Here is a 46088-nt window from a genome sequence, read left to right on the forward strand (position 1 = left end):
CACCTTGTCCATTAATATCACTACCACCGAGGTCTTCAGAAGTGTTGGCCAATATAATCTCCGGGGCAAATACCTTAGTATAGGATGCACCATTTACGGTACCATCACTTGGGTCCACAACCGGAGTACCAGAACCAAATTCACCGCCATCACCGCCATCTGCATTGTTGTCCTTGTAATATTCATTGGCATCACTGCAACCATCATCATCGCTATCCAAATCCAAAGGATCAGGAAGACCATCAGCATCTGTATCACAGCCCGCGGTCAAAAGTACTCCTCTCATATTGGTTGGACCTACTACCGCTTGGCCGATGGCAACATTGTTATTGCCCGATGGGTTCCAATTTACAATGTTGGCCGGGGTTGTTAAGGCCATAGGCTCCAATGGCCCATTGGAAGACCTTGTGCCAAAAAGTTGAAATTGACCTGCTTGATCAATGACCACTCGAAGAAGCGGACTACCATGTGTCCCTGTTAAGGTCCAAATATCAGGATTGCCGTTTTCTCCATAACCTGTACCATCGATAAAATGAGCCGCATTTCCAGACGCTCCATCCTGAAATTGAATTTCTCCGGCGATATCATTTCCATTGATTTGCAGGTTAAACGAGTTGTCTATGCTGAAAACATCAAGTACTAAATAATTATCAACCGTAATAAGACCACTATTGTGGGTATTCCCATCGGAAATATTAAATAACAATGTTGCACACTCTTCCTCATCATAAATACCGTCGTTATCATCATCCAGATCGGTGATATCGTTTACCCCATCGTTATCAAAGTCGTTATGAACCGTTAGGAGCGCAGTTGGATTATCAGGGGTTATATTGGCATCCGTTTGGTCCTGGGTATTGGTTACCGTATTGATTAGACTTAATAACGGGAGCACATCTATCTCGTCGGCACGCACCTCAAGTTCCAATTCAGCTACTTCACCCCCATTTAAGGTTCCGATATTCCAAGTGTTGCCACTCCAACTTCCGGAAATGGTGAAAGCGTTGACCAGGCTAAGTCCTGTTGGAATATTATCCGTAATTCGTAGGTTGGTCAAAGGGGCAAGGCCCCAGTTTTGAACCCGAATGGTAAACGTAGCGGTTTCCCCCTCCATGATTTCAGCCTTGTCCACAGTCTTATCCAAAACAACATCGGGATCACAGTATAGGGCTTGTATAGCATTACTGTCATATGTACATGGTCCTTTGGTGCCCCTTAAGAAGTATTCGCCTGCTCCTGGCGGTGAATAGCTTGGACTATTGGCACCGGGAATAGGTTGTCCATTCTCATACCATTGAAAAGCATCAAAATTGTTGCTTGTTGCCTCATATAGTTCAGACCCTACAAAACATCCACTTCCCCCTCTAATTGCAAGGGTTACCTCAGGTAAGGTATCAAATCCCGAAAAGTATCCGGCTACACCTCTGGCGCCCTCATATCCAAAGAATCCAACAGCCATGGGCCCGGTGGACTGTACGCTCACATCACCATTAAGATTGGGAATAAAAAAAGTCTTCCAGTCGCTGGAACCTGCTACAGGGTTAGAAGCCGGTAGGGTTACCGGGCCATTTCCATCGGTAACCTGAATGTTGGCATCCGGTGTATTCACGGCGGCGATAATGGTCATCCCGCCCGTAACATTGAGCCCGGCCATGCTTCGAATGTCCGGAATGTTATCCATAACATCGGGCAACAAACAGTTTACAGGCGCAACAAAATTGAGTCCTTGGGTGTATACTTGACTTGCCCCGGCCATACACTGATAGGCATAGACGTCCTTGGATGTCTGCACCAACATATTGGCGCCCACGGAATTTGATGAATAATTACCGCTTGGAACTTCAAAGTATTCCCCATTGTCAATGGTTGCTATGGGGGTAGTACTTCCGTTCACAAAAATCTGAGTGTTATCCGAAGTAGCGATAAGTAACGGGAACTCCGTCCAACCATTGGTGTTTCCATTACCTCGAATAAATACATATTCTTTTCCAAGTCGATTTTCGGGGACAGGTTGATCAATACCTGCATCCCTATTACTGGCGCCCACTTGTCTTCCAAAGTTTATGGAGCCGTTGCTAATAACAATATCCCTATCGGAAACTATGGAAGCACCGATCCACCCATCCTCATGAGCCTGGGTAGGACTATTTCCGATATAGGTTTCAAAAACAAAAGATTCGTTGGCATCCAGTGTTATGGTATAGGTGTTGTCCGTAATACCGGCCCTATTATTCCCAACCCTAAATTCGCAGCCTGGGTCATAACCGAAAACATTAATCGTAGTATTGTCTTCCGTGGCCATAATGCCCAAAGTATTGGATTTGGACGGGTGCGCTCCTCGGTTGGGTACCCCTCCCCATTTAAAGCGGGTTCCCAAGGCCTGTCTTCCTTTTGCGGTCAATGAAGCAGCCTGGGCATTGGAGTTACCTCTATAATTTACATAGAACCTATTTCCGCTTGGGGACTCAAAGCGCAGTCCACTATTGGTAAGTACCACACCGGTATTGGCATTATTGACCAAAGTAATATTGTTATCCCCATCCCCTAAGGTCCATACTGCAGGACTTACATTAGAAATATTAAAAGAAGCTATAGGGGTTGGATTGGTACCTCGATAGGCGTTTACCGTAAAGGTTGTGGGCTCCGGGGTTGAGAGATATATTGCTTGATCTCTGATACCTTGATTGTTTTGACCTTGCTTTAACGGGGGCAAATAATGAAGGTCACTCAGCTGAGCGTATATAAAATTGCAAGCAAAAAGCAGTAGTAGTAATGAGGAGTACCTTTTAAACAAGTTCATATGACAGCGGTCAAAACCATAGATAATAGATACCGTGGTTAGTTATTATCCTCAAAGAAAATAGCTTTGGCCATCAATAGCAGATATTTGTTGTTAACTGCTGCAGGATGGTGGTGAGGCTTAGGGCATTTGTTGTTTTGGAATTACAAACGGACTATCATTTGAGAAGCCAAATTCGTCCTAAGGGCAAATAATACGTTTAAAGGAAAGCTTTAGATCTAGTAGATGATTTAAATAGGTCTTAAAGAAAAGGTATTATGGAACCCTATTTTTGAACCTCTCACTTGAAGTTCTCAAATCATCTTTGAATACCCCATTCTTTATTGGGCTCTGGGCCCATTTGAAAGATCAATTCACTGCCGTTGACAATCGCATCATGATGTAATCGACTTGAATTATAAGGCTCCCCGTTTAAGGTAGCCGATTGGATGTAAGCATTCTCTTTAGAGTTGTTGTTGGCGACTACAGTAAACACCTTTCCCTTGCCAACGCTTACCTGAACCTTTTTGAATAAGGGACTACAGATTTCATAGAACGGGGTGCCCGGTAAGGCCGGGTAAAAACCCATAGCCCCAAAGACATACCAAGAGGATACCTGTCCACAATCATCATTCCCCGGTAACCCACCTACATCATCAAAGAAATATTTGGCCAACATGTCCCGCACCACTTTTTGTGTTCTCCACGGAGCGCCCAAACTGTTGTACATATACGGTGCATGCATGGAGAATTCGTCACCAACATAGTACATATCCTTTTCAAAAAAATCGTCCAGATATGCGATGAGTTTATCATCACCGTCCATAAAATCGGACAAACCTGGAATGTCATGGGGAACCAACAGCGTATGGTTCCTGTAATACACCTCGGTATCGTGGTCCGTTCCTTGCGCCCAGACACTAATACTTTTGTCAAATGGTGGCAACCACTCCCCATTCTGTTTTTTCCCTCGAATTAGACCGGTTTCCTTATCCAGGACATTGATATATCGTTTGGATCGTTGGATAAAGTCCTCAAAATAATCATGCTTACCCAAAGCTTTGGCCATTTGGGCAATACAATAATCATCATAGGAAAACTCCAGAGTCCTTGCTACAGGTTCTCCATAAAATCCAAAAATATCCGTGGGTACATAACCTATCTCATTGAAATACTCAATACCTACCCGACCCGAAAAACCACGGTTCCCTTTTTCAGTGGCATTCTTTAACATGGCCTCAAAGGCCAAGTCCGTATCAAAACCGCGAATTCCTTTTATATAGGCATCGGCAATAACGGCATCGGCATGGGTGCCCATCATAATGCTACGGTACCAGGGATTGGGCCATTTGGGAAGCCAACCTCCTTGTTGGTATGTATTCAACATTCCATTTATGATATCGGTAGTTTCCTGGGGTTTTAAAATAACCCATAACGGGTGCAGGGAACGGAACGTATCCCAGAGCGATAGATCAGTATACATGACCCCTTCATGTATTTGGAAGTCAAACGGGCTAAAATATCTACCTCCTTCGCTCAAGTTGCGAGGATTTACAAAGCATTTGGTCAATGCCGTGTAGAAAATCGCCTTATCATTATCGGCGCCTTCTACTTGAATCCCATTCAATTCCTTCTCCCAAACATCGGCGCTATTGGCTACTGCTCTGTTAAAATCAAAATGGGGGAATTCTTTTTCCATATTTGCCCGTGCCTGCGCAATATCGATTAAGGAAGTGCCCACCTTCATCTTCACCTTTTCCTGATCCTCAGTGGCGAAGGTTACATAAACTGCATTCCCATCGGCTCCCTTGAGTGCCATATGGGGACCAAGAGCAGGGTTCGGTGGCACGGGTTCCGCACATCTGAGATGCATCTCGGTAGTACTGGAACCATCGTAATATTCAATACGTATGTCGTATTTCTTGCCCTTTGTAAGGTTTATCTTGTATATGTTGTTTCCAGTTGCCCGATACTTCCATTGGTCAATGACCATTTCGTCATTGATATACATTCGTGTACCGTCTTTGGTCGTTAATTCAAAGGTATGTTCTCCGGAATGCCTGGCTACAAGGGTACCCGTATACCTTGCCGAAAAGAAATCGTCCTTGACGCCCTCCGCAGGGGCTTTCAACCAATTGTAATTCAATTTGGAATAGGTTACGAATACATCTGGTTCTCCTTCCAATTTATCGTTGTTGTAGTAGGCTGCTTTAAATCCGTCAGGCACCAAATCGGTATCTACCACATTAGGCAACAAGTCAACGTTGTATGCTTCAAATTTTTTATTGAACTTGGCCACAAAGTGATTCTTAAAATGTCCAGCGATAACCGTGTAACCTTCAATCTCATTCCTTTCGGGAATCACCTTATAAAACCCTGGTACATACACTCCATCAAAAACTACCGAAGACGACTCGGATTCTGGAAAGGTAAACTGAAAGAAACCGGTTTGGGAAGCGGCCGTAAATTCAGCCTTTATACTGTAGTCGTTCAATTGAACCGAATAATAATGCGGTTTGGCAATCTCGGAATCATGGCCAAACCTGGAGGCACGGTTGTCGGCATCAATTTTAACTTCTCCGGTAAGTGGCATTAGGGATAAGGGTCCCCAATCACCGACAACAGCTCCATTCGGATATCGCGTACCGCGAAAACCTTGAATCTTTTTTTGGTCGTACCAATAAGGAACGGGAACGGTTATCACGCGATCGGTCCACTTTGCGGTTTGGGGAGTCCAATGGGTCAAGGCCGAAGGATTGCCCACAATCGGAGATACATACCCGAGTGGCTCCTCAACTTCTGTAACGGTGATATCCGCAATACTGGGGGCCGTACCTACTCGGGTATCCACATAGCCCAAGTACGTTTTCCTAGGTAGCGGATTTATGGATTCCGTTTGGACAGCTTCCTCTAAATGCCGTTTACAACCAAAACAAAGCAAAAGACAGGCGATAATAAGATTGTTCTTCTTGAAACGACACCTCATATCATGTAATCTTTTCAATGCTGATAATATTTTCCGAAACCAAATTTTCTATATCCCCTTGGCTATACCCTATTTCCATTAGAATTTCCGCTCCATGCTCTCCAATAAGAGGAGATGAACGTTTTATATGTCCAGGTGTCTCGCTCATCGTAAATGGAATATTGGTCACTTTTACTTTTCCTGCCTTTGGATGATCTACTTCAATAAAAGTATCGTTATGAATGACTTGAGGGTCCCCTTCCACATCTTTTTGGTCATTTACCTTGGCTACCCAAAGATCAAGGCCCAACATAATCCCCAGCCATTCATCGGTAGTTTTGGTGACGGTAATAGCTTCTATAATACCATGAATTTTATCCCGATGGTCAAAAAGCACTTGCGGGTCATTGTACCGCATTAATGATTCGTCTCCTAGGGCTTTCACCAACTTGGGCCAAGGACTCATGGCTATGGTAAGATATCCGTCGCTTGTTTTGTACATACCAAAAGGAGCTCCGTTACCCGGATGCCCTATTTTGGATTCAGGGCGTTCAAAAGTCTGTCCTAAATTCTGGATGGTAAAATAGTCCTGCATTTGAAAGGCAATGGCCGAGGATAATAGATTGGTCTTTATTTGCTGACCCTTACCTGTTTTTTCACGATAGTACAATGCGGCAAGGATAGCATAGACAGAATTGAGCCCGTTTACTTGATCACAAAGTGCCGTCCCAATGGCCACAGGGCCGTCCGAGTTTTTACCACTCGTCATAATGGCGCCGCTTACACTTTGTACCAATAAATCCTGACCAGGGCGGGTTAAATAAGGCCCATCATCGCCCCAACCACTGGCCGAACAATAAATGATGCGTGGATTGATCTTTTTTAAATCCTTATAACCATAACCCAGCCGCTCCATTACCCCCGGACGAAAATTCTCTACCAATACATCTGCATTCTCGGCCAATTTGTAAATGATTACTTTGCCTTGGGAGGATTTTATATCTATAGCCAGGGAACGTTTGTTCCGATTCCAGGCCATAAAGCAAGGTGATTCATCACCAGCAATCCACTGATTAAAAAAGGTCATGCCCCGATAGAGGTCACCACTACCGTTTCTTTCGATCTTAATGACATCGGCACCCAGATCACCCATCATTTGCGTGGCGAAAGGGCCTTGTAACAATTGTGAAAAGTCCAATACCCTCACTCCTTCCAGTGCTTGTTGCATTGTTACTTGTTTTTTGTTTTATCTATATATCTGGGGAGACTGGTCAATCCTCCATCTACTTTAATATCTTCTCCCGTAATAAATTTGGCCTCATCGGACGCCAGAAAAACAGCGGTCATCGCTACTTCTTCGGCTTCACCCATGCGGAGCATGGCAGCTTGCCCAATGCTGCCCTCCAAAAAGCCCTGCCCTTCCTTGGCAATTCTTTTTTCATTTAAGGGTGTAAGTATGGCCCCCGGAGAAATGGTGTTAAAGCGTACATTTTCGTGTCCAAATTGTCCGGCCAATTGATTGCTCATGGAAAGAATGGCGCCTTTAGCGGCGGCATAGGCCGTCCAATCGTCCCAGCTCCGGAAGGCCTGTGCCGATGATAGGGTGATAACGCTTCCGGATCGTTGTTGTAGCATATAGGGCAATACCGCCTTAATACCTCTAAACACACTTTTTAAATTGACGTTCATTACCTTGTCCCAGTCCGACTCGGGCATCTCACGAATATCCCCCGATATGGCGACTGCCGCGTTGTTGACCAGGATATCTACCCTTTCAAATTCCGCCAAGGTCCTTTGTACTACATTTTGTACATCCGCGGTAACACCCACATCGCAAAAATGACTTCTTACAACCGCATTGTCCACCATCAATTTCGTGGCTTCCTCGCCACATTTATCACCATTGATATCGCACATGACCACCGTTGCCCCTTCAGCGCTAAAAGCCCTGCTTATGGCCAATCCAATACCATCGGCAGCTCCAGTGACAATGGCTACCTTACCTTTAAGACGATCCATATTATCCCTTTTTTGTCAACCAGTAATTTTCTATTTCCTCCAAAGTCTTTCCCTTGGTTTCCGGAAGAACCTTTACAGCCATGTAAACTGCCGGAATCATGCAGGCCGCAAAAAACCAAAACGTACCATAGGGTTTTAGGTTTTCCAAAAACCAAGGCGTCATTTGCCCCACAAAAGTAGTACCCACCCATACCGCCATAGTAGCTACGGACATGGCCGCACCACGAATTTTCAACGGGTATATTTCCGAAAGCAGCACCCATACCACAGGGCCAAAAGAGAAAGCAAAACAGGCAATAAAGGCAAGTATAAAGGTCATTAATAGGTAGGTATTGTTTACCTCGAAATAGAACAATAACCCAACCATCAACAAGGAAATCATGATTCCTATTATACCATAGGTGAGTAAAGGTTTTCTCCCTAGATCATCAATTTTCCAAAGGGCCACAAAAGTGAACAATACATTAACAATGCCAATCACTACTTGGCCGCCAAGGGCCTCACCCAACTGTAGGCCGCCTTCTTCCAAAATTTTTGGTCCGTAGTATATAATAGCATTGATTCCACTTACTTGACTGAGCAGCGCCAATGAAATTCCAATGATCATCGCCAGCTTAAAGGGGCCTGAAAAAACAGCTTTAATTCCGCCAGACTCCTTGGACAGCACATCTTCAACATTTTGTATCTCCATATCGGCTTCCTCTTTGGTTACAAACCGTAATAAAATGTTTTTGGCCTGTTCCTTTTTACCCTTCATGGTAAGCCAACGCGGGCTCTTGGGTATGGTAAAAAGTAATAAAAGAAAAAGTGTAGCGGGAATAGTTTCGCTACCCAACATGGCACGCCACACCTCGGCGACAAATATTTTATGGGTCAGTCCTGAGGTAGCCGTTACATTTTCCGAGGTCGAAAGTGATAGCAAATAGGCATTGGCAAAATAGGCTATTAGAATACCAAAGGTTATGGCCAATTGATACAAGGCGACCAATCTTCCCCTTTTTTCGGCAGGGGCAATCTCCGAGATATACAAAGGTGACAGCATGGAAGCAATACCAACACCTATTCCACCAAGAATTCTATAAATCACCAAGCTAATGAACGAACCTGATACCGCACAACCAATCGCCGAAAGGGCGAAAAAAATCCCTGATATAATCAATATGTGCTTCCGCCCGAATTTGTCGCTAAGAATCCCGGCAACGGAAACCCCTAAAATGGTGCCCACCAGTGCTGAGCTTACATACCAACCTTCCAAAATGGTATTGAGTTCGAATTGTGTTTTTACAAAACCGATGGTACCGGAAATAATCGCTGTATCATATCCGAATAAGAAGCCTCCAAGTGCTGCGATTACGGCTAAAAAAGTAACATTGTTTTTCATAATTGGAATTTGTTTTTGGTTAGGTATTGTTCTCACAAATTGCTTATTCCAATAATGAAATGGCTGCCTTCATATAGCCCATAGCATAGGCCATACCAGCATGCCATGGTGCATCACAGGTCATTTGTGGTGTGTGGTCTGGGATTAAAACCCCATCGAAGTTGTTTTTCTTGAGAACCTTTAAAATTTTGAACATATCAATATCGCCCTCGTCAACGAAAACCTCTTTATAATGGGGTACTTTCCCAACGATATTTCTGAAATGGATATAACTGATTTTACCTTGCTTGCTATATATGTCAGTGGCTTCATAAATATCGCCTTCCGTCATTTCGGTAATGGAGCCCAGGCAGAATTCCAAATGGTTGGACGGGCTCGGATTCATATTGAGCAATCTTTGATACATACCAGGTTGATAGACCAGCCTAGGGGTATCCCGAACATAAGGCATCGGTGGGTCGTCCGGATGTGCTGCCATTTTAACTCCGGCTTCTTCCGCAACCGGCAAGATCTCGTCCAAAAAATATTGTAAACGGTTCCAAAGTTCATCATGGTCAATCTTGGGCAACGTACCTTCCTGGGCATTTTCGTCATACATCATATTCCAGACCATGCCATTGGGTATTGGGGTATTATCCCCGCCCTCCATACCTACGGAAACGGCTCCTCCCCTAGCATATGAGCCTTGAGTCCTTGCTGCTACCCCGGCCAAGGAAAAATTATAGCCAAAAGTAGGGATTCCTGCTTGGCCCACATTGCGGATCAACTGTTTTAGATTTGCCATTTGAAGTTCTTTTTTGGGGCCATCCAGCAAGATATCATGCCAATGGGCCGGATCAAAATTTTCTATGGCCTCTAATTCCAACCCATGTTCGTTGATTTCCTTTTTGATGGCCGCTAATTCTTCAAACGACCAAATTTTATTAGGATTCCCAGCCCTTCCCCAACCTTCCTTACCACCAATGGGCTGGTCCGCGTTTTCCTTATTATGTCCAAAATAATCCACCAAATGAATGACCAAATGTGTGGCACCACACTGCTTTGCAAACCTATAGTGCTCCGTATTGAGCATATGCCTATACAATCCAAATCCAAGCTTCATTATGATTTATTTTCAGTTTTGAATGCGTTTACTTCGTCTTCGCTGTACCCACAAAATTCTTCGAGAATTTCCTTGGCATTTTCATTTAAAAGAGGTGCCGGTCTGTAGATTTTTTGAGGCGTATCACTGAACCAAACTGGAAAGCCCGTTGTTTTGACTTTTCCGATAGTGGGATGATCAATTTCAATAATCATTTGGTTATGCTCAATCTGTGGATCTTGTACCATTTCATCAAAGGTATTCACTTGGGAGCACCAAATATCATCTTTCAAAAGAATTTTCAACCATTCATCCGTAGTTTTGGTCTTGAAAACAGCATCGAAGGCAAAGCGGATTTCGTCCCTGCTTTCCATAATATTGTTCGAAGCAAATTCTTCAGTGGCATACTTCTCCAAGCCAATAACCTGTGCCAGTCTTTGTACGGAATTCATGCCAATGGCTACATAGCCATCCTTGGTGTTATACAATCCGTAGGGCGCACCGAGCCAAGGGTTTGGAATGCCGCTTTTGCTCCGTTCGGGATTCTCGCCCCTATGTAAATAAGCCGTGACCTCCTGAGTATGAAAACCTACTACAGAGTTCAACAAATTGGCTTCTATCTTCTGGCCCTTACCTGTTCGCCCTCGTGAATAAATAGCCGCCAAAACGGATTGATTAATAAAAAGACTTGTCAATAAATCTGCCTGGCCAACGGCGGTTACTATCGGCATTTGATTTTTAAGACCATTCAGTGCCGCAGTCCCACTAATGGATTGGGCCAACAAATCCTGTCCTGGTCTCTGCAGATAAGGGCCAGAGGAACCGTAACCCGAACTGGAGCAATACACTAATCCCGGATTCAATATTTTCATTTCCCCATACCCCAGTCCCAGTCTTTCCATAACCCCGGGACGAAAGTTCTCCACCAAAATATCCGCTTTCTTAATAATATCTTTTGCTATCTTTATACCTTTTGCATCTTTTAGATTTAGGGCAATACTGCGTTTGTTCCTATTGAAGCTTACAAACGAAATGCTTTCACCCCCTGGATACATATTGGCATAGGCGTAATGGCGCATCCAATCGCCTTTCAAAGGTTCAATTTTGATGATATCGGCCCCCATGTCCCCCAACATCTGGGTCGCCCAAGGACCTTGTGCCAGTTGCGTAAAATCGACGACCACCAACCCCTTTAAAGGGCCTTCTGTTTCTTTGTGCTCCATTTTATATTGTTGGATGGCGGCTTTGTTTTCATTCCAAATCTTTACAAATCCCTTCTTGGTATTACTTTGGAAAGACAACACAAACCGGAGACAAAATCTCTTGGGTTCTATAGGTCTCCAAAAGCCTTCCATCTTCCTGAATTTTGTAAACTACCGTATCGTGTGAATTCTGATGACATGCTATTAACCATTTACCGTCAGGAGTTATGTTGAATTCCCGTATTTCCTTTCCTTTTGTGTATTGATAATCCAACAATTCCAACTCATCATCAACAATACGATAGATGGTCAGGGCATCCAGTTGTCTGTTGGCCACATAAAGGTATTTTCCGTTAGGATGCAAGCGTATCGCCGAAGCACTTGGAGTTCCCTTGTAATCCTCGGGTAAGGTAGCATAGGTTTTTGTTTCTTCAAACAAGCCATTCCTATTTTGTACTACCGATAGGGTACCTGTCAACTCATTAAGGACATAGGCCAAACTGCCCTCCATGTTAAAAACCATATGCCGTGGACCTCCTCCTAGGGAAACCTCACAATCCTTAGTTTCGTTCGGAGCCAATTCCGTTCCTTCTAAACGATAGGCTTTTATCGTATCAATACCCAAATCACAAACATAAATATCCTTTTTGTTCGGGTGAATGGCTACTTGATGGGCATGGGGCGCCTCTTGGCGCTCCTTGTTTACACTGGAACCTTTATGATTACAAGCATTCTTGGCTTCCATCAATTTTCCCGAGGCATCCAACGGAAATTGAATAACACTTCCAGAAGCATAACATGCTACCAAGATATTGTTTTCATGGATTACCAAATGACAGGGATACCCTCCGGAAATCGATTGTTCGTTCAGAAACTCCAAGGAAAAATCGGTATTGATTCTATAGGCCCTTACCTTGGGGGCTTCACTTTCGTCAAGTTCCGTAACACAGTATAGAAATTTGGTGTCATCGCTAATGGTCAAGTAACTCGGATTTCGTGTCTTCTCCGTACGCAAAGTAACCAAACCTCCGGTGTCCGTATTAAGTTGAACGGTATAGATACCATGCCCTATACCTCCAAAACCGGGTACAATATATTCGGTATAACTGCCAATAAAAAAAGTCAACATAACGGTTTCTTTTAGGATCTATCAATGAAGTCTTGAATAGCCTTTTGGGCCTCCTTACTATAAAAAAGTCCGGTTACCGCCTGACCTTCTTCCTCAATTTTGTGATCAAAAGGAATGGGGGAAAGACTTAAGTGTGCCAACCTTTTAAGTTGTTGGATCGCTCCGGACGGTCTTCGGGTCAGCTTCGCTGCAAAGCGTAAAACCTCGGTTTCAAATTCTTCGTCCTTATATACATGATTTACAATGCCCCAATCAAAAAGTGCAGCTGCACTGTATTGCGCACCTGTAAACAGTATTTCCTTGGCTCGATTAATTCCTATGCGCTGAATTAAGCGCTGAGTGCCGCCTCCGCCCGGAACCAAACTCAAAAAAACTTCGGGAAGGCCCATTTTTGCCGATTCCGAGGCCAACATCATATCGCAGGAAAGCGCTATTTCGAAACCTCCCCCTAATGCAAATCCATTTACCGCTGCAATCCATGGTTTTGGGGCATGTTCGATAGTCTCGTACAATTGTATTCCCCTATCCTGGAAAGCCTTAAACTGCTCCGGGGTCTGGCTGCCATATTCCTTAATATCGGCACCTGCCATAAATGCCCTGCCAGCACCCATGATTACAGCGACCGTTGCCTTGTCGCTCGTATTTATTTCCTCAATACCGGCAATGATTTCATCCATCATTTCCCGATTCATGGCATTGAGTTGATCAGGCCTATTAAATCGAAGTACGGCTATGCTGTCCTTTATCTGTATCTCAATATTCTTGTAGGTACCCTTCATATCAGCCAATTGATTGGTATAGTAAATTCAAGTCTTTAATTACCTTATGTGACGGACTATTTTTTAAGAGACCACTATGCAACAATTCGGCCCCTTGTTCCTGAAACCTGTTCCATCCTTTATGCCTTGGACGTACGTACGCCCTTTCCATGGTTGTCCGGGTCTCGTCAAAAAAGTCATGGCAAAGCACATTATTGGGAGCACTTTCCCATGCAATCAAATTACCGGGCTGTCCCCCATTTTTGGTATACAGGCCTTCCTGTGTTTCTGCCCGTGCCACGTAATCCGCATAAGCAACCGCCGAGTCCATCTGTTTACATTTTGCGGAAACCGCCAGTCCCACTCCTCCTAAAATGGTCGAAACATCACTTGCAGGATTTGTAGGGCTATTGCCGAAATGTACAACATTTTTGGCGTAGCCCTCCCTGGAATAGTTGGTATATCCAAATAAAAAAGGAGAATAGATAATTTCATCATCCGCCGCCATATGATCTAAGACCTGGATGGGGTTCCAATTCAAGGATTCAGGGTGTAGGTATTTCAAGTGCTCTTTTAATTCGTCCCAAACCGTACTACCCAATCTTTCGTCAATCCTTCGATTCTTGAGAAAATCCCTCCCCCCGTCCTGAGCACACAATGTCAAAAAAGTACACCACAAGTCGGTGGCACATAAGGGCCAAGCAACGGAATACTTTGAAGGGACCTTTTTGTAAAAGTCGAACAATTCCCTACGGGTTTTGGGAAATTTGAGATTTAAGCTAGAAATCAAACCACTTCTTGAGGCTGCCACTAAAGCGGCCGCATCAATGGGCAGTGCATATAAATGACCCTCGTAAAAATAGGATTCAAAACTTGGTCCGACCGATTGATTCTTGTATTCATCCAATGCAGTTTCCGACAATCTCTCCTCCAATGGTACTAAAAGCTTGTTGGAATGTGCCTGGCCCATATAGGGATGGTCTATGGTAATCAAATCATAAGCACCAATCAAATCCTCAATGGGGGTGTCCCCAAATTCCTTCAAGGAACGGATATCCCAATCGATTCTAATTTTCGGATGTCCCAGGGCAAATGCCGCCGAGGTAGCCTTCAAAGGCTCATATCCCCTGGGATGATCCCAGGCAATCCCTTTCAATGTAATTATTTGAGACATAACCGAAAGTGCTTATTCCTTTTTTCGTTTAGGTCTGGGGTCGTACTGAATTGTGTGGTTCATATAAGCTCCATCCACATAAATATCGGCCCCATTGATATAACCTGCCAAGTCACTGGCCATAAATACTACGGTATGGGCCACGTCCGCAACCTCGCCAATTCTTCCTTGGGGAATCCAATTTTCGAACTTGTCCTTACCAAATTTGGCGATTTCCTCACGATTCATGTTCGTTTCAATGGCTCCAGGAGCAATGGAAATTACCCTAATGTTTTTATCTGCCAACTCCAAGGAAAGGCATTTGGAGAACATTTTTAGCCCTGCCTTGGCGGAGCAATAGTGTATCAAACCTTTTCTTGGTACCACATCATGAATGGAGGAAATATTGATAATGACGCCACCACCGCTATTTTCCATTCTCTGCCCTGCTTGTTGTGCACATAAAAAAGGCCCTTTTAAATTGACATCCACTACCCTATCCCAGTCCTTTTCTTCCATATCCAAAACATGAACCACAGATTCGCAACCCGCATTGTTCACTAAAATATCGATAGCCCCCATTTCATCATCCATTTGAAGGAACATGGCCTCTACCTCCTTTGCATTGGACACGTTTGCGCCACCATAGGTAACATTTACTCCATGTCTTCCCCTAATTTCCTTGGCCAACTCCTCGGCCTTATCCCTACTGGTGTTATAATTGATGAAAACATCGGCGCCACATTGCGCCAACTGCATACAGATCTCGGCACCGATACCCTGGCTTCCACCGGTGACCAGGGCTTTTTTTCCACTTAAGTCGATATTTTTCATTTCGTGTGATATGTATTCACTGTTGGATTTCAGTTCATTCTGTCTACTACATCCAGTAGGGGGCTCACCTTATTCCTCAGTTCTTTAATCTGTACTTCACTAAGCTCAAAATGTTCAAAATCAGAGACATGTGTATTGGATTTTTCTACGATGATCGTTTGGCACCCTTCGGTCATGGCTATATTGTGCCAAGTGCCCTGAGGAACGTTATAGGTGATGCCCGGTTCCATTAGCGTTAATTCGAAAGTTACCGTTCCCGTCTGGATAGTCGCAGAAATCAACACGGCATTTCCTTGCAACAAAATAAAAACCTCATCTGTTAAATGGTGAATGTCCAATCTATTAATGTTATCCATGTCCTGTTCAGGCATATAGTTCAATTGGGCCACTTGCCAGCCATCCCGAATTAAAAAAGGGTGATATCCGTTTTCCAGTATTTTATAGGACTCTATCATATGCTTTGGTAGTTATTTATCCGTCACTATTTGATTGATTACGCACGCGCCAGTATTTTTCGATTTCTTCCAGTGTTTTTCCCTTAGTCTCAGGGACAAACTTCCAAATGAACCAGATGGCCGGAAGCGTCAATGCGGCATAAACGAAAAAGGTGCCCGAAGGCCTAATGTTTTCAATGAGGATAGGATTGGTCAACGTTATGATAAAGCCGGTGACCATAAGGGCAAAACTGCCAAGGGCCACTGCCAATCCACGAACCTTGGTCGGAAAAATTTCGCTGATGATGACCCAAACGATGGGACCAAAGGAAAAAGCAAAACTGGCCACGTACATGAGTAAGGGAACAATCACATATTGTGACCCTAAGGCAAATAAAATGCCTACTCCCGTCAAGGACAGAAATGCCCCGATAACCCCGACCAACAACAATTTTCTTCTACCAAATTTTTCAATGTTCAAAATGGCCACAAAAGTAAATGCACTGTTTACCAGACCCACCAACACGGCACCCAAAAAGGCACTTTCCACACTTTGAATCGATTCATTGATAATGTTGGGGGCAAAATACATTATTGCTGCAATACCGCTTAAATGTGAGAACATAGGAAGCAAAACGCCTATTAAGAGGGGAATACGCAAAAAAGGTTGCAACAACTCCTTAAATCCATTGGTCTTCTCCGTAATCATTTCCTCTATTTCATTCATCGCAGATTGGGCATAGTCCCTACCATTTAGTCTCACCATAATAGCCATCGCTTCTTCATTTCGTCCCTTGGAAATCAGCCAGCGGGGCGTCTCCGGGACGATGAAAAGCAAAGACAAAAACAAGAGCGCAATGGGGATTTCCGTGCCGAACATGCCGCGCCAGAGCTCCTCCACGAACAACCAATTCCAAAATCCGGAAGCTTCATCGGAAATGACACCGGCCAAATCTCCGGCTTGGTTCAGTACAATCCAATCGATTAGAAACGCCAAAAGAATTCCCAAAGTAATGGAGAGTTGGTACAGAGATACCATTTTGCCCCGGTTTTCCGGTAAAGAAAGCTCTGATATGTAGATAGGGGCCACAACCGAAGTAATGCCTACTCCAATTCCCCCGATGATACGGACCGCAATCAACAGATTGTAAGCCATACCGGCATCCGAAACAAACCAATATGCATTTTCCAAATCGCCCAAAAATTGGGGTGGCAACATGGAGCCCAAAGCCGAAAGGGATAAGCAGGAAGCGGCCAAAATCAGTGCCTTTTTTCTACCTAGTTTATCCGTAATGGATCCGGCAACGATACAACCAAAAATAGTACCCAATAAGGCCGATGATACCACCCAACCCAACTCGGCCGGAGACAGTTCAAAATGCCGTTCCAAAAAGGCATTACAGCCCGAAATAATGGCCGTGTCATATCCAAAGAGAAAACCACCTATAGTGGAGACAAAACTGATTCCCAGTAGATAATTCGATTTTTTATCGCCCATACATTATTTCGTTTTCATCGAATGGTTTGGCATACCCCCAGTGTTACATAATGCCGAACTTATTGAACGCATCTACGGTACTCATACCTTCCTGCAATGCTTTTTTCACCAATTGTTCTCCGCGCGCTTTTTCAATGGCCCCGGTGAAAGCTTCGTTTACCGCTTCTTTGGGTACAATCAACACCCCATCCAAATCTCCATAGACGATATCCCCTGGATTGACCCGTATCCCGGCAATCTCTATTGGAACCCTATAATCGATAACATTGCCCCTTGGACCTTGATCTTGGGCATAGCCCCCATAGGAAAATGTCGGGAACCCAAGATTCAAAATTTCCTTGGTATCCCTAGACCATCCGTTTACGACAGCGCCAACGCCACCCAATTGAATGGCCCTGGTACTCATTAGTCCCCCCCAAAGCGCATATTCCGGTGAGGATCCGGAACATATATAGACCTCACCCTCCTTTAAGCTATCCAAGGCTTCGAACATAATCCCGAACGGTTTTTTCAGTATAGGGCTATGGGTGCTCTCAGAAATCTCATCAAATACATCCGACTCAAGAACGGGCATCGCTCTTCCTATAACAACAAAATCATCATGCAAAGGTTTGATATGGGGCGATAGAAACTGGTGCAAATACCCCATTTTATCCAAAATATCACCTACAAGCGCCACAAAAAGCTCCTTCCTTGCTATTTCGTACAGTTCTCGGTCGGTTTTCCACAACGTCTTCATACTCTGGTTTTTAGGGTTAAGCCCTTAAAGGGTACTTACTTTGTATATATTATTCATCAACTTCTAAACTAAAGGTTTCTATGGCGTACTTACCCAGCTGTAATTCAGGAGGTATCGGTTTTGGGTCTTCCTCTATTATATTGGTTCGCTTATACGACTTGATATCAAAATAAGAGGTAAGATTTACCTTTTCTTCAGTATCTTTTACGTTATACATCCGAGTGATAATATCCTCGGAGTCTTCCGCCTTTTTAATAGTCGATATCAATACATCCTGGGAATCTATTGAAAAGAAACTCAGGGATTCCGGCAAGAACGATTTTGTAGAAGTATCTGGATATACCTCCACGTGCAACGGCTCGTTTTTCTGTTTGGCAATTTTTTGACCCTGGATACTTCCGGCCTTGTTCGATGTCAAAACATGATGAAAGCTGTGCTGGCCAGCTTGGGAATATTCATTGCCCTCCCAATGGCATGAGGTTCTACTGGCCAACAATACATTTTGTAAAACGGCCTTTCCCGAGCTGTGTTCTGTAGGGTCAATCCAATCTGCCGCCGCTACGGATGAACTCAGCGTTATCGACATCCCATCTTCCGTCGCCGAGATCCAATCTATAATGGCCCTAGGATGTACATCCTTACAAAGTGGAGTATAGCGTTCACCGGCGGCCTTTATTTCATCCTTGCCCACACGTACCCTTCCGAAAGGGACCTCATGGGCAATTTCGGCCTTGTCCATATTCACAGGAAAAGCGGTTCTAAACTCACGATAAAGCTCTCCCGTCCAATTACGAAGCGTGACGTCAAAATACATGCGCTTTAAATCGTGATATAGGGTAACATCCTGTCTTACAATGGCATGTAGTATTTTTTGCTCTAATCTGTATTTGGTAAAGACAGGGCCATTTTCCAAAATCTTCCATTCTGAATTGTGCAAACTTACCTTGTCAAAATCTACCATACTCGGCTGTTGTACATCTCCGAATTCGCCAGCACCATTTCCAACGGATTGCAAAGTAAAAACATCTCCCGCTTTAAGGTTATCTGTTGAAAAAAGCTCCTTTTTAAGCTCCTTGTCATACACTTGCGCAATGCCTCCTTTTTCAAAACTTACTTTGTAAAAAGGGTTCTCATAAGAAGTTGTATTTGCCATCTTTTCATATTGTGGTACCATTACCTTCTCATCGGCCAGATAATAGGTGGCATAACCTATGGAAGGTACATTTTGAGCGATGAAAGTGATTTCGGCACTTTTCAAGCTTCCGTCATCGTAGTACTCGGTATTGCTGGTTTGCGTCGGGACCTTTTTTCTATCCGAAGTGAGTATCGTGACATTTTTAAGGTTCCCTTTGGCAAAATTGACCGATGTAGTGACCGGGTCGGTTCGCTTCCATGAAAGACTGTTAAATAGTACGATGGGAGTACCCAATTTTTCATTTTTTTTGATTCTACTGGAAATGAAATCAACACCTTTTTGCAAGAGGGCTTTCCCCATGGTCCTCGATTTTACGAGATTCTCTTTAAATAAATTATCGGTAATATCGCCATCATGACCACCCCAGCCGTGATCCGGATAAATTTTGGCTTGCCAGGCCTCATCAAATTCTTCAAACGGGTAGGGCATTCTTTTAGGGTCGATAACGTGGGCAATGGAAAGAAACTTTTCCGCGGCAGGCAACAATTTTGAGGCCTCCCTGCTGGCTGTTAACGCATCATGATGTCCCGGTCCATGAATATAGACCCAAACATTGGGACGTTCCCCCGCAATGGTATCTACCTGGGTTGCTTTTTTTTCCGCCAAGGGCATAAACTCATCAATTGTCATAAGTTCCATTTTTGGAAGGAACACCCCCTTTTCGGTTCCTTTATCGTCTTTTAAGGAATCAAAGGAATTCCAAGAATCTATAAACTCTGAATAATCGATTGCAGGAAGCATATCCTGGCTCGATAGCAATGGAGTTTGAATTTCGCTTCCCTTAAAATTCTTCTCCCAATACAACACTTGTTCCGCACCATATTTCATTTTATTGTTCAGGTCTCTGGATAGATAAAGCAAATCATTACCGTAATGGCCCGGGGAGTAGGTAAAGACCGAACTGCCATCCGGACTTGCCCAATGGAACATTCCTTTGGCATGCCTACTAATTACCATATAATTCACCCCGGCTTTCTTTAGAATCTGCGGTGTTTGCAATGATTTACCAGGTACATCAACATTCCAATACACCTTGGAATCGTAGCCGCCAAAGGTCTTTTTTACCCATTTCTTACCTAAATATAGCTGCCTTACCTGATCTTCGGCATCATACATATCTTCATAGGGACAATTATAGGTGGCTCCAACAGATATCAACTTTTTATTCAGCAACGTGGTCAGTTGTTCTTGGGATTCCGGATGTCTTTCCAAATATTCCCTTAGCATTAGTCCATCCTCGATATCAAAACCGTAATCATCCCTTATAAAGGCATCCTTGAGTACTGGCCTTAACAATAAGGTGTCCCGGAGAATGATACAGACTTCGGGGCGGTCTACCCAAGCGATATCCTGATGACTGGAATTCATGATGGAGACCAACCCGTCCTCATATTTTTTGTCAAAAAAATCGTCATAGGTCTCAAAAAATTCGGGTTTGTATAATTTGGTCAAAGAAGCAAACCAACCCTTATTGTTGTTGGTACTATGATGGTAGAGATATTTACCCTTGATATCCGTCTTGGACATCGTACCGTCCCCGTTTTCGAATTCGAGTGCAATTTCAGTACCGTCATAGACAATGGAAAAACTATTTTTAGGTGCTTTGATCGCGAAGGAAGCTTTGGAAAGTTCGCCTTGCGCCTTAAAAGTTCCACGCTTGCTTCTCTTGCCATCACTGATTATGTAAACGGATTTTCCCGAAAAATGTTCGGGCGCATCTACGTACAACACCTCATTTTTTTGTTTGATTACAAAGGCCGCTTCCGTAAATACCGATTTTTTAATGCGTTCTACCGCGTCAGTGGCCTTAAAGATCATGACCCAACAGTTGGAGTTCTTTTTATGGCCGTTAAATTTTACTTTGGCGCTTTTGCCTTTTTGAACATAGGAAATAGGAACCGTTAATCGGAATACCCCAATGCCATCGCCATTGCCATCCCGTCTCACTAGAATATATTCTGCGTCGCCATTACCGGGATTGTCGGTAACCGAAAGTGTTCCATCCTCATTGGAGTTAAAGGTCAAAAGCAATCGGTCATTTACATGAATATCAAAGGATTCCCTTAGGTTTAGGTCAATGTCACTCAACATTAGAAAGGTGACCTTATCCAAGGAATAATCTGTAGGTACCTCCCCGGTGAGAAACTCAAAGCCCATTTTTCCCGTAGTAGCCCGTGCAATCATGGATACATTGATATCTTCCCGTAAGGATGGATATAAAAAGAACTCAGATCCAGAGAGCATTTCCTTGTAGCCCTCAATATCATTTTTCCCAATGTTGTACAAACGGTGGTTTACGTTCAATTCCTGGATGTGTCCGTTTCCGTTGCCTTCGTGAAAAAACATAGCATCGGACTTATCGGGAGTGGGTTTATTCGGATTGGCAAATGCCGCGCCGGTTAGACAAAAGGAAAGGCTTAGATAGCAGGCCATTTTGAGAGCTAGATGGCGACTTTGATGTTTCATGGGAATAGTTTTTGCTTGACTAAATCGGTTTAGTTTTTGGATAAATTTAAACCCCACAAGATTTTCGGATCAATAGCTGGGTCTGTAATATGCTTTGGTTTTCAATTTTCATATTCTTCTTTTCAATATCGTTGACCAAAATTTCTACGGCCATATTTCCGATATCATCAACCGGTTGTTTGCTTGTAGTAATCGGTGGATCTACCAAATCAAAGGCACCAAGCTCATCAAAGCTAATTATTGCCACCTCCTCCGGCACCTGAACCTTTAATAACTTAAGTTCCCTAAGCCCCGAAGCCGCCAGGTAATGGGTAGTAAACACAATGGCATCAACACACTTTGATCCATTGACCATATCCTTGATTGCTCCTTTCATTTCGGATTTATAGGCGAATGGGTCCAATTCCTTAAGTATTCCGGTATCTATTTCGAGACCCCAATCCTTAAGAGCCGTTTCATAGCCCAGACGCCTTTGTAGCATGGCATCTAATTCACTTTTAATACTTATTAGGCCTATAGTCCTTCTACCATTCCCTAACAAATGTTGAGTTATGTTCTTTGCACCGCCCAAATTATCAACGATTACATAGTTGGTCCTTACATCAGGATAATGTCTATCAATCAACACAAACGGAAAATTGGCTTGCTGTAATTTCAAAATCTCATCTTTGTTCTTCTGTGTAGAAGCGATAATCAATCCATCAACTTGTCGATTCAACATGGAATACATCAAATCCTTTTCCATCTCCGCGTCTTCATTGGAGCTACTGAATACAACATTGTATCCGAGCATCTTGGCCCTGAGTTCAATATGATGGGCAATCCTGGCATAAAAAATATCGGAGATGTTGGGTACAATCAATCCAATAGTCTCACTTTTTCCCAAACTCAGCCCCCTAGCCATTTGATTGGGTCTGTAGTTGTTTTCTCGGGCAAAATCCAGAATCCTTTTTTGGGTTTCCTTGCTGATCTTGTTCTCGTCCCCCCTATTGTTCAGCACGAGCGAAACTGCTGTCTTGGACAGGTTCAACTCCGCTGCGATATCCTTTAGAAAAATCTTTTTCAATTTAACTAAACCGATTTAGTTAATTAACCAAATGTATGAAAATTTTGTGGTTATCAAAGATTTTTTTTCTTAAAAAAAGGAACCTTGCATTAAGCTGGGTTCAAAAAGGACTGTTTAGAATGACCTGTTGTTGAAAAAAGGCGGAACCGTATTTCGTTTTTGAATAATCCCCAGTGAAGTTTTAGGTGCCGTTTGGCACTACAGGTTTTATGAGCTTGTTTATAAGTTCCAAAAAATTTAAGGCAAATCGTTCGTGACTGCCAAAACTAATTGACCTGAAAGGAGTTATCTATTTTTTCAGGATAACGTTGGGCTTGCTTTTTCCACCAATTATCAAGTTCCGTCTTAAGCTCCTTCCGAAGCTTCATATAGATAGGGTCGTCCCATACATTCTTTGTCTCGAGCGGATCTTTGTCAAAATCGTAGAGTTCGTAAACAGCTTCACCATTCGCCATTGCTTTTCGAATAACTTTTAGATTGCCTGAGCGCAACATACATAGGTTCTTATCGGAATCTTTCCCGATTATGGAATACACCTTGTTTTTCCATTTTGGAGCAGCATCATCCCCTTTCTCAAAAAATGGGAGGAGGCTTTTGGACTCCATTTCCGGAAGCTTAGCCCATTCCTTGTCTCCAGCAATATCCAATATGGTCCCGTATGTATCAATGGAATTGACCAGCTCTTCCTTTGTTCCACTATTCATGTATTCCGCCGCGGGTTTTATAATCAAAGGAATCTTGGCGCTTACATCGTACATCTCCCCTTTGAAGAAAGTACCATAGGCAGTATTAAAGTCGCCATGGTCCGCTAAAAACACAATCCACGTGTTTTCCCATATTCCTTTTTTCTTCAATTGATCCAATATCTTCCCCATATAGTAATCGATCATGGAGATTTGGCCATAATATGCGGCAAGGGTCTCCTTGTATTTGCGTTCGGTCCAAGTAGCCCGTAACTTTTTTGACAGTTTTCCGAAGGGACTATTTTTAAATATTGGGCTGTCTTCCATATTGGCATAGAACCTTGGTCCGAGTTCCATATCATCAGGATTATACATAGTGTCCCATGGTGCAGGGGCAAGGTAAGGTTGATGGGGGCCAAAAAAAGAGGTAAACAGAAAAAATGGCTCATTTGGGTCGCTGTTTTCAATAAATCTGATGGATTCCTCGGCAGTCCAAGGAATATCATGCTGTGCTTCGGTCCTCCATCCGCTTCCCATGATGAATTTATAAATATCATCAGGATAGTAGCTTTCGTCCTCATCAAATATTTCCACAATGTCTTTTTCGCTTTGCTTGAAATGGGTTTCCTTTAGCCATTTTATGTAATCTGAGTTTTTGTCATCGTTCGCGTATACGGAATAGGGTGCATCATTGAGTGCCCTATGATCAAATCCAAACATGCTGTCGGTAGGAACAAAATGCAGCTTTCCCACAAGTCCCGTCTTATATCCCTGTGACTTAAGCCTCTTAGGTAATAGATACCGGTCGATACTAACGGTATCCGCCACCTTATCCTTAAAGGGTACCCAATTGGTGACCATCCCGTTGCCTGGAGGGAACATCCCGGTTTTTACTGATGCCCTTGAAGGGGCACATACCGGTGAGGGGCAATACGAATTTTTGAACAGCAGGCCCGCTGCGGCCAGGGCGTCAATATTTGGGGTTTTTATCACAGTATCCCCAACGGCACCAAACCTATCAAAACGCATCTGGTCGACCATAATCATTACGATATTGGGTCGAGTTCTTATTTCTTGGGTCCGTTCGGGCGAATTCTTGCAGGATGTCACTGCCATTACAATTAGGCACAATTCTAATTTTAACCGAATTCTACGTATCCTTTGATCCATTTTCAATTTTTAGTGGTTACTAGGCTCTTAACCTAATTCAGTAATTTAAGTATTATCCTGATTTCTATCCGTCTAAGAATGTACTTATTAGATCTTAATTTCAGACAACCTCAAATCGAATAGTTCTTTGGTTATTTTTTCCAATTTATCCTTTTCCGCCTGCAAATGGATCGTACCATGGATATGGATCAAAGATTCATTTTTTCCCAACTCCGCAGCAGGTGATGAACTCTCAATTTCATAAAAGGGGCCCAATTGGGTCCCATCTTCCAACGGACCGTCATTATAGGAGTTGACGGCATCACCGGCAAAAGGTTTATCCTGGAATTCCCACAAGGAATTTACATACCCTCTTTCCTCTTTGGGCAGGCTAAAATAAGCTAATGTCAATACCGCATTTTTCGCATCATAACTAGCCGCCATGGGCAGGGCCCGCCTTTGGGATATCCCTATTTTACCTCTATTTTGGCCATCTGCTTTAAAGAGGACGACCCCTTTATCCTCTAATATCGACAATCTATCCGTTGGAATCTGATCCCCACTGAATCGATAATCCGTCAGCACTTTGTCCAAATCCGATTCACTACCTTTTTTGAAAGGTAATATTACGTAGGTATTCTCACTGGGATTAAGCATGCTCAAAATCCAAATGGACAACATTCCCGTTTTCTCATTCCAGGCACTGTCCCCAACATTCGTCAATTTGTTTTCGGTCTCAAACCCCACCATTTCAATTCCTTCTTCCAAGGTAAATCCAAATACATTGGCAACTTTGTCCTTGTTGATTAAGCGTACCGTTCGGTCAATGGTCAAATCAAATGTATTTCCAGAATAGTTCAACAGGCTCATCCGCTTTTTGAAGCTAACTTGATTCCCGCTCTTTTCGGTCACTTCGAACGGCTCCGTATCCAATTCCTTGGGAACATACCAGTTTTTAAACTCAAACGAAGTACCCGGTTTAAAGTAAATGGAAAATTGACCACCTTCCGGTCCCAGCCAAAAACGCTCCTCCCCTCCTACCGGATTGAAGTGTTCCTTGACCTCACCGGATTGGATCAATTGGTAATTGAGCCACCCAAAACTTTGACCATCTTCGGATTTTGTGGTACTGGTCATTACCCTCCCCTGTAAAACCGGTGAAACAGCGACCCTACCCGAACCATTTGCATCGGAAAGTTCAATAATTTCCATATATTCTCTTAGGAAGGAAACATCACTTTCATAACTGTTCAAAGCATCTATTCGTGCTACACTTGTTTGTCCCGATTTTTCCTTAAGGGTATTCCCTTTTGGCTTTTCCTTGCACGCAATTCCCATGAACACCAATCCGAATATCAGAAAATGATTGCCATATTTTTTAGTTCTTACGTCCATAACCTTTGATTTAGAATGTCCAAGATATGATTTTACTTCATTTGTCAGAATGGCAAGATGTACTAGGTACATCTTAATGAAGGGTTGTCATAAATTAAACCAAAAAATTAGGTGCTTTGATTAAATTATAAAAGTTTTACATCCATCCTGCAGTTTTCAAATATTTCTTATCTCCCATATCACAAAGACGGCTTTAAAATCACATTCATAAATTACCTATGGTTTTTCCATATGCCAATTGACATGAATTCCATTAGCTTCATAGGCTCAATTTAAATCTATAAAGATTATTTTTTTAATAAAGTAGACCCATCAGTTCTACCTATAAACTGGTTATATATTCATCCCTTCCTCAACCATGACCTAAAAGAGGATGCTTTGCTCCTGCTTACATGAATACTCTTATTCAAATCGTCAATACTTTTTGCGTTCAAAAAAAGTTCCACTTTACCATTCCCGGCACTCTTATATGAGTCTATAATGGCCATGGTAACCAGAAACTGCCTGTTGGCTCTAAAAAAATGTTGGGAAACCAATTCCTCAAACTCGCCTAAGGTCTTTTCAGACACAAACCTGTTGTAGTGACCATCTACAACGTAGGTGTTGCCCAAGGAGGTATAAATACAGATAATGTCATTTAGATCCACAAATTTATGGGCCGTACCCTGAAAGACTTTAATTCTCTTTGTCCCCTCTTCCAAGGACAGCTTTTTGACCGACAGCAAGTAAAGTCCCAAATATAGACAATGGAACAACAAGGTGAACACTAGGGCCAATACCGTATCCTGTGTATAAAATTCAAAGGAAAGGGAAAGACGTTCCCCATTAAAAAAAAGGTGGTCCAAAAACTCATTAATCAAGATGCTAAAAATGACCACGCTCAAGGTGTGCAAAGTAAATTGATAGGTAACCCTTTTCGTAAAATCACCGCGCAATGGCACCTTCCTGTTCAAGACCCGGAGACCAAAGGCGTAAAACCTAATAATCAGGTAGGTGGTCACCAAATCAATGATGTAGAAATTTACATACTGCAAAGTTGCACCCCGAAGGTTATAAGTAACTAAAAAATTGAGAGTAGTAATGGAAAAGGTGATAAGTCCCACGTAAGGCCACTTAAAAAGTAATTCCTGCGTTTCCGATACATCCTGTTTTCTTTGTCGAAAGAAGGACAAGCCCATTGTTACAATTACTATTCCGTGATTCTTTGAAATCTAAAGCCTGAAGATCGCAATTCAAAGTTATTTTTTGCTTTGGTCAGTTCAACTGTCTCTCCACCAAAAAAGTCAAAGTTATAACCTGGAATAATGGCCAAGGTATCGGACAGAGGTGAAAGCCCCAATTGAAAATCCGCGGTGTTGGGGTATGATACATGGTATCTAAGTTCCAAAACGCCAAACTCGTTCACTAACAATTCCGCTTTTTCAACGGTTCTGTGATCAATTGCTTGGTAATTGACCACTTCATAAGTTCCGACTGCCTTTTTCCATGATTGGGGGATCTGGGTATTTTTGATTTTTGCCCCTCCGATGTTCCGTCTTCCGCTATCGTATTGTTCCCCGACCACAAGTTCATTTCCGATCTTATCCCAAAATATGTCCATTGCATGAATTTTGATGCCCATCTTCTTTACCGATAATTTAAGCAAATTATCTTCATGGACCGTGGCAATTCCTTTTTGCTTATCCAGACCAAGGGTCACATTGAATTTTTTGCCAGCAGGTTGCAGGTTCAAGATCCCTAGATCAGTGCTATAGGAACCTCCCAGTTCCTTCATTTGGCTATTGGTCAAGGTTGTTTTACCCAACTCCCTTTTTATTTGGCGCATACCCCTTTTTAAATCATGTCTTTGGGATAGAAAATCAAAAGTTTTTGACCAAATATCCCAGTGCAGACGGCTTGAGGCATTGGAGTTGCTGCATACGATTACTGCAGCCCGTTTCTCAGGAATGTAAAAGATATAGCTATAGAACGGTTCGTGGATTCCACCTTTTTTAACCCTTTTGAATCCTTGATACGGTTGTATTTCCCACATTAGACCTATCTGGGTCCCATACGCCATTGGGGCATCTACAAAATGTAGTGTATGGGCTTCCCCGACTATTTCAGGTTTCAAAAAAAGATGGTCATCATCATTTTTCCTTAAAAAAAAGACTTGGCATAATTTGGCAAGGTCCGAAGTAGTGGAGTAAATCCCGTCAGATCCTGGCCAACTGTATTCATAGGTCGGGGTTTCCTTTCCGTTCACATACCCTTTGGTGTCAACTGGACCAAAACCTGAATTATCCATACCCAAGGGATTAAATACCTTTGCAGTTACAAATTCCGAGTACGGTATCTCAGCTACTCGTTGTACCAATAAAGCCAATAGATCTACTCCCCAATCCGAATATTGGTATACTTTTCCTGCCGGGGCAATAAGATATTCGTTACGACTTTGGATCAAAAGGCTATCCAAGGGTAGTGGTCGCTTTTTTAAAAACCCTTTGGCTCTTAGCCTTGGTAGTCCCGCGTAATGAGACAATAGGTGCCTTATTGTGAAATCTATGGGGCCAGAAAAGTGTTTCTTCATTACAAAATCGGGTACATAATCGGTGTAGGGCCTATCGATATCGATTTTCCCATCAGAGTAAAGTTTGAGCACGGCCGTTGCCGTAACCACCTTGGAAACTGATCCTATGGGATATGGGGTATTCAAATCAGCCTTTGACCCACTTTCCAAGTCAGAAAGACCGAATCCTTTGTCCACCACAACTTCACCATCCAAAATTACGGTCACATTTGCCCCGACTACATTGTGCTTTTTCATTTTTTTGGGTACGAATTTGTCAAATGATTGCCGGAAGCTGGTAAGCTCTTCACTCTGTTTTTGGGATAATACCATTGACCACATCAGGAGAATAGGTAGGTACAAATAGTGTTTAGTCGTTTTTTTCATGATTGATGTTTTTTGCCAAAACAACAAACAATCTGGCCTTCAAAAAGCGAAATTGTATTAAAATGGGATGAAGCGATATGTTTTTATACTTGAAATGTGTGCAAGCACCAAAACGCATAGGGCAATGCTTTGATAGGTTAGGTCCCTAGTGCAATTTCACTACATAAATTCATTGAAAATGAGTTGCATTTTGATGTTGGGGGATATTTACCGAATCGATATGAACATAGCTATATTCAATAGAGATCATGTGCCCTGCAAGTGAAGTCGACAATCTACTAGATTGTGATATTTGAATAAGGCCAAGCGCGGTTATTTGTCCTTAGAAATTAGCGAAGGATTTATAAAAATCCGAAAGTGATAAGCTTCACATTTCTTCCATTAGTATTCAAAGGGAAAACTCCATTATACCCAAACTCTTTTCAAAAAATCAACAAAATTCTTAAACATAATATTCTCTATATCTTCCTGACTATATCCCTTGTTGGCAAGCATATTGGGGACCTTTTGAAGATCGGCAATGGTATCAAGATCACTGGGTGCCTGTTCCTTTCCGAAGGCTCCATCTAAATCTGTTCCAATTCCTACATGCAAAGAATTACCGGAAAGCTGACATATATGGTCAATATTATTAATCATTTGATGCAGGGTAACTCCCATTTCCTCTGGAGTTGACACCCCTCTTATCCAATTTGGCACCATCATCCAAGCGTCAAGAGCCACACCAATTACGGCTTCTCGCCTAATCAACTCCATAATTTGTTCGTCGCTAAATTGTCGATTGTGATTTACAAGCGCCCTGCAATTACTATGGCTTGCCCAAACCGGGCCGTTGTAAACACTCATGGTTTCCCAAAAACTGACATCACAAAGATGGGTGGCATCCAGTATTATCCTTAGTTCTTCAATTTTTTTTAGGAGCTCCTTACCCTTAGGACCAATACTTCCAGAGGAATCTGTACCGTAGGCATAGGTTCCAGGTCCATAATGGGCTGGACCTATTGCCCTAAGACCTGCCTCATATGATTTTTCCAGGTGATCCATGGATACTATGGAGTCCGCACCTTCCAAACTCAAAATATAGCCTATTGGTTTTTTTTCAAGAGCGCCTTCCCATAGTGATAAATGGTTAGTAAGTGTTGTAATGTCCCGGATTTGGGCCATCTCACCAATACGTTCCATTTCCTTGTACCAAGCAAGTTGGCCCTGTGTTTGTGCCCATGCCTGAAATGGGGATTTCCAGCCAGGTATCTTCCTATTTTTCTTTACATAACGTGCAATTTGGGTAGCTACGCAAATTCCTATGTTCCCACGCCTCATTGCATTAAGCGAAACCATGTTTTTGGCCCGATCCGGTTTATCGGTCATTCCAACTTCGCTTTTTCTGATTTCATCAACCGTCCATGTTAGGTCTCTATTCCATTCCAGGGCATTCATGGCCAAGTCTAGATGTGCGTCAAATATGAACATAAATATGGTAAACCGTTATTTTTTGATTTCTCCTTATTTACCTAGGGAGAGTTGTATTTTTCCTTTTTTACTCCGGATTGCGCAACATATGCTTGTCAATGCAATTCGAACATAGCTTCTATTTCCACCGGAATACCGTCAGGTAGCATCATACCCACAGCACTCCGCACACCTATCCCCAGTTCCGTACCAAAGATATCTACCATTAATTCACTGAAACCATTAATTACAGCGGGCTGATTTACAAAATCTGGAGTACAGTTGACCATACCCAATACTTTTACTACACGCTTAATCCTATCAACACTTCCAAAATGCGTAATTATCGATGAAAGTACGGTCAATCCTACCTGTCTAGCCGCTGAATATCCCCCATCTATATCCATGTTATCTCCCAGCCGACCTTGCACCAAACTTCCATCGTTCCGTACAGGTCCATGACCTGAAACATATAGGAACTTATCAACTACGAGCACAGGTATGTAAACCCCTTTGGGTTTTGGTGCCGGGGGCAAAACCAATCCCAACTCCTCAATTCTTTCTGAAGGTAACTTTTTCATATTACGTTAAAATTGTGTCCAATAACAAAACTCCACCTATACCAATAACGCCGACTAGGGTCTCCATTACCGTCCATGTAGAAAGTGTTTCTTTTATGGAAAGATTAAAATATTCCTTAAACATCCAGAATCCGCCATCATTTACGTGGGACAACATTAAACTACCGGAACCTACGGCCAGTACCATGAGTTCCGGGTTGACACTTGTTCCTGATACAAGAGGTAATGCTATTCCTGCGGCCGTAAGTCCTGCCACCGTTGCAGAACCTACACAGACTCTAATAATTGCAGCTATCATCCATCCTAAAAATAATGGAGAAACATCGGTGCCCTTAAGTAGTTCCCCGATATAATCACTTACACCACTATCCACTAAAATCTGTTTTAGTGCTCCGGCACCGGCAATAATCAACAAAACCATGGTAATGCTGGAAACTGAATTGGAAATGGATTGCATCAGTTCCCCCATTTTTTTGCCTTGGTAAAGTCCCAAAGTATAGATAGCTACAAGAACCGAGATAAGCATAGCTATAACAGGATTACCGATAAAACCCACTATAAGATATAGCGTACCCTTTTCCGGAATGAAGTTTATCAAAACGGTAGATACCATGATCAGTATCACCGGAAGTAAGGAGGTAAAGGTGCTAACAGCCATACTGGGCATTTCATTATCCTTTAAAATTACCGGGTTGTAAAATTCCTTAAGAGGTGTTGCCTCTATGTTTTTAATGGTTCTTGCAAATAATGGTCCTGCTAGAATTATGGCGGGAATAGCTATTAAGATTCCATACAACAATGTTTTTCCGGTATCTGCGCCAAACATTCCCACAATGGCAGTTGGAGCTGGATGTGGTGGCAAAAAACCATGCGTAACGGATAATGAAGTAAGCATAGGGAGACCTACATATATTAAAGGCAAACCCGTAGAAGCCGCGACAGTAAACACCAATGGAATTAGTATTACGAACCCTACGGAATAAAACATAGGAATACCAACAATAAAGCCGGCAATAACAACAGCCCACTGAATATATTTTAAACCAAAGGCATTAACAAGTTTTGATGTAATTCTTTGGGCAGCACCACTATCTGCAACCAGTTTGCCTAGCATGGCACCTAAACCAATAATCATTACCAAAAAACCAAGGGTATTGCCAATACCTTTTTGAATGGATAATACTACACTGTCCAACGGCATACCTTGGAAGATACCTACGGTAATGCATACTATTATAAAAGAAATAAAGGTGTCCAGCTTTGCTACAATTATTAAAACAAAGAGTAATAGTATTCCGGCAATTATGATCAAAAGAGGCATACGTCTATTTCTTACTGCTGTTATGGTTCTGCTTAAGCCCCCTAAAATAGTGGTGTTTTAGGTTATAAAAAAGTACTTTTTGGCATAAAAAGGAGGACTTTTCCATGTTTGTTGAACAATTCCCTTTGAGTAGATTTCTTTTGAAACCCATTAGGGCCTTTTTTAGTGGTCATAGAACCGATCATCCTTGGACATACCTAATTGTAGTAGCATTCCAAACAGATAGAAATCGAACATTTACATCGGACCTAAACAACCTGTTTTAGCTGCTCTGGCTTATCCAATAGTATTTCGGAACTACTGGTATTGGTGATTATTTTCGGTGGAAAGAAGGGTTAATCTGCTCTCAAGGCCGATGCAATTATCATGCGGTGAATATCCTTTTGCAATATTCGGATTTTAATAAGGTTCAAATATTCCTTCGAGTAAAGGGAATAGCGTCAACGCCCATTCCACTAAGGTTTTATATGGATGGCGGATATAAAAATCCTTCAATTCTATTTTTTGTAGGTAGCCTTATTGGCTTGGGTTACCCGTCCTTTGTCCAATTTAATTACTTTACGGTCATAGGTATAAAGGCCGTTCATCTCGTTTTCAACATCGGTCCATTGTGTATAGACCGAAGCACTCAAACCTTCTTTTTGAAAATCGTCCACAATCATCTTAATAAAGCGCTCGTACTCCATGGTAGCTGCTTCTTTACCTTCATAATTGTGGTGTACCCAAGGACCATCCAAATCCCAAATATGATCGGGAACCTTGTAGCCAATAGCTCCATATTCCCCGTTGACCACAGCACGTTTATTCGTGGCAAAAGGCACCGAAGGCGGTCGGTAGGAATGGTTGTCCTTAATATGACCTACCTCATAATCTATATTGGGCCTACCCGCATCAATGCCACTGTTGCCGATGACCAGGCGCGACGGGTCTTGCGCCATGACACTTTTTGTAAGACGTTCCACATCATATATTCCCCAATGTTCATTGAACACGACCCATATGATAATTGAAGGATGGTTGCCAAAACCATCTACCATTCGTGACAACTCTAACTCAAATTGATTTTTTTCCGACTCGGTTCGTGTCCCGAACGTGCTTGGCATATCCTGCCATACCAATATCCCAAGTTTATCACACCAATAATACCAACGCTGGGGCTCAATTTTAATGTGCTTTCTAATCATATTAAAACCCCATTCTTTAATCATTTCCACATCCCATTTTAGGGCTTCATCCGTTGGAGCCGTATAGATGCCATCGGGCCAATAGCCCTGATCCAGTGGGCCTATTTGGAACAAAAATTCGTTGTTCAGAAATATCTTTTTAAGGTTACCTACGGATTCTATGGAGATTTTTCGCATGCCCATATATGACTTCACCTCATCCAAAACCTTTGTGCTGTCCTTCAATTTTACTATAATATCGTATAAAAAGGGATGGTCTGGTGACCATAACTTTGGGTCGGAGACTTCAATATCAAAAGGAGCGTTAATCAATCCTTCGCCCTTACTTATCAAGGTGATGCCATCGTATACGCTAACCTCGGCTATCAGCTCTTTATCTACTCCGGCATTGGGATTTATCTGAGCGGTTATTTTTTCTTTATCTATATTGGGTACCAAGCTCAGATGGTCTATATAAGCAGTTTTGGGTACTGCCTCCAACCAGACTGTCTGCCAAATTCCCGAAGATTGGGTGTAGGCAAATCGTTGCGGATTTTCAAAACGATCATTGTTCTGTTTGCCATAGGCTATTGCCTCATCAGTACCTGGATCACGAACCAAAACGGTTAGCTCATTACTCGTGGTGTTGAGATACGAGGTAATGTCAAACGAAAAGGCATCATATGCGCCTTTATGGCTTCCTACATATTTGTCGTTCACAAAAACCGTGGCCTCAAAATCAACAGCCCCAAAATGGAGTAGTACTTTATCCCCTTTCCAGCTTTTGGGAACCGTAAAGCTACGTTTGTACCATGCGTGTTGGGAATCCAACTCGCGATTGATTTGTGATATATAAGACTCCCATGGAAAAGGAACCACAATATTTTCTTTGAGCCTTTTTGGCAGGGACTCACCTGGCCGTGCTTCGCCAAATTGCCAAACCCCATTAAGGTTTTTCCATTTCTCGCGGACCATTGTAGGCCTTGGGTATTCGGGCAAGGGATTATTTTTGTCTACATTCTCCGCCCAAGGCGTAACCATGGGTGAATCTCCTTTTAAGTGGGTGCCGGGGACCGTTTTCTTTTGTGCCGATAGAACGGTTACAAGGACCAGGGTCACAAAGGCTAAACTTTTTTTCATCTGTGTACTTTTGCTGCTCTTAATCGATTACACTTAATCTCCAATGATAAAGAAAGTAATGTTAATTAAAATTATCAATTTGCGCCAAGGGCCACTTTCATGTGTGGCCTCGTCATTCATCAAAAATGGCTTTCGACTTCCAAACGCATCCGAGTAACGATTTCCATTCTTTCGAAATATATTTTGAAAGCCCTCCTTTAATTGAATCCATTTTGGATGTATTAGCAATATTGCTCCGCACTTTGAGATTGGTTTAATAGTCGCATAGTTGCTGACCACCATAAGGATGGTACAAATAGCGATAACGAACTCAGGGGCGACGAGTATTCAATTCGTTACATTACAAATTCAAAAATAACACATCAATGGAGACATCAACAAAATGAATTCAAATACTATCATTATGAAAATGACTTATCTTGGTGGTAATTGGTTTTAATAACAAAAAACACATCACAAATATGAAACGTCGATCATTCTTTAAGGAAACCACTACGGCCGTGGCCGGGTTGGGACTAACCACCGTTTCTTTTACCAACACACCCGACAAAAAGGGCGTAAGGCCTGTTAAGGTATGTGCCACCATGGATCAGGAAAAGGTATCCTTTTATTCGGATTCGATCAAAGAACCGATGAAGGTAGTACATATAGCAGACACGCACTTGTTCACGGATGACGAAAGAGGAATCCCCTACCAACAATATAGTGGGCGGATGGCGAAGGCATATAATGAAACTTTCCATTTTAAGACAGGTGAAAAAACCGAACCGAAGGAAGCCTTTGCCAAGACCCTGGCTTACGCCAAAGAGATAAATGCCGATTTGATTACTTTAATTGGCGATATTTTTAGTTTTCCTTCCGAGGTGGCAATTGAATGGGTAGTCTCCAAGCTAGAGGAAACCGGGATTCCGCATATCTATACGGCCGGGAACCACGATTGGCATTACGAAGGTATGGAGGGTCCGTTGGAATCCCTGCGTGACACCTGGATTCGAAAAAGGCTATTACCACTATATCAAGGGAACCATCCGTTAATGGCAGCCTATGATATAAAAGGGATTCGGTTCTTGGCCATAGATAATTCCACCTACCAGATCAATGAGGAGCAGTTGGCCTTTTTTAAGGAGCATTTGGCAAGCGGGATGCCCTTCGTGCTATTGGTACATATTCCTTTGTATGCTCCCGGTAAAGGGGTTGGCTTCGGTTGCGGAAATCCGGATTGGGGAGCCAAAACAGATGGAAACTTTGAACTGGAAAGGCGACCGAAATGGCCCGAGGAAGGCCATACCCAGACTACCTTCGAATTTCATAAAAAAGTCTTTAGTGCGCCCAACCTTATGGGTATTTTCTCGGGGCACATCCATCGCAATTCCATTGAGATATTAAAGGGGAAACCCCAAATTGTAGCTGATGACAATGCCAGCGGCGGTTATCTGGATATTGACTTTCTACCCATGCGTAATCAGGACAAGAGCTTGATATTTTAGATATGTAATGCGGCATTCCCATACTCCAAAATGAACAGAAGAAAACGCATCAAAAACATGCCACTTTCTGCAGATACCGCCATAGTAATGCCCACAAAAAAATTTGCTTTCGGTGCACTTTTTAAAAGCAAACAATACTTTTAGCTCACTATATTATGGATATTCATGGCAATTAGGGGATACGGGAGGTTTGCACATTGGATTCCCGAAGAGAAGTAATACCGCAATTGGAAAGTTATCCAAGGAGAGTCCTTAACTTTTGATTAAGAGATTGGCATCGGAAAGAAAGTAGCTCCAGATGAATCCGGTTCTACAGTAAAAATTGAATTTATTCATTATTTTAATGAAGGAAGCTATATTGAAATTTCAATCGAGTTGCTTTAGTCTCCCAACAAAAATACCGCTATAACGGGATAGTGATCGGAAAGATGGTAGGTACTCTCCCCATTATGGACACGGGCATAGGTGCAAACCCCTTCTAGCGCAGGAGATGTCATAATGTAGTCGATTCGTTTGGGATGACCATAACGGCCTTTGTCCACATCCTTTTCAAAGATTTGGGATGGTGAGCTTAAACGTTCCTCAAGTTCCCTGGTGTGTATCTGAACGACATCTAGCAACGGAAACCCAACGTACCTGGCCATTACTCCATATTCCAATCGGCCCATATGCAGATTACGGATGTGTTCATGCTTGTGTTCCGATTCCTTCATGGCCGCTAACATCTTGTTATTGCCTTTATAGAATTGGGCATCAAACGGGGATAGCGCATTGAAATCGCCAAGAACGATGTATTTATCTTGATTTTTTCTCACCTTTTCCAGTTTGGAAAGGATAATGTCCGCTTCTTCATGGCGCTTCGTAAAGCTAAAAGGCGAAAAGTGTATTACAAAGAAATCGATGCCCCAGGTTTCACAATGTAAAGCGCCATGGTGCATATTTTCCAAAATTCGCTCTTTTACGGTAATAGGCTTGTTAGAAGTAATACCTACGGGATAACCGTCAGATTTTAAAATTTCCGCATGGGAATGCCCCCATTTTTTGGCATCATGCAAAAGCTTTTCCAGGGTATAATCGTTCAATTCCTGCAAGGCCACCACATCCGGGTTCTGTGCCTTTATCCAATCGATAGCATTTTGCTGGCGCTCTTTGTCCTTACCATAATCAAAACCGTTCCAAATGTTATAACTTATTACTTTTAGCCGCTGTTGAGAAGGCTTGGAGGTTTCTTCTTGTGCTAAAATAACTATGGGCAAAAGGCCTAAAAGCAATATAGTGAACAGCCTCAAGAAGGAGTATTTTATAGGTTTTTCCAATGAAAGTTGCTCTTTATCAAAATTGTAAAGGTGTACAGTTCCCATATTGTTCACTATTTTATATTTACGTGTTTTGTTTTGCGGTTGCAATCGATTTAAGCCTATTCACTTTCAATGGCGAAAGTGGTGGTTATGGCTGGATGGTCACTGGGCCAAGCTCCCTTAAACTGGAAATGCATATCAGAATCGACTGCACGCAATTGTTTCCCCTTAAAGTAGATATAATCTATTCTATTTGTCAGGCTTTTGGCTGACATGGTACGTGCTTTATACTCCAGGTTTGGCCTTACTTCACGAAAAGAATCCTTAAACCCAGCCTCGGCCATTTCCTTGCTTACCGGCCATTCTATAATCATGTTATTATGCCATTCCTTTGTTTCTTCCGTCCAATCCCTAAAAGAGGGGCTATTAAAATCGCCGCCTATGATTAGGGGAATCCTATTGGCACCTATTATTTCTGGTCGTACTAGCTCCAGTATTTCCTTGATTTCCCTGTGTCGTGTAGCCTCTTCTCCAAGTACAATTTTTTCTGGAGTGGCATCATGGGCTTGTACATCCTCCTGCCAAGCTGGGAGATAATGGATCCATAGACTGGCAAGATTGATTTTCTGTCCTTTGCTCAGTTCTATGGTAGTCATTCCCAATCGAAAGGCGTCATAAGGTGCTTTGGTAGATAGGATGGGGTATTTGCTTATTACCGAAATGTTGGTACTGGCAAGGTAAAAGTAATAACCAAGGGCATCTGCAATCAATGCACCCGATCCATAGGTTTCTTGCATCATTACAATGTCCGCACCTGTATTTTTGATAAAATCGATGACCTGTTTGGGGCCTATTTCCCGGCCATGCCTCCTACCGCCATGCCAAATATTCCAGGCCATTAGGTTTAAACTTTTGACCGGCTCAACGAACAGTTCTGGAAGTTTGGCGGCAGGTACTAGTTTCGAATATGTTTCAGCCATTTCCTGAGCGTTAAGGGTACGGTCATACACTTTAAATTCATCCAGAGCACCTTGAAAGGATGGGGCATCACTTTCGGCAAGAATGTCCGTTGCCAGCGAAACGGTATTTTCATTTCCCAAATCGCCAAAACCCTTTATGTTGTATATGGCAACATTAATACCATCAAAATAGAGGTATGCTTCATTCGTGAAGCGTGAAATCGAAAAAGCTATTTGATGCCACATGCCATCATTGATCTGCTGTCTGGGAGCAGTGGGTCTATAATCCAACCTATGCTTTCCATCACCAATATTCCAGGCCCAGCTGCCATCCGGTTGGCTTATAATCGCCCAGCCCTTATTTGAGCCGGAAGTCCTGCTAATACCAAATGCGGCATTGGTGGTATAATCCTTAACGTAGCCATTGTTCCATATTTTATTTGAAGCCAAAACTTCATATTCCTTGTGCATTGATTTGGTGGAGACCCATAGTATAATTGAAAAATCACCGGCCCATATGGATGACAAAGGCTTTTTACTTTCTACCAGAGCAAAGGTTTTTCTACCTTCTCCAACACCAAAGGAGAAAGCATTGCCGTTTATGCCCGGAACTAAGGAATCACAAGACAATTCGCCCAAGTCCCGTTGATTGTCCCCTGCAAGGGATTCCATGCCAAAATGAAAATAGGGCTTTGATTCCCATGATTGTCCAAATATCATAAAATGGAACAGCAATGAAACGAAAACGAATACTAAAGTAGGTTTAACAGGTAGAACCATCATTGTGAATGATTAAAACTTCTCAAATGTAATCGTTCTTTCGGTAATGGTAGGGCTCATTTTATCGCCATCGGGATAACCGATTTCCTCAGGTGTAGGTGCCATATACTGGGTTACACATCCTTCGATATGGAGACTTCCTTTTTTCGGGTCCAAGGTAAGAACCGTATATAAGGGATTACGGTATGGGCAGGTGGATTTTACCGTAGGATAGGCATGCTCAATATGGGGTGCAAAGCGTTCCCTATTGTAGTCGCCACCTACCCAACGGTAGGACATACTGTTTATCTGTATATACGGAATACCATTAATCATCTTCATATAATCTGTATGGTGATGCCCTGATAGGCAAGCAATTACCTTTGGACCGCCATGAGGCAAGCGGTTATTTTCCAGAATGGCCCTGATCTTTTCCTTGTTGGCTATACCAGTATCAGCCTCTAGGCTTTGGTGAATGAAGACAATTGTAGGTTTATTGGTACCGGCCAAATCATTGCTAAGCCATTGCTTTTGTTCATCTCCTATATAACGATCATAACCGTTCCAAGGGGCAGGGTTTTTGTCGTTACCATCTAGCACTATGAAATGAAATCCGCCCTTATCAAAAGAATAATACCTGTCTTTCATCCGCCACCAATCCATGGTCTGTCCTTTTGTAAAGCCAAAATCCCGCATATCATGATTACCCAACACATGATAAGCGGGCCCTTCAAATTCGTTCCATACATCCAGGAATGGTTGGTTCTGTTTTCTTGGAAGCGCGAAATCGCCCAATTGGATTATAAAGTCGGGGATTCGTTCCTTCATGTCATCCATAAAGTATCGGAGTCTGGCATAGCCATCAGGAATGATATCCTGATGTACGTCGGATACGATTCCAATTTGGGTCACACCTTCCTCGTACAGATTGAGTTTAAGCATAGGTAGCGGCAGTGTAAAGAGCATACTGGCCTTTCCGGTGTTCTTGATAAAATGTCTTCTGTACATGGTAATTACTTTATGATTTGATTTGATTTGGTCCGATATTCATAATGCATCAATTAAAGTAAGAAGGAAACAGGAAGAATAGAAGTCTATAGCTTTACTAATTTCCATTACATCTTACTTGTGCCAACACCTTAGATTTCCTTTTCCTTATAAAATCGGAATGGGGCAACGGTAACGGTCTTATTTACGGAATTGTTAAGTTCCTTCAAAGCCTTTTGCTTTTTTAAGCCAAGGCATATTCCGAATATAACGGGCAAAGAACTTAAAGTAGGAAATCAAGCGGAATTTACAAAACGTACAGAAACAAGAAACCCCCGTTAGCACGAGGGTTCTTGATGTCCGGGTGGCAGGATTCACGATGTGCATCCTGATGAGGGGGTCTTACAAATTAAAGCTATGCTTAAATTGTATCTAAAAGCAAAAAGTTCCCTTAAGAAAGTAAACTTTCTACGAGAACTTTTCAGCTTTTATTTGTCGGGGTGGCAGACTTAATATAACCATCATACCACTTTGACTTTCAATATTTTACCTTGCTAATTTAAAGCTGCACACCGCTTTGCAATTTTTATAACAAATAGACGCAAATGATGTAACTCTTTATTTCATAAAGTTAAGAAAACAAATTGTCAAAATCAAAACTTGTCAAATAGTAATATCCAATTTTGGATAATCCCATAAAATCGTTCGTTTTAGAAAACCTAATTAAACTACACTTGAATACTCCTTTGTCTATTTTGGCAAAAAGAGTATTGCGCCTCTAGAAATAGAAATGTCATCTATGTGACCTGAAGTACCGCCATCCGCTTTAATAAAATGAAGATGGGTTCGCTTACCTGGATGGGTGAGCTTTCCCATTCTTTCTGTATTCACCCAAAATCCAATGATTTTGATTTCCTCATTTTCTAAAATAAATTTCTGCTTTGCCTTCTTATGTTCTTTCATATTATGTGGTGCGTCGTCCATCTTAAAAATGATATGGTACTCTAAAAATTTTGGTGTTGTTTCAATTCTAAAGGGATAAGCCTTTTCAGTATCCATTCCATTTTTGGACAATGCGTTTTGGACATATCCCTCTATCGCATCCAATCCATTTAGATTCTCGGTTATTTCCATTTTCTGCCAATTGGCTTGATTAGCCTTTAGCAGAAAGATGGCCTTGGTATGCTTAGAATCATTGACCTTTGGTCGTCCATTCTTTACAGTGGAAATAGATACTTCATCATCATAAACGGTCACTTCACCTTGCAGACCCTCCACAGGTCCAATAGCGTAGTTGTGCTTTTTCGAAAGCAGGGTGTCAAGTCTGACCGTGCCGTTCAAATTGTTTTGATTGATAATCATCTGGCGATTACCATAACTTGTCAAACTGTTTTGATTATTGTAACAACTGGAGGTTATACAGACTAAGCTGAGTATTAAAAGATATTTGAGAGTTTTCATTGTACTTCGTTGTTGTATAAATTTTCATTTTCTTGAAATAACCTAAGACAGATCTTTGAACAAAAGTCGAAGTTTGAATTCTCAGTTTTAAGGTGGTATTCACCATTCTGTGCAACCATCATTTTACAGACGGGGTCTTTTACCTTTGCAGTGGTATCATCATTTTCACTAGTACCGTTTTCCATCGATTCAAATACAGGGTCTGCCATAGATGAATACATTGTTTGCATAAAGTGTAACACCTCTGGTTTTGTTTTTTCGACGCTTCCACCCTCTATTGGAGGTGCGGGGTCATATTCCATATCCAACATAACGGCCTGCGCATAATCTTCCCCTGTTAGTTCAGCGAGTATGGCCAATGACATATCCATACCTGCGGTAACCCCCGCAGATGTCCAATATTTTCCATCCTGAGTATAGCGCTCACCAGTAAAAATCGCACCGTTTTCGGCTAATATTTCTTTTGCTCGAAACCAGTTCCCTGTGGCCTTTTTACCTTTTAACAATCCTGTTCTCCCTAAAATCCAACCACCAGTGCAAACACTCGTAGTATACTGCGTAGTTCTATCAATATCACGGATCCATTGTAACAGACCATCATTATATGCATTTTCAATCGTTTGCTTGAAGCCACCAGGTACCACAAGAATATCCAAACTGTCTACTTGGTCAATAGTGGTGTCGGGTACAAATTCCAATCCCATTACGGTTTTTATGTTTCCGGGTTTCAAGGCAACCGTAACGACATTTGTTCCCATTATATTCTTAAACACATATCGTGGTCCTAAAGCATCTAAATCGTTAACACCTTCATAAACCAGGATTCCAACATTCTTTACGTTATGGTCTTTTATCTTCACCAGTTGCATCGCTTCCTCATGGGTCATATTCTCGACATCTAAGGATTGGTTTGCTACTTCTTGTTCTACTTTATCTTCCTTTTTATTCTGGCAAGCACTCAGGCTTATAAGTGCTACTATCGCAAGTATTATATTTTTCATTTTTTTAAAATTTGATATTTAAAGTTGTCCCAAACGTCCTCGGTTCTGCTATGCGGGTACTTCTCCCAAAACTTGTGTCCGGAGCTCCAAAAGCTATATACCGCTCATCAGCAATATTTCTGACCCATGCAGATAAGGTGTATTTCCCATTACTTAAGGTCACCAATGTATTGAGCAGACTATAGGACTCAATCTCTAAGTCGTTTTGGATATCGCTAAAAGCGTCACCTATATTTCTAAACTCTCCACGGATTGTTAATGCATAATCTTTAAATGCTGGAAATTGGTATTGCCCCGCAAAGAAAAAGGTATGTTCTGGTGCATTGGATAGCGTATTGCCAGAAACATCATCTGTTATTGTGTCTGCCATTCCCGTAGTTTCATTAAGGATATCGCGAGAAAGTACAAAGTCTTTATATTCCGTATCGTTTATTCCCAAATTGGCTTCAAGTTGAAGCCCTTTTAGAGGTATTGCTATGGTTTCTAACTCGATACCTGTGGAACGGGCATCGCCTACATTGGTACGTGCAAACACAAAATTTCCAAACGAATTAAAGAATTGTAAGTCTTTCCAATCGATATGGAATGCGGCAAGATTTGCTTGCAATTTGTTATTGAACCAATTGGATTTATAACCTATTTCAAAATTGTTGGAATATTCCGGGTCGAAGGTCTGTGATACGCCTTCAGGTAATAGATTACCATTGATTCCGCCGGCCCTAAAACCTCTGGTATAACTTGCATAGGCATTTTGGTTATTACTAATCTGATATCCTAAGGCAAACTTTGGCAATAGGGCATCATAATTTCCACTTAGTTCAGTCCGATTGTCTATAAAATTTACAATGCCATCTACGCTTTCAAAACGGCTAAAAATAAGTTTACGATTCTCGTACTCGTAACGCAATCCGGCTGTGGCGGTAAACGCTTTGGCGAAAGCGTAATTCACTTCACCAAAAAGTGCAATACCTTCATTCTTTCCTATTTGACTAAATATATCCAAAGTGGTTTCATCTACTATTCTTGCCGTATTTGTAGAGGGCTCATAGTTGGTTTGATTGAAATAAAAAGTCCCAGCAGTGTAATTAAGGGTATCGTTTTTGTCTTCTGAAGAAATGCGGAATTCCTGTGAAAATACTTCCTGCGGATTATTCATTACACCGACTTGACCATCGTTATAACTTGCAAATACTTGCCCTGGAAATTGGGGTAGAAAATCAAGGTCATTAAAGCGTAATCCCACACGTTGATAAGCGGATATGGACGACAGCTTAAAGGCATTCGCTCTATAATTAACTGCTGCTGATGCGTTAAATAGATTGCGTTGGTGTTCACCAACCCTTCCCAAAAAGATGCTGTCCGGATTATCCAACGCCACTTGCTCATCTTGTACCGATACAAAAAATGTACTGGCATCAGATTGGTCTATTTGGGTTTTTAAATTTAAGGTTGCATCCCATCGGTCATTGGGTAACCACTTTAAAAAGACATTTCCATAAATACTTGATTCATCACCCACACGGCGACCATCTTGACCTATTACCGGGTCTGCTGTGCCTTCTGTTGAGTTAGTTAAAAAACCATCCCTGTATTGATACTGGGCCGCAATACCAAAAAACAACGTATCATCTATCAGCGGGGTTTTAAAACCTAATCCGTGGCGTTGCAATCCGAGATTTCCTAAACTGCTTTCAAAAAAACCAGATTGTTTATTTGTCGGTTTTTTAGTAATGATATTAATGACTCCACCCAGTGCATTACGCCCATAAAGTGTCCCTTGTGGACCTCTTAATACTTCCACACGTTCTACATCCATAAACTGTATTCCACCCGCGGCGATATCCAAACTGTTTACGCCATCAATATATGTGGCAATAGCTGGGTTTTCACTGAATACCTGAATTCCACGGATACTTTGCAGACCTTGAAAACCAACGCCCAATTGCGTAGCACTGTAGTTGGGAATGATTCCTGTAAGTTCATCTACGTCCCAACTGCGGGTTTCTTGGAGTCGAGTTGGGTTGAGACTCGTAACTGCAATAGGAATATCCTGTAGTCTTTGTTCCCGTTTAAGCGCTGTAACCACGACTTCATCAATCTGTGTAGTAGCTGGCTCAAGAATAACGTCAATGGTCAATTCGTTGTCGATTACCATTATTTCAAGGACCTTGGTAGCATATCCTATTTCACTTATTTGTAAGGTGTGTTTACCGGCAATCAGTTGTAAGCTAAAGGTTCCATCTTGTTTGGATATAGTACCTCTTGTAGAATTTAATACTGTGATATTGGCGTCTGTAATTGGTTGTTTTGCGGGGTTTGTAATTGTTCCAGATACGGTTTGTGCAATACATAACTGTGCACTAAGGCCTACCCATAGGGTAAGCATTATGATTTTTTTCATTTATGATTTTGATTAAAAATGAATCCACATAAGTGGACATAATACTCTTATAGCTATAGTTTTTACAGCTACTTATAAAACATGGGCTTTTAGTATTATGCTTGTGGTGGATGGAAGATATCCCAATGCGCTACATGGGAATAATGATCTGTAATCAATGGAAATGACTTCTTAGCTGATATAATGCATTTTGTTTGGGAAAGCTTTTTGCTAAAGCTAAAGAGTACAAATTCATATTTACTATGAACAAGTTGAGGAAGCTCTTGTTCTTGTCCTGATTGCTGTTCTTGCAATTGTTGCATCAAGTAGCATTTACCGTTACAACTCAACTTTGGTTTTTCCTTATTGATACAGAGTACTTCTTTGATGTACTCATTATTTGCCAAAAAATCTACCCATACTGAAATGTTTACCACTGGTTGTGCGTGTAAACAAGATAGAAGTAGTATGGCAATAAGGCGTTGCAAATTGTTTTTTTACAAAGATAAAAATTGAAAAGATAGCCTGCGAAAAATGCCAGACAGTAGTGCAGTATTTATGCAGGACATTACGACTAGATAGTTGCAAAAATTGGTGCTTTGACAAGATTTCTCAAAACCGGTTTTCATTAAAATCCACTTTTTGAAAGTTTTAATGAATTTTAAGTACGATGAACTCCATGAACCTGAAAATGGTTGGTCTCCCTAAAGGTCTGTGGAGTTACACCGGTATTCTTCTTGAAAAAGCGACAGAAATAGGATGTATCATTATACCCCAATTCATAGGCAATTTGATTGATGGTATTTTCGGTCTGGATAAGCTCACCTTTAATTTCAAGGATAACGCGTTCTTGTATCGTCTCGCTGGCACTTTGACCCGTGACTTCCCGCACGGTATCGTTTAAATAGGTTGGTGATATGTATAGCTTTTCGGCATAGTCCGATACCTTTCGGATGGTCTTAAAATTCTTTTCAAGTAATTTTTTAAATCTTGCGGTGATGAGATGCTTTCGTGAAAGCGAGGAATAGCTGTCATCTTCATTAAAATCATTGATACGCTCAATCTCAATAAGCAGTACGTTGAGATAAAGACGGCATAACAAATCATCGTTTATACTCTCTCTGTTGTTGACCTCAAAAGCAATTTTTTGCTGAATATCAAAGAGGTTTTCCCATTGGTTTTTAGACAGCTTTAGAACCGGAAGACGGTTGAGTTGAAAGAAAGGGTAAAAACATAACTTG

33 protein-coding genes (1 of these 33 only partly in view) are annotated in these 46088 nt (G+C 42.1%); 1 reads left to right on the top strand and 32 read right to left on the bottom strand.

Features of this window, described 5'->3' with window-relative positions; all coding sequences use genetic code 11:
• From Q0993_RS21685 to Q0993_RS21800, 24 genes are all read right to left on the bottom strand, one after another.
• On the bottom strand, positions 1 to 2800 hold the 5' end (the start) of the coding sequence (locus Q0993_RS21685) for a T9SS type B sorting domain-containing protein (protein WP_299537479.1). The gene continues 9605 nt to the left of window position 1, outside the view; only the first 2800 of its 12405 coding nucleotides appear in the window; it begins with the start codon at positions 2798 to 2800; its stop codon lies off the left edge, out of view.
• 298 nt (positions 2801 to 3098) lie between these two features.
• Complete coding sequence (locus Q0993_RS21690; RefSeq protein WP_299537481.1) at positions 3099 to 5765, bottom strand: GH92 family glycosyl hydrolase; 2667 nt, start codon at positions 5763 to 5765, stop codon at positions 3099 to 3101.
• A gap of 1 nt (position 5766) precedes the next feature.
• Positions 5767 to 6972, bottom strand: coding sequence for a CaiB/BaiF CoA-transferase family protein (locus Q0993_RS21695; protein ID WP_299537483.1), 1206 nt, complete (start codon positions 6970 to 6972; stop codon positions 5767 to 5769).
• Between the two features lie 2 nt (positions 6973 to 6974).
• Positions 6975 to 7763, bottom strand: a complete 789-nt coding sequence (locus Q0993_RS21700; RefSeq protein ID WP_299537485.1) for an SDR family NAD(P)-dependent oxidoreductase — start codon at positions 7761 to 7763, stop codon at positions 6975 to 6977.
• Position 7764: 1 nt separating this feature from the next.
• Positions 7765 to 9144, bottom strand: a complete 1380-nt coding sequence (locus Q0993_RS21705; RefSeq protein ID WP_299537487.1) for a sugar porter family MFS transporter — start codon at positions 9142 to 9144, stop codon at positions 7765 to 7767.
• 43 nt (positions 9145 to 9187) lie between these two features.
• Complete coding sequence (locus Q0993_RS21710; protein ID WP_299537488.1) at positions 9188 to 10246, bottom strand: mannonate dehydratase; 1059 nt, start codon at positions 10244 to 10246, stop codon at positions 9188 to 9190.
• Positions 10246 to 11448, bottom strand: a complete 1203-nt coding sequence (locus Q0993_RS21715) for a CaiB/BaiF CoA-transferase family protein (protein ID WP_299537489.1) — start codon at positions 11446 to 11448, stop codon at positions 10246 to 10248. The genes Q0993_RS21710 and Q0993_RS21715 overlap by 1 nt, the downstream gene beginning before the upstream one ends.
• Positions 11449 to 11509: 61 nt before the next feature.
• Positions 11510 to 12556 (bottom strand): lactonase family protein, encoded by a 1047-nt coding sequence (locus tag Q0993_RS21720; protein WP_299537491.1) that lies wholly within the window; start codon positions 12554 to 12556, stop codon positions 11510 to 11512.
• A gap of 11 nt (positions 12557 to 12567) precedes the next feature.
• Positions 12568 to 13335, bottom strand: a complete 768-nt coding sequence (locus tag Q0993_RS21725; RefSeq protein WP_299537493.1) for an enoyl-CoA hydratase/isomerase family protein — start codon at positions 13333 to 13335, stop codon at positions 12568 to 12570.
• A gap of 1 nt (position 13336) precedes the next feature.
• Positions 13337 to 14488 (bottom strand): extracellular solute-binding protein, encoded by a 1152-nt coding sequence (locus Q0993_RS21730; RefSeq protein ID WP_299537495.1) that lies wholly within the window; start codon positions 14486 to 14488, stop codon positions 13337 to 13339.
• A 12-nt stretch (positions 14489 to 14500) separates the two neighbouring features.
• The gene (locus Q0993_RS21735) at positions 14501 to 15301 is read right to left on the bottom strand and encodes an SDR family NAD(P)-dependent oxidoreductase (protein ID WP_299537497.1); all 801 of its coding nucleotides are present in this window, start codon (positions 15299 to 15301) and stop codon (positions 14501 to 14503) included.
• A 29-nt stretch (positions 15302 to 15330) separates the two neighbouring features.
• A complete protein-coding gene (locus Q0993_RS21740; protein WP_299537500.1) occupies positions 15331 to 15756 on the bottom strand; it encodes a hypothetical protein in 426 nt (141 codons plus the stop codon).
• Between the two features lie 16 nt (positions 15757 to 15772).
• Positions 15773 to 17233: a sugar porter family MFS transporter gene (locus tag Q0993_RS21745; RefSeq protein ID WP_299537503.1), complete on the bottom strand. Its 1461-nt coding sequence runs from the start codon at positions 17231 to 17233 to the stop codon at positions 15773 to 15775.
• A 43-nt stretch (positions 17234 to 17276) separates the two neighbouring features.
• Positions 17277 to 17972 carry an RraA family protein gene (locus Q0993_RS21750; protein WP_299537506.1) on the bottom strand — a complete coding sequence of 232 codons (696 nt, stop codon included), beginning with the start codon at positions 17970 to 17972 and terminating at the stop codon, positions 17277 to 17279.
• Between the two features lie 49 nt (positions 17973 to 18021).
• On the bottom strand, positions 18022 to 21633 hold the full coding sequence (locus Q0993_RS21755) for a glycosyl hydrolase-related protein (RefSeq protein WP_299537509.1): 3612 nt from the start codon (positions 21631 to 21633) through the stop codon (positions 18022 to 18024).
• Positions 21634 to 21679: 46 nt separating this feature from the next.
• A complete protein-coding gene (locus Q0993_RS21760; protein ID WP_299537511.1) occupies positions 21680 to 22699 on the bottom strand; it encodes a LacI family DNA-binding transcriptional regulator in 1020 nt (339 codons plus the stop codon).
• A 266-nt stretch (positions 22700 to 22965) separates the two neighbouring features.
• Positions 22966 to 24552 (bottom strand): sulfatase-like hydrolase/transferase, encoded by a 1587-nt coding sequence (locus tag Q0993_RS21765; protein ID WP_299537513.1) that lies wholly within the window; start codon positions 24550 to 24552, stop codon positions 22966 to 22968.
• Between the two features lie 87 nt (positions 24553 to 24639).
• Positions 24640 to 25926 (bottom strand): DUF6786 family protein, encoded by a 1287-nt coding sequence (locus Q0993_RS21770; RefSeq protein WP_299537515.1) that lies wholly within the window; start codon positions 25924 to 25926, stop codon positions 24640 to 24642.
• A gap of 341 nt (positions 25927 to 26267) precedes the next feature.
• Positions 26268 to 27104 (bottom strand): LytTR family DNA-binding domain-containing protein, encoded by an 837-nt coding sequence (locus tag Q0993_RS21775; RefSeq protein ID WP_299537517.1) that lies wholly within the window; start codon positions 27102 to 27104, stop codon positions 26268 to 26270.
• Positions 27105 to 27115: 11 nt separating this feature from the next.
• Positions 27116 to 28861, bottom strand: a complete 1746-nt coding sequence (locus Q0993_RS21780) for a serine hydrolase (RefSeq protein ID WP_299537519.1) — start codon at positions 28859 to 28861, stop codon at positions 27116 to 27118.
• A 405-nt stretch (positions 28862 to 29266) separates the two neighbouring features.
• A complete protein-coding gene (locus Q0993_RS21785) occupies positions 29267 to 30331 on the bottom strand; it encodes a membrane dipeptidase (RefSeq protein WP_299537522.1) in 1065 nt (354 codons plus the stop codon).
• Between the two features lie 95 nt (positions 30332 to 30426).
• Positions 30427 to 30891 (bottom strand): RidA family protein, encoded by a 465-nt coding sequence (locus tag Q0993_RS21790; protein ID WP_299537525.1) that lies wholly within the window; start codon positions 30889 to 30891, stop codon positions 30427 to 30429.
• A gap of 1 nt (position 30892) precedes the next feature.
• Positions 30893 to 32212 (bottom strand): gluconate:H+ symporter, encoded by a 1320-nt coding sequence (locus Q0993_RS21795; protein ID WP_299537529.1) that lies wholly within the window; start codon positions 32210 to 32212, stop codon positions 30893 to 30895.
• A 497-nt stretch (positions 32213 to 32709) separates the two neighbouring features.
• Positions 32710 to 34515, bottom strand: a complete 1806-nt coding sequence (locus Q0993_RS21800; RefSeq protein ID WP_299537533.1) for a glycoside hydrolase family 2 protein — start codon at positions 34513 to 34515, stop codon at positions 32710 to 32712.
• Positions 34516 to 34976: 461 nt separating this feature from the next.
• On the opposite strand from Q0993_RS21800, the gene Q0993_RS21805 reads away from it, so the two are divergent.
• Positions 34977 to 36002: a metallophosphoesterase gene (locus tag Q0993_RS21805; RefSeq protein ID WP_299537535.1), complete on the top strand. Its 1026-nt coding sequence runs from the start codon at positions 34977 to 34979 to the stop codon at positions 36000 to 36002.
• Positions 36003 to 36382: 380 nt separating this feature from the next.
• Here Q0993_RS21805 and Q0993_RS21810 read toward each other — a convergent pair whose 3' ends face one another.
• The 8 genes from Q0993_RS21810 to Q0993_RS21845 all read right to left on the bottom strand — a co-directional run.
• Positions 36383 to 37363 (bottom strand): endonuclease/exonuclease/phosphatase family protein, encoded by a 981-nt coding sequence (locus tag Q0993_RS21810; RefSeq protein WP_299537539.1) that lies wholly within the window; start codon positions 37361 to 37363, stop codon positions 36383 to 36385.
• Between the two features lie 56 nt (positions 37364 to 37419).
• Positions 37420 to 38931, bottom strand: a complete 1512-nt coding sequence (locus Q0993_RS21815) for an endonuclease/exonuclease/phosphatase family protein (protein ID WP_299537541.1) — start codon at positions 38929 to 38931, stop codon at positions 37420 to 37422.
• 120 nt (positions 38932 to 39051) lie between these two features.
• Positions 39052 to 40026 carry a metallophosphoesterase gene (locus Q0993_RS21820; protein WP_299537543.1) on the bottom strand — a complete coding sequence of 325 codons (975 nt, stop codon included), beginning with the start codon at positions 40024 to 40026 and terminating at the stop codon, positions 39052 to 39054.
• A 729-nt stretch (positions 40027 to 40755) separates the two neighbouring features.
• The gene (locus tag Q0993_RS21825; protein ID WP_299537546.1) at positions 40756 to 41466 is read right to left on the bottom strand and encodes an acetolactate decarboxylase; all 711 of its coding nucleotides are present in this window, start codon (positions 41464 to 41466) and stop codon (positions 40756 to 40758) included.
• Positions 41463 to 42467: a DJ-1/PfpI family protein gene (locus tag Q0993_RS21830; RefSeq protein WP_299537549.1), complete on the bottom strand. Its 1005-nt coding sequence runs from the start codon at positions 42465 to 42467 to the stop codon at positions 41463 to 41465. Before Q0993_RS21830 ends, Q0993_RS21825 begins: the two co-directional genes overlap by 4 nt.
• Before the next feature lie 4 nt (positions 42468 to 42471).
• Positions 42472 to 44868, bottom strand: a complete 2397-nt coding sequence (locus Q0993_RS21835) for a TonB-dependent receptor (RefSeq protein ID WP_299537552.1) — start codon at positions 44866 to 44868, stop codon at positions 42472 to 42474.
• A gap of 95 nt (positions 44869 to 44963) precedes the next feature.
• Positions 44964 to 45170: a hypothetical protein gene (locus Q0993_RS21840; protein ID WP_299537555.1), complete on the bottom strand. Its 207-nt coding sequence runs from the start codon at positions 45168 to 45170 to the stop codon at positions 44964 to 44966.
• 338 nt (positions 45171 to 45508) lie between these two features.
• A partial coding sequence (locus Q0993_RS21845) for an AraC family transcriptional regulator (protein ID WP_299537560.1) occupies positions 45509 to 46088 on the bottom strand: 580 nt, incomplete at its 5' end.

It is taken from the genome of Ulvibacterium sp. (assembly GCF_028285715.1).
Taxonomy (GTDB): domain Bacteria; phylum Bacteroidota; class Bacteroidia; order Flavobacteriales; family Flavobacteriaceae; genus Ulvibacterium.

What these genes read in the sequence shown, in the direction of transcription:
- Q0993_RS21770 (WP_299537515.1), bottom strand. Translation starts at nt 25,926, where the DNA reads ATGGACGTAAGAACTAAAAAATATGGCAATCATTTTCTGATATTCGGA.
- Q0993_RS21720 (WP_299537491.1), bottom strand. Translation starts at nt 12,556, where the DNA reads ATGTTGACTTTTTTTATTGGCAGTTATACCGAATATATTGTACCCGGT.
- Q0993_RS21790 (WP_299537525.1), bottom strand. Translation starts at nt 30,891, where the DNA reads ATGAAAAAGTTACCTTCAGAAAGAATTGAGGAGTTGGGATTGGTTTTG.
- Q0993_RS21795 (WP_299537529.1), bottom strand. Translation starts at nt 32,212, where the DNA reads ATGCCTCTTTTGATCATAATTGCCGGAATACTATTACTCTTTGTTTTA.
- Q0993_RS21820 (WP_299537543.1), bottom strand. Translation starts at nt 40,026, where the DNA reads ATGTACAGAAGACATTTTATCAAGAACACCGGAAAGGCCAGTATGCTC.
- Q0993_RS21835 (WP_299537552.1), bottom strand. Translation starts at nt 44,868, where the DNA reads ATGAAAAAAATCATAATGCTTACCCTATGGGTAGGCCTTAGTGCACAG.
- Q0993_RS21825 (WP_299537546.1), bottom strand. Translation starts at nt 41,466, where the DNA reads ATGAAAACTCTCAAATATCTTTTAATACTCAGCTTAGTCTGTATAACC.
- Q0993_RS21830 (WP_299537549.1), bottom strand. Translation starts at nt 42,467, where the DNA reads ATGAAAAATATAATACTTGCGATAGTAGCACTTATAAGCCTGAGTGCT.
- Q0993_RS21700 (WP_299537485.1), bottom strand. Translation starts at nt 7,763, where the DNA reads ATGGATCGTCTTAAAGGTAAGGTAGCCATTGTCACTGGAGCTGCCGAT.
- Q0993_RS21705 (WP_299537487.1), bottom strand. Translation starts at nt 9,144, where the DNA reads ATGAAAAACAATGTTACTTTTTTAGCCGTAATCGCAGCACTTGGAGGC.
- Q0993_RS21710 (WP_299537488.1), bottom strand. Translation starts at nt 10,246, where the DNA reads ATGAAGCTTGGATTTGGATTGTATAGGCATATGCTCAATACGGAGCAC.
- Q0993_RS21800 (WP_299537533.1), bottom strand. Translation starts at nt 34,515, where the DNA reads ATGAAAAAAAGTTTAGCCTTTGTGACCCTGGTCCTTGTAACCGTTCTA.
- Q0993_RS21695 (WP_299537483.1), bottom strand. Translation starts at nt 6,972, where the DNA reads ATGCAACAAGCACTGGAAGGAGTGAGGGTATTGGACTTTTCACAATTG.
- Q0993_RS21745 (WP_299537503.1), bottom strand. Translation starts at nt 17,233, where the DNA reads ATGGGCGATAAAAAATCGAATTATCTACTGGGAATCAGTTTTGTCTCC.
- Q0993_RS21725 (WP_299537493.1), bottom strand. Translation starts at nt 13,335, where the DNA reads ATGAAGGGTACCTACAAGAATATTGAGATACAGATAAAGGACAGCATA.
- Q0993_RS21740 (WP_299537500.1), bottom strand. Translation starts at nt 15,756, where the DNA reads ATGATAGAGTCCTATAAAATACTGGAAAACGGATATCACCCTTTTTTA.
- Q0993_RS21750 (WP_299537506.1), bottom strand. Translation starts at nt 17,972, where the DNA reads ATGAAGACGTTGTGGAAAACCGACCGAGAACTGTACGAAATAGCAAGG.
- Q0993_RS21765 (WP_299537513.1), bottom strand. Translation starts at nt 24,552, where the DNA reads ATGGATCAAAGGATACGTAGAATTCGGTTAAAATTAGAATTGTGCCTA.
- Q0993_RS21785 (WP_299537522.1), bottom strand. Translation starts at nt 30,331, where the DNA reads ATGTTCATATTTGACGCACATCTAGACTTGGCCATGAATGCCCTGGAA.
- Q0993_RS21755 (WP_299537509.1), bottom strand. Translation starts at nt 21,633, where the DNA reads ATGAAACATCAAAGTCGCCATCTAGCTCTCAAAATGGCCTGCTATCTA.
- Q0993_RS21775 (WP_299537517.1), bottom strand. Translation starts at nt 27,104, where the DNA reads ATGGGCTTGTCCTTCTTTCGACAAAGAAAACAGGATGTATCGGAAACG.
- Q0993_RS21735 (WP_299537497.1), bottom strand. Translation starts at nt 15,301, where the DNA reads ATGAAAAATATCGACTTAAGTGGAAAAAAAGCCCTGGTCACCGGTGGA.
- Q0993_RS21730 (WP_299537495.1), bottom strand. Translation starts at nt 14,488, where the DNA reads ATGTCTCAAATAATTACATTGAAAGGGATTGCCTGGGATCATCCCAGG.
- Q0993_RS21810 (WP_299537539.1), bottom strand. Translation starts at nt 37,363, where the DNA reads ATGGGAACTGTACACCTTTACAATTTTGATAAAGAGCAACTTTCATTG.
- Q0993_RS21780 (WP_299537519.1), bottom strand. Translation starts at nt 28,861, where the DNA reads ATGAAAAAAACGACTAAACACTATTTGTACCTACCTATTCTCCTGATG.
- Q0993_RS21815 (WP_299537541.1), bottom strand. Translation starts at nt 38,931, where the DNA reads ATGGAATCCCTTGCAGGGGACAATCAACGGGACTTGGGCGAATTGTCT.
- Q0993_RS21715 (WP_299537489.1), bottom strand. Translation starts at nt 11,448, where the DNA reads ATGGAGCACAAAGAAACAGAAGGCCCTTTAAAGGGGTTGGTGGTCGTC.
- Q0993_RS21840 (WP_299537555.1), bottom strand. Translation starts at nt 45,170, where the DNA reads ATGCAACAATTGCAAGAACAGCAATCAGGACAAGAACAAGAGCTTCCT.
- Q0993_RS21805 (WP_299537535.1), top strand. Translation starts at nt 34,977, where the DNA reads ATGAAACGTCGATCATTCTTTAAGGAAACCACTACGGCCGTGGCCGGG.
- Q0993_RS21690 (WP_299537481.1), bottom strand. Translation starts at nt 5,765, where the DNA reads ATGAGGTGTCGTTTCAAGAAGAACAATCTTATTATCGCCTGTCTTTTG.